Annotated in this window: 52 protein-coding genes and 2 pseudogenes; 12 read left to right on the top strand and 42 right to left on the bottom strand. The window is 40.5% G+C overall.

The window, feature by feature from the left end; translation table 11 throughout:
• Positions 1–168: pseudogene (locus tag AC1DVK_RS18895) on the top strand (serine hydrolase domain-containing protein); the annotation flags it as partial.
• Positions 169–372: 204 nt separating this feature from the next.
• Positions 373–629 (top strand): annotated as a pseudogene (locus AC1DVK_RS18890) (transposase); the annotation flags it as partial.
• A gap of 249 nt (positions 630–878) precedes the next feature.
• Here AC1DVK_RS18890 and AC1DVK_RS18885 read toward each other — a convergent pair.
• Entirely contained in the window at positions 879–965 is an 87-nt protein-coding gene (locus AC1DVK_RS18885; RefSeq protein WP_477627112.1) for a hypothetical protein, read from the bottom strand.
• Positions 966–1,297: 332 nt separating this feature from the next.
• Positions 1,298–1,591 carry a hypothetical protein gene (locus AC1DVK_RS18880; RefSeq protein WP_477627110.1) on the bottom strand — a complete coding sequence of 98 codons (294 nt, stop codon included), beginning with the start codon at positions 1,589–1,591 and terminating at the stop codon, positions 1,298–1,300.
• 470 nt (positions 1,592–2,061) lie between these two features.
• Between AC1DVK_RS18880 and AC1DVK_RS18875 the strand changes: the two genes are divergently transcribed.
• From AC1DVK_RS18875 to AC1DVK_RS18860, 4 genes are all read left to right on the top strand, one after another.
• Positions 2,062–3,078, top strand: coding sequence for a multicopper oxidase domain-containing protein (locus AC1DVK_RS18875; protein WP_477627109.1), 1,017 nt, complete (start codon positions 2,062–2,064; stop codon positions 3,076–3,078).
• Between the two features lie 19 nt (positions 3,079–3,097).
• A complete protein-coding gene (locus tag AC1DVK_RS18870; RefSeq protein ID WP_477627108.1) occupies positions 3,098–4,267 on the top strand; it encodes a ZIP family metal transporter in 1,170 nt (389 codons plus the stop codon).
• A gap of 15 nt (positions 4,268–4,282) precedes the next feature.
• Complete coding sequence (locus AC1DVK_RS18865; RefSeq protein ID WP_410861598.1) at positions 4,283–4,426, top strand: hypothetical protein; 144 nt, start codon at positions 4,283–4,285, stop codon at positions 4,424–4,426.
• 229 nt (positions 4,427–4,655) lie between these two features.
• Positions 4,656–4,883, top strand: a complete 228-nt coding sequence (locus tag AC1DVK_RS18860) for a twin-arginine translocase TatA/TatE family subunit (RefSeq protein WP_477627107.1) — start codon at positions 4,656–4,658, stop codon at positions 4,881–4,883.
• Positions 4,884–5,360: 477 nt separating this feature from the next.
• Here the strand turns inward: AC1DVK_RS18860 and AC1DVK_RS18855 are convergent, their stop codons facing one another.
• From AC1DVK_RS18855 to AC1DVK_RS18800, 12 genes are all read right to left on the bottom strand, one after another.
• Positions 5,361–6,320: a VOC family protein gene (locus tag AC1DVK_RS18855; protein ID WP_477627106.1), complete on the bottom strand. Its 960-nt coding sequence runs from the start codon at positions 6,318–6,320 to the stop codon at positions 5,361–5,363.
• A 39-nt stretch (positions 6,321–6,359) separates the two neighbouring features.
• A complete protein-coding gene (locus AC1DVK_RS18850; protein ID WP_477627105.1) occupies positions 6,360–7,148 on the bottom strand; it encodes an SDR family NAD(P)-dependent oxidoreductase in 789 nt (262 codons plus the stop codon).
• Between the two features lie 41 nt (positions 7,149–7,189).
• Positions 7,190–7,699 carry an aromatic-ring-hydroxylating dioxygenase subunit beta gene (locus tag AC1DVK_RS18845; RefSeq protein ID WP_089364500.1) on the bottom strand — a complete coding sequence of 170 codons (510 nt, stop codon included), beginning with the start codon at positions 7,697–7,699 and terminating at the stop codon, positions 7,190–7,192.
• Positions 7,700–7,720: 21 nt separating this feature from the next.
• On the bottom strand, positions 7,721–9,022 hold the full coding sequence (locus AC1DVK_RS18840) for an aromatic ring-hydroxylating oxygenase subunit alpha (protein ID WP_089364499.1): 1,302 nt from the start codon (positions 9,020–9,022) through the stop codon (positions 7,721–7,723).
• Between the two features lie 39 nt (positions 9,023–9,061).
• Positions 9,062–9,847: an aspartate dehydrogenase gene (gene nadX / locus AC1DVK_RS18835; RefSeq protein WP_410861600.1), complete on the bottom strand. Its 786-nt coding sequence runs from the start codon at positions 9,845–9,847 to the stop codon at positions 9,062–9,064.
• Positions 9,848–9,863: 16 nt separating this feature from the next.
• Positions 9,864–11,309, bottom strand: a complete 1,446-nt coding sequence (locus tag AC1DVK_RS18830) for an aldehyde dehydrogenase family protein (RefSeq protein WP_477627104.1) — start codon at positions 11,307–11,309, stop codon at positions 9,864–9,866.
• Positions 11,310–11,321: 12 nt separating this feature from the next.
• The gene (locus AC1DVK_RS18825) at positions 11,322–13,010 is read right to left on the bottom strand and encodes a thiamine pyrophosphate-binding protein (RefSeq protein WP_477627103.1); all 1,689 of its coding nucleotides are present in this window, start codon (positions 13,008–13,010) and stop codon (positions 11,322–11,324) included.
• 30 nt (positions 13,011–13,040) lie between these two features.
• Complete coding sequence (locus AC1DVK_RS18820; protein WP_089364495.1) at positions 13,041–13,832, bottom strand: SDR family oxidoreductase; 792 nt, start codon at positions 13,830–13,832, stop codon at positions 13,041–13,043.
• 118 nt (positions 13,833–13,950) lie between these two features.
• Positions 13,951–14,889 carry a VOC family protein gene (locus AC1DVK_RS18815; RefSeq protein ID WP_477627102.1) on the bottom strand — a complete coding sequence of 313 codons (939 nt, stop codon included), beginning with the start codon at positions 14,887–14,889 and terminating at the stop codon, positions 13,951–13,953.
• Between the two features lie 125 nt (positions 14,890–15,014).
• Positions 15,015–15,548: a cupin domain-containing protein gene (locus AC1DVK_RS18810; protein ID WP_284470894.1), complete on the bottom strand. Its 534-nt coding sequence runs from the start codon at positions 15,546–15,548 to the stop codon at positions 15,015–15,017.
• Positions 15,549–15,841: 293 nt separating this feature from the next.
• Positions 15,842–16,657, bottom strand: a complete 816-nt coding sequence (locus AC1DVK_RS18805) for an IclR family transcriptional regulator (protein WP_089364494.1) — start codon at positions 16,655–16,657, stop codon at positions 15,842–15,844.
• Positions 16,658–16,779: 122 nt separating this feature from the next.
• On the bottom strand, positions 16,780–17,616 hold the full coding sequence (locus AC1DVK_RS18800) for an alpha/beta fold hydrolase (protein ID WP_410861604.1): 837 nt from the start codon (positions 17,614–17,616) through the stop codon (positions 16,780–16,782).
• Positions 17,617–18,346: 730 nt separating this feature from the next.
• On the opposite strand from AC1DVK_RS18800, the gene AC1DVK_RS18795 reads away from it, so the two are divergent.
• Both AC1DVK_RS18795 and yppF read left to right on the top strand, forming a co-directional pair.
• Entirely contained in the window at positions 18,347–19,636 is a 1,290-nt protein-coding gene (locus AC1DVK_RS18795; protein WP_410861605.1) for an MFS transporter, read from the top strand.
• An 858-nt stretch (positions 19,637–20,494) separates the two neighbouring features.
• Positions 20,495–20,677 (top strand): YppF family protein, encoded by a 183-nt coding sequence (gene yppF / locus AC1DVK_RS18790; RefSeq protein ID WP_061463025.1) that lies wholly within the window; start codon positions 20,495–20,497, stop codon positions 20,675–20,677.
• 240 nt (positions 20,678–20,917) lie between these two features.
• Here yppF and AC1DVK_RS18785 read toward each other — a convergent pair whose 3' ends face one another.
• From AC1DVK_RS18785 to AC1DVK_RS18755, 7 genes are all read right to left on the bottom strand, one after another.
• Positions 20,918–22,243 (bottom strand): GntT/GntP/DsdX family permease, encoded by a 1,326-nt coding sequence (locus AC1DVK_RS18785; protein WP_477627101.1) that lies wholly within the window; start codon positions 22,241–22,243, stop codon positions 20,918–20,920.
• 57 nt (positions 22,244–22,300) lie between these two features.
• Positions 22,301–23,023 (bottom strand): GntR family transcriptional regulator, encoded by a 723-nt coding sequence (locus AC1DVK_RS18780; protein ID WP_089364489.1) that lies wholly within the window; start codon positions 23,021–23,023, stop codon positions 22,301–22,303.
• Positions 23,024–23,040: 17 nt separating this feature from the next.
• A complete protein-coding gene (locus AC1DVK_RS18775) occupies positions 23,041–24,054 on the bottom strand; it encodes a sugar kinase (protein WP_477627100.1) in 1,014 nt (337 codons plus the stop codon).
• A complete protein-coding gene (dagF, locus tag AC1DVK_RS18770; protein WP_061463022.1) occupies positions 24,047–24,802 on the bottom strand; it encodes a 2-dehydro-3-deoxy-phosphogluconate aldolase in 756 nt (251 codons plus the stop codon). Before dagF ends, AC1DVK_RS18775 begins: the two co-directional genes overlap by 8 nt.
• Entirely contained in the window at positions 24,799–25,908 is a 1,110-nt protein-coding gene (locus AC1DVK_RS18765) for a DgaE family pyridoxal phosphate-dependent ammonia lyase (RefSeq protein WP_410861608.1), read from the bottom strand. Before AC1DVK_RS18765 ends, dagF begins: the two co-directional genes overlap by 4 nt.
• Complete coding sequence (locus AC1DVK_RS18760; RefSeq protein WP_477627099.1) at positions 25,886–26,989, bottom strand: amidohydrolase/deacetylase family metallohydrolase; 1,104 nt, start codon at positions 26,987–26,989, stop codon at positions 25,886–25,888. The genes AC1DVK_RS18765 and AC1DVK_RS18760 overlap by 23 nt, the downstream gene beginning before the upstream one ends.
• Positions 26,990–27,483: 494 nt before the next feature.
• The gene (locus AC1DVK_RS18755; RefSeq protein ID WP_410861610.1) at positions 27,484–27,930 is read right to left on the bottom strand and encodes a MarR family winged helix-turn-helix transcriptional regulator; all 447 of its coding nucleotides are present in this window, start codon (positions 27,928–27,930) and stop codon (positions 27,484–27,486) included.
• Between the two features lie 122 nt (positions 27,931–28,052).
• On the opposite strand from AC1DVK_RS18755, the gene AC1DVK_RS18750 reads away from it, so the two are divergent.
• Positions 28,053–29,240, top strand: a complete 1,188-nt coding sequence (locus AC1DVK_RS18750; RefSeq protein ID WP_089364485.1) for an MFS transporter — start codon at positions 28,053–28,055, stop codon at positions 29,238–29,240.
• A gap of 90 nt (positions 29,241–29,330) precedes the next feature.
• Here the strand turns inward: AC1DVK_RS18750 and AC1DVK_RS18745 are convergent, their stop codons facing one another.
• The 14 genes from AC1DVK_RS18745 to AC1DVK_RS18680 form a co-directional block, all read right to left on the bottom strand.
• Positions 29,331–29,510 (bottom strand): hypothetical protein, encoded by a 180-nt coding sequence (locus tag AC1DVK_RS18745; RefSeq protein ID WP_410861611.1) that lies wholly within the window; start codon positions 29,508–29,510, stop codon positions 29,331–29,333.
• A 157-nt stretch (positions 29,511–29,667) separates the two neighbouring features.
• Positions 29,668–30,711, bottom strand: a complete 1,044-nt coding sequence (locus AC1DVK_RS18740; protein WP_477627098.1) for an oxidoreductase — start codon at positions 30,709–30,711, stop codon at positions 29,668–29,670.
• Between the two features lie 66 nt (positions 30,712–30,777).
• Positions 30,778–31,200, bottom strand: coding sequence for a DUF1801 domain-containing protein (locus AC1DVK_RS18735; protein WP_410861613.1), 423 nt, complete (start codon positions 31,198–31,200; stop codon positions 30,778–30,780).
• A gap of 458 nt (positions 31,201–31,658) precedes the next feature.
• Positions 31,659–33,134, bottom strand: a complete 1,476-nt coding sequence (gene nagE, locus AC1DVK_RS18730; protein WP_410861614.1) for an N-acetylglucosamine-specific PTS transporter subunit IIBC — start codon at positions 33,132–33,134, stop codon at positions 31,659–31,661.
• Positions 33,135–33,321: 187 nt separating this feature from the next.
• Complete coding sequence (locus AC1DVK_RS18725) at positions 33,322–34,560, bottom strand: exo-beta-N-acetylmuramidase NamZ family protein (protein WP_477627097.1); 1,239 nt, start codon at positions 34,558–34,560, stop codon at positions 33,322–33,324.
• A 13-nt stretch (positions 34,561–34,573) separates the two neighbouring features.
• Positions 34,574–36,514: a glycoside hydrolase family 3 protein gene (locus AC1DVK_RS18720; RefSeq protein WP_477627096.1), complete on the bottom strand. Its 1,941-nt coding sequence runs from the start codon at positions 36,512–36,514 to the stop codon at positions 34,574–34,576.
• Between the two features lie 184 nt (positions 36,515–36,698).
• Entirely contained in the window at positions 36,699–37,733 is a 1,035-nt protein-coding gene (locus AC1DVK_RS18715) for a MupG family TIM beta-alpha barrel fold protein (protein WP_477627095.1), read from the bottom strand.
• Complete coding sequence (locus tag AC1DVK_RS18710) at positions 37,730–39,097, bottom strand: PTS transporter subunit EIIC (RefSeq protein WP_477627094.1); 1,368 nt, start codon at positions 39,095–39,097, stop codon at positions 37,730–37,732. The genes AC1DVK_RS18715 and AC1DVK_RS18710 overlap by 4 nt, the downstream gene beginning before the upstream one ends.
• A 32-nt stretch (positions 39,098–39,129) precedes the next feature.
• Positions 39,130–39,987 carry a MurR/RpiR family transcriptional regulator gene (locus AC1DVK_RS18705; protein WP_061462994.1) on the bottom strand — a complete coding sequence of 286 codons (858 nt, stop codon included), beginning with the start codon at positions 39,985–39,987 and terminating at the stop codon, positions 39,130–39,132.
• A gap of 11 nt (positions 39,988–39,998) precedes the next feature.
• Positions 39,999–40,913: an N-acetylmuramic acid 6-phosphate etherase gene (gene murQ, locus AC1DVK_RS18700; protein ID WP_410861619.1), complete on the bottom strand. Its 915-nt coding sequence runs from the start codon at positions 40,911–40,913 to the stop codon at positions 39,999–40,001.
• A 406-nt stretch (positions 40,914–41,319) separates the two neighbouring features.
• The gene (locus tag AC1DVK_RS18695) at positions 41,320–41,454 is read right to left on the bottom strand and encodes a hypothetical protein (RefSeq protein WP_410861620.1); all 135 of its coding nucleotides are present in this window, start codon (positions 41,452–41,454) and stop codon (positions 41,320–41,322) included.
• A gap of 486 nt (positions 41,455–41,940) precedes the next feature.
• On the bottom strand, positions 41,941–44,385 hold the full coding sequence (gene parC / locus AC1DVK_RS18690) for a DNA topoisomerase IV subunit A (RefSeq protein WP_410861621.1): 2,445 nt from the start codon (positions 44,383–44,385) through the stop codon (positions 41,941–41,943).
• Positions 44,375–46,360, bottom strand: coding sequence for a DNA topoisomerase IV subunit B (parE, locus tag AC1DVK_RS18685; protein WP_477627093.1), 1,986 nt, complete (start codon positions 46,358–46,360; stop codon positions 44,375–44,377). Before parE ends, parC begins: the two co-directional genes overlap by 11 nt.
• Positions 46,361–46,763: 403 nt before the next feature.
• Positions 46,764–47,174 carry a CoA-binding protein gene (locus AC1DVK_RS18680; RefSeq protein WP_089363050.1) on the bottom strand — a complete coding sequence of 137 codons (411 nt, stop codon included), beginning with the start codon at positions 47,172–47,174 and terminating at the stop codon, positions 46,764–46,766.
• A 484-nt stretch (positions 47,175–47,658) separates the two neighbouring features.
• Here AC1DVK_RS18680 and plsY point away from each other — a divergent pair, with 484 nt between their 5' ends.
• Complete coding sequence (plsY, locus tag AC1DVK_RS18675; protein WP_061462989.1) at positions 47,659–48,246, top strand: glycerol-3-phosphate 1-O-acyltransferase PlsY; 588 nt, start codon at positions 47,659–47,661, stop codon at positions 48,244–48,246.
• Positions 48,247–48,309: 63 nt separating this feature from the next.
• On the opposite strand, the gene AC1DVK_RS18670 is transcribed toward plsY, so the two are convergent.
• Positions 48,310–48,444, bottom strand: a complete 135-nt coding sequence (locus AC1DVK_RS18670; RefSeq protein ID WP_284472079.1) for a methyl-accepting chemotaxis protein — start codon at positions 48,442–48,444, stop codon at positions 48,310–48,312.
• 493 nt (positions 48,445–48,937) lie between these two features.
• On the opposite strand from AC1DVK_RS18670, the gene AC1DVK_RS18665 reads away from it, so the two are divergent.
• Positions 48,938–49,081 (top strand): YycC family protein, encoded by a 144-nt coding sequence (locus AC1DVK_RS18665; RefSeq protein WP_081108790.1) that lies wholly within the window; start codon positions 48,938–48,940, stop codon positions 49,079–49,081.
• Positions 49,082–49,580: 499 nt separating this feature from the next.
• Here the strand turns inward: AC1DVK_RS18665 and AC1DVK_RS18660 are convergent, their stop codons facing one another.
• Complete coding sequence (locus tag AC1DVK_RS18660) at positions 49,581–49,799, bottom strand: hypothetical protein (protein WP_477627092.1); 219 nt, start codon at positions 49,797–49,799, stop codon at positions 49,581–49,583.
• A complete protein-coding gene (locus tag AC1DVK_RS18655; protein ID WP_477627111.1) occupies positions 49,760–49,879 on the bottom strand; it encodes a hypothetical protein in 120 nt (39 codons plus the stop codon). Before AC1DVK_RS18655 ends, AC1DVK_RS18660 begins: the two co-directional genes overlap by 40 nt.
• Before the next feature lie 158 nt (positions 49,880–50,037).
• Between AC1DVK_RS18655 and AC1DVK_RS18650 the strand changes: the two genes are divergently transcribed.
• Positions 50,038–50,334, top strand: coding sequence for a HesB/YadR/YfhF family protein (locus AC1DVK_RS18650; protein ID WP_318684963.1), 297 nt, complete (start codon positions 50,038–50,040; stop codon positions 50,332–50,334).
• A gap of 38 nt (positions 50,335–50,372) precedes the next feature.
• Here AC1DVK_RS18650 and AC1DVK_RS18645 read toward each other — a convergent pair whose 3' ends face one another.
• The 4 genes from AC1DVK_RS18645 to AC1DVK_RS18630 form a co-directional block, all read right to left on the bottom strand.
• Positions 50,373–50,666: a hypothetical protein gene (locus AC1DVK_RS18645; protein WP_410861624.1), complete on the bottom strand. Its 294-nt coding sequence runs from the start codon at positions 50,664–50,666 to the stop codon at positions 50,373–50,375.
• Between the two features lie 25 nt (positions 50,667–50,691).
• Positions 50,692–51,123, bottom strand: coding sequence for an acyl-CoA thioesterase (locus AC1DVK_RS18640; protein ID WP_410861625.1), 432 nt, complete (start codon positions 51,121–51,123; stop codon positions 50,692–50,694).
• A 146-nt stretch (positions 51,124–51,269) separates the two neighbouring features.
• Positions 51,270–51,515, bottom strand: coding sequence for a small acid-soluble spore protein Tlp (gene tlp, locus AC1DVK_RS18635; RefSeq protein WP_477627091.1), 246 nt, complete (start codon positions 51,513–51,515; stop codon positions 51,270–51,272).
• 56 nt (positions 51,516–51,571) lie between these two features.
• Positions 51,572–51,715 (bottom strand): acid-soluble spore protein N, encoded by a 144-nt coding sequence (locus tag AC1DVK_RS18630; RefSeq protein ID WP_048678620.1) that lies wholly within the window; start codon positions 51,713–51,715, stop codon positions 51,572–51,574.
• Positions 51,716–51,932: the final 217 nt, after the last annotated feature.

Below are 51,932 nucleotides of genomic sequence, written 5' to 3'. Positions count from 1 at the left end.
AACGGTGTCTCGATATGGGGACACACAGGTGGCATTCTAGGGTTTTCTACTATTGCTGGAGGTACACTTGGAGGCAAGCATACGTTGGTCGTCAGTTTGAACAGTTTGGGTAGAGATAACAGTCCTAATCCTTTTAAAAATATTTTACTTGCTGAATTTAGCAAGTAGGCAAAAAGGGAAAATTTTGTCGTAGTTTTTATAGCTAAAAATATACTTTTCTGGTTCAAAAGACCCGACTTACTTTTAAAAATAAATTTAGGGCTTTTTGGAATCCAGGTGGCAACCCCATGCTATTAAGCTAATAAAACAAAATCCTCCTTAAAATGAAAAAATACGCTATTCTTTCTGTAAAACCATAGGAAAGGATGGCGTTTTTACTCATTATGTTGGCAAATTGAACTTAACTTTAAAACATGGAAATCATTTTTTCGTATTAAGCAATGTAATTCGTAAAACTGGAAAGATTAGAGTGTCATCTATATGGACAATTAATTAGCATCCTTCTTTGTTCCCACAATATGCTTCAAATGCGCCAATTACTCCTCATCAAGAAGAAACGAAAATTGAKTGAATATAAGGCTGTTTATATCATTAAAGATTATTTTCCACTTTTTTATCAAGCATTAAATAACGAATATTAATAGACTGACAACCCCTAAATATCATAAACATAGATTTCACTTCCTTTTATTTATTATCTTCATATCAAGCATCACAATACTAATACCTTTACTTTTTTTTCTTCGTGTTGTTTTTTCGCCCGCGGCAAGGTACTTACACTGATCTCTGTCATTTATTCAACTTGTCTATAAGATTTCGTTTTTAATAAATCAAGAGAATGTGCAATCTGCTTTTTATATTTCTTTGGTCGCCCTTCTTTAAAATCCGGATTTAATTTCGGAATCACTTTTCCTTCTTGTGTGTTCTACAATCGTATCTCTTTCAAATTCGGCAAATGAACTCATGATATTAAACATCAATTTTTTTCTATTGGTGTATTTTCCACTACTATCATTTTAGTATATGAACCTTACCCCCTTTTTAGAGAAAACCATCTAATTGTTTGAATAGCATTTTTACCGAACGTGCAAAGCGATCAAATTTTGTCCCCGTAAACTTTTCGGAGTAAATTACCTCGCAACCTTTTTTCAACATTTGAATTTCAGATTCCGAATCTTGGTTTAAGGTACTCACTCTGGCATATCCATATTACGCACAGTAATCTTTCTGGCATTAATCAACCGCTGTTTGGCCTGATTGATCGCATTATGAATTTTTACGTCATTCGCAAAATAGATCACCTGATCGTAGGAGTAAAGCTGATGGTCCCGTCGTCCACTGGAAAGCATATCATCAAACATCTTAATCTATCATAGCGCTTACGATCTTTCTTATTCAATTCCAGTACAACCCAAGTGGTAGACGTTCCCATCAGTTCCTTTAAAAAGAAAACAGCATCTGGTATTCGGTCTCGATTATCATTGTAGGCCTTCAATTTACTTTGATTATCTCCTTCTCCTAACATAGAAAAGCAAATTTCCCTCTCTGTTCGATATAAAGGCAACGGCCTGCTTTTCCGATTGTAGTTCATGTATCAAGTCGGTAATAAGAAGATCATGCTGCATGGTGTAGATCGTTGCCTTATTTGGAACGGTCACATTGACATTCGTTAATTTCCTTGCCTTAATCGTTCCAAGATAAACCCCTACTTTAAGTGCAATGCGTTCATGCTTGACAAATTTTTGGCCGTCACCATACCATTCCTCAAAATGAACGATAAATACTCCAAATCTTCTCTTTCAACGAAGTGTACTTTAACATTACCAAAAATATCATCCTCTTCTAGAAAATATAGTCAAGCTGTACTCAAATTGAACAAAAAACTAATAATTAAAGTTGAATCATGAATTATTCATGCACCTCTCACAGATTTGTACTTGCGTGTCTTTGCATACGAAGCATTTTGCAAAAATATGTTGACATGAACCTTGTCTCCGCTTTAAATTATAGCTAATACAAAAAAAGTTTCCTTAAAGAAACTTTTTGAGAGGTGGTCAAGTGATGTCTGAAGAAAACAAGGTATCCCGCAGAGATATATTAAAGATGGGGACTGCAGGAGCGTTTGGGGTAGCTGGAACGTATTACTTTAATAAAATGGCACAATTTCCAACTGTAGCTAAGGCAGCAAATGATTCGTCTCACAAAACTAGCCACCATTCCAATCATGCAAACATGATTKATAAAACAAAMACGACAGGTTATAAAATGGCAGAACGGCTCCTTACTGAGTTTGATTATGGAAAAGTTACCAAGCTGCCAAACGGGCAAACACTCCGGGAATACGAGGTCGTGGCTATTGATAAAGAAATTGAAATTGCCAAAGGAATTAAATTTCCTGGCTGGACTTATAACGGGACTATTCCAGGACCAACTTTTCGTTGTACCGAAGGGGACCTTTTGCGGTTTCACTTTATTAATAAGGGCAGCCATCCCCACTCTATTCATTTTCACGGTATCCATCCTCCAGAGATGGACGGTTTAACTTCCATTTTTCCTGGACAAAAATTCACATACGAATTTGAAGCGAAACCATACGGATTACAAATTTACCATTGCCATGTACTCCCCCTAGCCCGCCATATCCATAAAGGTCTATACGGTAATTTTATTATTGATCCAAAGAAGCCAAGAGAGCCGGCATTCGAGTTAAACATGGTTATGAATGGATTTGATTTGGATTTAGATGGCGAAAACGAATTTTACACAGTGAATGGCTATGCCTTCGCATTTATGAATCACCCTATTAAAATTAAAAAAGACCAACTCGTTCGGATCTATCTAAGTAATTTAACAGAATTCGACTTATTAAATTCGTTTCACTTGCATGCGAATTATTTTACGTACTATCCAACCGGTAGAAACGATAACCCCTCCCAGTTTACAGATACCATCATGCAATGTCAGGGAGAGCGTGGAATAATTGAGGTTCGTTTTCCTTACGCGGGAACATATATGTTTCATGCCCATGTTAGTGAATTTGCTGAGTTAGGCTGGATGGGATTTTTTGAGGTCGAGTAAAGAAGGGGGAGATATTAATATGAAGGGGAAAGGAATAATTACTGGTTTAATACCGTTAATAATATTAATAGGTGTGCTGGGATTTGTGCTAAAGAATGGAGCAGGTGTAGAAAAAGATCCTGTAGCACCAATAGAAGTGTTGAACATTGAACGCATCAAGGTAACTAATACCGGTTTCGAATTATCTGTTAGTAATACGGGACCCACACCATTAACGATTTCCCAAGTTATGGTCAATGATTCGGTGTGGAATTACAGTGTCTCCCCTCAAGCTAAACTTGAACGATTTGAGGAAGGAAAGGTAAACATCGCTTACCCATGGGTGGAAGGTGATCCACATACCATTAAATTAATCACAGAAAATGGGATTATCACGAAAGGTGCACTTGCAGCCACCACGCTTACTCCAGAAACCAACCGAAGCAACTTTTTGAACTACGGCTTAATAGGCTTTTATGTTGGAATAGTGCCGATTACATTGGGTTTGTTGTGGTATCCATTTATGAAACGTTTCTCACGAAAGTGGATTAATTCGATTCTTGCCCTTACCGTTGGGCTGCTTTTATTTTTATTTGTTGGGACGCTAGCTGATGGATTTGAGATTGGTGCAGAAGCTCCTTCTGTCTTTCAGGGCAATATGATTGTCATTATTGGAGCTTCCTTAACCTTCTTATTTTTAATCGGCTTTGATCAGTATCAACAAAGAAAGCAAGAAAAGAAAGGGTATTCACCTTTTGGTATGGCTTTGTTGATGGCTACCGGAATAGGACTTCATAACTTTGGGGAAGGCTTGGCAATTGGTTCTTCTTTTTCTCTTGGTGAAGCCGCTTTAGGAACCTTTTTAATTATCGGATTTACCCTTCACAACATTACGGAAGGTATTGGAATCGCTGCTCCTTTATTAAAGACCACACCTAGATTGAAAGACTTTTTATTACTGGGAGGTATCGCAGGTGCACCCGCCATTTTAGGTACTTGGGTTGGGGCGTTCATCATCTCGCCAATTTGGGGAGCTTTCTTCCTGGGTATTGGTGCAGGGGCAATTCTTCAAGTAATTTATGTAATAACGAAAATGCTCATTGACGATCATAGAACACATAGAGAACCATCTGTCTCATGGTTAAACCTTTCTGGATTCACGATTGGACTGTTAATCATGTACTTTACTGCATTTTTCGTTAAATTTTAAGGGAGAACTAAATAAATGAACCTTGGAGTATTTGACCTAAAAAGCTTTCTAATGTCGGGAGTAGGTTGTTCTTTAAGTGAACAATCAATTAAAGGATTAGTAGATATCAAGGAAGAAGACATTGCAGGAGACTTCTATTCTCTTGTTCATGTTTTTTAGGTGATTTCTTGAAATAAGGTCACATGTACGACCATCATTTAAAGAGTGTTCTCTAAAGGTTCAAAAACATGGGGGCGTCATAATTTGCCTACACCACCATTTCCCCCCTAATGAAGAGGCGTAATTCATTGCAGTCCAGCACCCGAGTGGCGGATGGCACTTCACCCTGGCGAAACGATGCCTTTGTGTTACTCTGTAAAGAATTCCAATTTCAGGAGGCTGATTATTAATGTTTTCAAATATCGGAATTCCAGGTTTAATATTAGTATTTGTCATTGCCTTGATTGTTTTTGGACCAAAAAAGCTGCCGGAAATCGGCCGGGCTTTTGGACGTACTTTAACTGAATTCAAAAGTGCGACCAATGGATTAGTATCTGATGAAAAAGATAAAGAGGAAGAGAATAATCCTGAGTTAACGACTGGTGAAAAGAAACTGGATAAATCGTCAGTTTCATAAGGTACTAGGGTAGACGGGGCAACCCGTCTATTTATTTTATTTTTAAAAAACGAGACATCCGCCAAGGAATACAGCGATATACATCTTATCGGTTTCTGTTGCAAATATGATTTGTTAGAAACATATAACCTCAACATCTATTTCCACTATGAATTATGATGTTTTTACTCTCTCACTTTAGGCAGACTTCACCATTTGTTGAAGTGGCCCTTTTTTCAGCATATGCATCACCTACTCCACAGATTAATTGTTGGGCTGTTCGAAATATTTTTAGCCTAACTTAGAACGAACTCGCTAATTAATAAATCGATGATCTTGTTCGACGATATTATTCATCTGGATTTATAAAGTATATTAGAGCTATACTAAAGCCTGTTTTTTTCGGATATCCCCTACTCCCTCCGCCTACTATTGTTTTTTACCAGCTTGATTCCTTGAAAAGAATAAGCATTTTGATATTCTTGGATTGAAACATGGTTACCCATCAAAACGTTCTAGTAATTCAATAATCACTTTAAAGGTCGATATTGTATCCATATAGGCATATCGCCCTTTTCCGTTAAAAAAGTTACCTGTCTGTATGACCGGATAGCCCATTTCCTCCAACATCTTCATTTTACCTTCCATATCTTTAACGACAAAAGAGATATGGTGAACTCCCTCACCATTTGTTTCAAGATGATCTTTCCATATGCTAGGTGATTCGCCCGGCTCGATTAATTCAACCTGAATTAACGGGGTATCGATGAACATGTATCTAGATTCTCCTTCAGTGGGCTTCCCTTTGTAAATCACATTTGTAATTTCGGTTGACCCAGAATGAATGATGGGAGGTTTTTCAATACCCAACAACTTACAATATGCATCTGCAGCCGCATCCAGGTCTTTTACAACTAACGCAAGCTGTTCCACTTTGTTAGTCCCTAATAACGGCTGAACTCTTTCATCTTCTGGTCTTTCCCATGCCGTTTTTCTTGGCTCTTCACTTTCAAGCAGCTCAACTAACGTTTTGTGATCATCTAGTGTATCCACATATACATACCGGCCGTCACTTGAAGTGAATTCACCCGTTTGCAAAGCTGGGTATGCACTTTTCTCCATGATTGGCAGTCTCTTTTGGATAGAATCTACATCAAAAGCAATATGGTGGATCCCTTCACCTACTTCATCCAGGAACTCACGCATCGTTCCTGGATTATTATCTGGTTCTATTAGTTCAATTTGTACGGTTGGTGTATTCAGAAAAGCAAGTTTAGATTTTGATTCCGTTGGTACACCTCTAAAAGTCACTTTCGAAACAGAACTGTCACCAGTTAGAAATGGTTCTGCCTTCTTAATGCCTAGCAGTCTTGTGAAAGCTAGATTAGCAGCTTCAATATCTTTAACAACAAATGCAAGTTGATTAATGGTCCTATTGCCCAATAGTGATTCTGCCAACCTTATAAACCTTCTTCCACAATTTATTTTGTTATAAACTCAACCCAGTCCACGAACTGACAAACCACCGTCGCTGGAAATGACTTCACCGGTAATTGCACGCGCTTCGTCCGATGCTAACAGGACATAAGCAGCTACATGATCTTCGGGCATCTGGGCAAGCTGAAGTGGATTTCTTTTCTTTATGCTGCTGGCCTTCGTATCATTATCCACGATTTTAACGAATGGACTTAGAGGAGGAATGACCGATAATGCCGTCAGTGTGCCACCAGGCGCCACAGCGTTTACCCGAATATTCGGAGCGAGTTCAAAAGCAAGTTGGCGCATTAACCCTATTTGAGCATGCTTGCTTGCTGTGTACCAAACCCCGCCGCCATCAGGATAGAAACTAGCACCGGATACAGTAAAAATAATATTGCCATTCGATTTTTGCAGTTCATCAAGAGCGGCTTTTGCACCGAAGAAAGATCCTTTAACGTTAATATCGAGCAAAAAGTCATATGCTTTGGAAAGTGCATCGGGAGTTACGTCGGCAAATTTGGCAAACCCATCAAAGACTCCAGCATTAGCAACGAAAACATCCAGCTTTCCGAATTGCCTGACAGTGGCCTGTACAGCCCTCTCATTGTCTTCATATTTGCTTACATCGCCTTGATGAACCAGAATCCCTTCACCAAATTCCTCCTTCATTTTCTTCAGCGTTTCTATTGAGCGGCCGATAATGCTGACTTTTGCTCCTTCTTGTATGAAACGTCTAGTGACAGCTTCCCCTATACCAGAGTTCCCTCCGGTAATCAACACTACTTTATCCTTTAACGCCATTGCCATTACAACCAGCCTCCTTGTTATCCTTTTTATGCTAGTAATATTTATACGAAGATAGCAAGATTCCTGGTATTTATCGTTGTTTGGTCAACGATGAATATCCGTTTGGAAAGTTTCCATTTACCCTCTTCGAATATGAATTCATCATTTCGTTCGCCCGAAATCAAATCGTGTTGAATATCCGTGCTACGGCTTCGATAGATAAGAAGATAGCTCTTGACGACTGCCTTTTCACCTTCAACAAAGTCCTTAACGCGCACGTTAGAGACAAAACGGCGTGTTCTTGATGGCGGTATTTCCGCCCATGCATAATCTGTTTTCAAACGATCCACGCGCAGTCTCAGCAGCTCAATATCATCATTGAATGTAAACATTTCCGTTGAATAATCCGGGCGTTCCACCCCTTCTTTATTAATGCGAACAGGCATTTGGTAGCGCAAGCTTGAGTGCATTAGATCGAACCAATCATCAAATTCAATATCATCCAGTAATTGTGCTTCATCATACAGCCACTGTTCAAATTCACATTTAAGCAACATTTTCTCCACATTCATTTCCATTCCCCCTCCCGCTTATCATTTCGTCATCAACTCCAGCCAGTACTTGTAAAAATTCCGTTGGCTCGCTTCTGTGAATTTATCATCGTAAGCAATGCCCGGTCCTATGAAATCAACAGGGTCACGATGAAGACCCATGGTATAATTATAGGTTAAATTCTTTAGGAAAGGCATTGGGCCCTGGGCTGCTTCAGTAATATCCGTAAACACTTCCGTATCATCCTGTTCGAAAATACCGGATGGGCTAAAGGTCAAGATAAACGAATCTCTTGATCTATCTTTCCAATCTTGGGAGGCGTTCTTTTCGACGAGCATCCAAGCGATCACTTCCATTTTATTGTGACCAATTGGCCGCCACATTCTAATTGAAGTGTTGGAGATGAACTGGTCTTTGATTTTTGTATGGGATATTAAAAATGATAAGTTGGGGAAAACGTTCCCAATCATATTCTTTAAGTTTGATAAAACTTCATATTGTTCTTCAGACAAATTACTTTTAAATTCATCTTTCAATTCTTCCGGGAAAGCGAAGTCAGGGTTAGGTGTCCCTAAGTTCAGCCCATGGCCGTTATCCATATGGATTTGAAAACCACGCTTTGAATAGGTGGCATTGGGTACCATGCCAAGTTTTGCAATGGATCCGTGTGTGACCATCGTGTGATAGGAATCACCAACAAAGTTATCGGAACCCACTTTCCAGTTGGAATTAACAACGAATCTTTGCGGGACCCCGATAACTTCCATTTCTGCGCGTCCTACGAGTATATCCAAATACCATTTAATATCTCCAAGAAACTCTTCAAGCGGCTCAGCGTCTTCATTCCAAGTTCCAAATAAAAGTCCTTTATAAGAATCAAGCTTCACTTTGTGAAGGCCCATTTCTGAGCGGTCAAGTGTGCTCCCATATATGTCCTTTTGAAGTGGTACCCCCACTAGCTCACCAGTGTTTTTAAAGTTAAATCCATGATAGGGACACGTAAATAAAGACTTGTTTCCTTTATCAGCACGGCATAGTTTCATTCCGCGATGTGTGCACATATTATAAAACGCCCTGATTTCCCCTTCACCGTCACGGGTTATGATGAGCGAATAGCCAGCCAGTTCACGGGTCAAGAAATCTCCTTTGTTGGGTACTTCAGATTCATGGCCGACAAAAACCCATGTTTTCAAAAACACTTTTTCATGTTCTATATCATAAACCTTTTGATCTCCAAGGAGGTATGCAGGTATAACGCCTTCCTCTGGTTTAACCGTTTCGTTCAAATAGTTAACAACTTGCTGTTTCGACATTTCTTCCAGGGACTTATCAGTTTTAAGCATACTTTTCTCTCCCTTCCATAAATTTGACCTCATAATTCATTATCCGATTTGAACGCTCTTTTCCTTGTTTTGCAGAGTAGCCAAAACACTTAATGCGGCTAAGTAACTCGTTTTCGGATTATTTGGCATCGGATCATTTTCCACTTCGAGTTTGAGTTTCCCGAACGAACCTGACGCTTCTATTAGATGGATGTTTTTCAGTACACTTGGATCGGCAATGATTTTCACTTTTGTCTTTTCAGATCCCAGACCAGCCAAAGCCAGCACAATCGCAACATTAATGTTTCTCGGAAACTGCTTGATCGCTTCTGCAGCCGACCCATCAAATAAAACCGTTTCTTCTTCCATTGAAGAACCTGCAGGTAATGCGTTTGGCGGTTTTCTCGTGGTGATGCAAACAGATTCAAGACCATTCACCGCTTTTGCCGATTTAAGTACATCAAGACCTCCAATCGCACCAGACGGAAGGAAAATATTCACGTTATTATTTTTGCAAATCAGGTTTGATTGTTCTTCAAAGGCAGCATTGGCCATCACGCCTATGCTGCTTAGTAAGAGATTTTTCCCGCTTTTAAGCACTTTAAATGCGTACTCTTCAGCAGCTTCAATCGTTGCAGCCTCTATGACTAAATCTACATCGGATTTAAGTAGTTCATCAACATCATTAAATGGCCGTGTCCTGAATTCTTCAGCTAGTTGAGCTGCGATTTCTTCACGGCGGGCATAAATCGAAACGATTTTCCCACCTGGAAGAAGCCCATCGTTATTTATTGCCTGAAGCAGAAATTTCCCGATATTGCCGCATCCGATTAAGCCTAACCTCATGTAGATTCATCCTTCCTCAATTAGCAAACCCGTATGAGTCCGCAAAGAATTCCAGCCCACAATGTCTTGTTTCCCGGGAAACACCACTTTCTTTTAATCCAGGGAAGTCGAGAGCCAGGTCACTGAAAACGGTATGATTATTATGGAAAACCGCACCAGCTTCGAGTCGATCTGCCATATCAATAGCTATCTCTTCATTCTCGGTCCAAACAGATGCACGCAAGCCAAACTCACTATCATTCGCTAATTTCACAGCCTCCTCAATATCATTGAATGGTAGGATGGGAATGACAGGTCCGAATTGTTCCACCCGAACCACTTCGCTCTGCTGATTGACATCAGTAATAATAGAAGGAAGCATATAATAACCTTTATCCCAAGCTTCAGGATTATGTTGAATGCCAGTGGTGATTATGTTTGCTCCCGACTTAGCTGTACGTTCGATCAAGCCATTCACAAAGTCATACTGTGCTTTATTATTCAATGGACCCATCGTTACGTCAGGCTGAATGCCATCACCAACTACCATCCGGCTAAATTCTTTGGTCAGCTTTTCAACAACCTCATCAAAACGTGATTCTTGGACGTACACTCGTTTAACAGCAGAACACACCTGGCCTGCAGCTCGTAAAATCCCCATCCTCAAACGTTTGATTGCCGCTTCATCCATAGTGGCGTCTTCCAAAATAATGGCAGGGTCATTGCCGCCGAGTTCCATATATACTTTTTGTAGATTTCCAGCTGATTTCTGCATGATATTTTTTCCGGTTTCAGTACTACCGACAAACGCCACTGTCCGGACGCGGGAATCGGAACAAAGTGTATCGCCGATTGCTTTTCCTGATCCTGAGACTATATTGATGACTCCTGGTGGAAAATGTTCAGCAACTACTTTTAAATAGGTCATTATCGTTAACGGGCAATTCGTTGCAGGTTTCACTACAACGGCATTGCCTGCCAAGACAGCAGGTATGACCCTTTTGAACGTTAATATCATTGGAGAATTCCACGGAGTTATAATTGCCGTGACGCCTCTTGCCCTTCTTCGGATTTGGACTTTTTGATTTCCTTGAAGCACTTCAGGTTTCCACCAATCAAGTAACTCTGTAGCGCAGCCCTTCATGACTTCAACACATCGTAGTAAATCCTTTTTAGCTTCAACTAGTGTTTTGCCATTTTCACGTACGAACACTGTAACATTTTCCTCGATTACTTTTGAAAGTTCTGCTGCCGCCGAGTTCATCCGGTTAGCCCGATCCCTGACATCAGAACGAGACCAACTTTCAAAAGCATATTCTGCCGCTTCAATCGCTTCATTCACGATATCCCCAGAGCATATTGCCACCTGGCCAACTACTTCCGATCTGTTTGCCGGATTTATCACATCCACTTTTTCCGGCATTTCTTTCCATTCTCCATTAACAAGGTATTTTCCTGAAACAAATGGATATGTCGAAATCATCCTCAATCCCCCCTACAGTTTTTTGGGCTTAAATGCTTCCGCAGCTCCTGGCGGTCCCCCAAATGGCTTTGCCATTGGTCCCACAGCTTCCATATCAACAACGATCATGGAAGGCTTACGTCTTTCCTTTGCCTTTTTCAATTCGGATATGAATTCATCTCCAGAACCAATCCGTACAGCATCGAAATGCATGGACTCAGCCAGTTTCACAAAATCGGGACTCAATAAATCCACGGCAACCTGCCGGCCATATGCCGCTGTTTGAATATTGCGCAGAACCCCATAACCTGAGTCATCAAACAATACGATGATAACTGGTAAGTTTTCTTCGGCGGCCGTAACCATTTCCCCGACATTCACCATAAAGCCTCCGTCTCCAGCCATAAGAACGACCGTTTTATCTTGACACCCTATTTGGGCACCGATTGCCGTTGGAAGACCTTGACCAATTCCACCCCCAGATGCGTGAATGGAGGTTCTCGGTTCATAGATTTCAAATAAACGGCTACCCCATACGTTTGCCTGCACAGTTACATCTCGAACTAAAATGGTATCGTCAGGTAATATCTCCCTCATGCCATCTAAAAATTCCGCATAAGGTCCAAGCGTTTCCCGGAGTTGAGCGCGCACTTCATTTCTAAGCGAAAGAACTTCTTGTAAGTAAGAAGGTTCCGCATTCACTGAGTTTTCTTCGAGCTTTTGAATGATGCCAGCTAGCATATCTTTTGCATCGCCAACCAAACCTAGTGTGGCTTTGTAGTTGCGGTTAATTGCCTGCCAATCTACATCTATCGCTATATGTTCTTCTGGAACCGGTACTTTCCAGTTGGATGTTTCGTTTCCCCTAAATCTTACACCTACGCTAATCAATAAATCCGCATTTCTCAAAAACTCTTTTGTAGTTTCATAGGCCGCAAAATGTCCTATGCATTGTTCATGATTTTCTGGGATCGAACCTTTTCCTGACTGACTGGTTATCACTGCTGCACCAAGGATCTCCGCCAATTTTTGCAGTTCATGCGAAGCATTGGCACTTATGACCCCACCCCCGGCCCATATCACAGGACGGCGTGCTCCAACCATTTTTTTCACGGCTTGTTCGGGAATAAATGGCTTTGAATTTGTTTCAAACGCCGAAACTCGCAGCTCCTCGAGTGAAAGATCTTCTATGATTGCCGATTGAAAGTCAATGGGAATTTCCAATGTGACCGGTCCAGTTGGTGCAGTTAAGGCTTCTTGGATCACCTTCCTTACAACCGCTGCTGATTGGGCAGGGTTTCTAAGCCTCACTGCATTTTTACAAGCACCTCTCATCATTGAAAGCTGGTCTTTACACTCATGTATGTATCCTTTGCCTGTACCAAGATAAGAAGAAGCGACCTCACCGGTAAGATGAAGAAGGGGGACACCAGCTGCCCAAGCTTCCACTAGTGAACCAGCAGCATTTCCTGCCCCTGTTCCGGTACTGGTAATCACCACACCCAATTTCCCAGTGGCGCGGGCATAGCCATCAGCCATATTGACGGCACCGCTTTCTCCGCGTGAACAAATGAGTTTAATGCTACCTTCTCTAAGAATTGCATCATAGATGGGCATATTGTGAATACTGACAATCCCGAAAGCAACGCCCACTCCTGCTTGAACCAGCTCCTTTACGATGGAATCGGCGGTCGTAAACTCTATTTCTTCTTGTATTTTCATCGCGTTTGCCTACCTTTTTTAATGATATATTTAAAGTGCCTTTCCGATCGCTCCTGCCGTCTCAATCGTCGAACCCGCTACATAACTTGCTTTGTCTGAAGCAAGGAAAACAATGACACTGGCCACTTCTTCCGCTTCCCCTACGCGGCCGAGAGGGATATTCCGTTTTTTCGCAAGTTCCCCGTAATATTCTTCCGGATCCATATCCGGCGCATTTTTCAATCTTCTTCGCTCCCATTGATCGGTCCGGATCAATCCAAGACTCACTGAATTAACCAATATATTGTCAAAGGCCAATTCCTGGGACAAGGTTTTGCTTAAATTAAGGAGACCAGCCCTTGCTGCTGCAGTCGCTACCATATGACGTTCAGGTTCTTTAGCAAGCGTTGCGTTAATATTAATAATCCGCCCCCCTCCCCTTTTCACTAAATAAGGGTGCGAAGCACGAACGGCATATATGATGGCAAAGAACTTTAATTGAATCTGTTCATCCCACTGCTCATCCGTAATGTCAAAAAAGTGACCCATGACGCTTTGACCGGCTGCATTCACCAATATATCGATCCCGCCAAACCTCTCAGCCGTACCATTAATGAAAGAATCCACATCCGATTTTGAGGTGACATCACAGGTTGATGCAAAGATATCCGCCTTCTCACCAAATGAGAGTAGTTGACTTTGTGCACTTTCCATTCGCTCTGTGCTTCTGCCGCATATAGCCACTTTCGCTCCCTCAGCTAAAAACATTTCTGCTGTTTTTAATCCTACGCCCGACGTGCCTCCCATAATGACAGCCACTTTACCTTGCAATCCTAAATCCATCTCTTCACTCCTTTAAAACCATTTTCCTTAAGCGCAGTCCTTTAAAAAACAAGAGGTTAACTTTCACTGTAACCATAACATCCAGTGCAAGAAGAAATGGAGGAAATGGACGCCCATCTCATTTCTCGGCCGTTACTGAATCATCCATAACGGAATTCACCCAGCCAGGATCGGGATCTCCTCCCATTGCTTTGCGGGCTTCCGGTTTCGGCGGCCCTGCAATCCCCCATTGATCCATTAGATGTGGTACACGTTTCCATACACGTGCCCTCCACTCCGATTCATCTTCAATCGTTTCCAGATAACATGTATACTCCATAACAAAACCGCCTGGGTCTTGGAAATAACAAAAAATATTGTCTCCAGGTCCATGACGTCCAGGTCCCCAAAGTTCTGACAGTCCCGCTTTTCGCACATTGCTTATGCCGCGCATCAGTTCATCCACTGAATCGACTTCGTATGCGATATGATTGATTGACGCATGTTCATCTTGATTAAAGGCAATGGAGTGATGCTTCCTGTTGCATCGCAGAAATGACATTTGATGCTCACTCCAATCGGTAACTTTAAAACCAAGTACATCTGTATAAAACCCAACGATCATATCTAAGTTCTTCGTATTCATTACAACATGATTCAGTTTCACTGGATCAACATTTTTCTTGTTCCAAATTGACGTTTGAACTTCAACCCAAGCCGAAAGCTCAATCACGCGGTTTTCCGGATCAATAAACCGTAATCCATAACCAGCACCTGCTTCATCCAAATAGCCAGGTGGTTCAATGATTCTAACGCCCTTCGATTGTAATATCCCCGCTGCACGATCCACTGCATTTTTATCGACCATGCCGAAAGATATATGATGCAAACCACGTTTTTCTCCCCTATGAAGGCTTAAAATATGATGTTCCGGTCCTGCACCCCGAAAATAAACCGTATTCTCCTCTTCCGGAGCATCCACCCTATCCAGTCCCCAAACCTTTTCATAAAACTCTGCTTGATCGTCGAAATTCGGAGTAATCATGCTAATATGCCGTAAATGAGTAATCCCAAGCATCCTTTATATACCTCCCATAAATTAGATTGCTTTTTAGAAGATTTGCATTGACCACATCTAACAATCTAATCGAAAAGGGCGCCTCATTAATTTCCATAATGCAGGTGCCCTTTTCGGCTAAATGATCAGTCTTTAATGATGGCTTCTCTTTCTTTTGAGCGTTGTTTCCGCAGTTCTTCCAGTTCACTGCCTTCAGGATATGTTGGCAAGTTAGGCTTCACTGCCCCTAGCATTACGAGCATGCGCGCCTCAACATCCCCGTCATTCCTAATTCCCCGATAAACCCCTGGCGGACTGCTGATGCAGTCTCTCGCACTTAGTTTAATTTCATGCACTTCGCTGTAGCTATCCTCTTGAATTAACGCCGTGACTTCACCCTCAAGAATGAAAAACACTTCTTCAACATCATCGTGAAGATGCAAAGGCCCGATACATCCCGGCGGTAGAACCATTGTACTTAGAGTGAAATGTTCACCTGCAATTACATTTGTATCGTTATTTGCAGTGGCACCTCGTCCTATATATCTCATCTGTGCACGTCTATAAGCTGGATCGATTTCTTCTTGGAACTTCAAGACATCCCAATCAAGCGTACGGTCTTTCAATCGGGCAACATATTTTTTTTCAAAATCTTTCACTGAAAAAATTTCTTTTGTCATTTTAAAAATCCTCCCTTATTTGTTGTTTCTAAATTACATTGTGTTTCATTGGCAAAACAGTGTTTCATCTATGAATTAATTCTAAAATGAAACCTTTTCATTGTCAATTAATTTTTAGAATATTTGAAACTATTTTTATAATCCAAACAATTTATTCTTTTTTCGATAACTCGGATCGATTTAACCAAATATTTCTTTTTCTTAACGCAAAAAAGTGCGGACACCCTAGATTTGGGATATCCACACTTTCGAAAGAGATTATCTTTTTTATTAGATTGGCACTAAAAGCATGTTCACACATCATCATGTTGAAACGACATAACCCCACTATACCCCATATAAAGGGATAACTGCCGAGAAACCTCCAGCAGTTTCGGCAAGGCGATTTTATCGATGAAATCTTCCTGATAAGCCGACTCTGTTGCAACGACATTCAAGGCTGCCAATACTTTTCCAGTCCGGTCAAAAATCGGAGCGGCAACAGAACGGATTCCAGGGTGGAATTCCCCGCTTGTCATCGAATAACCATTTTGCCGAATCGATTCCAACTGTTTTTGAAACTCACCCGGCGCGGTAAGTGTTTTGTCTGTATAAGGAGTGAGGTTTGAGATTTTGAACATTTGCATGAGCATTTCTTTTGGTTGATATGCCAAAAGTAATTTTCCATTGGCCAAAGCATGTGCTGGCAGCCGCAACCCTATGTTCACATTGACAGCAGATACCCCTCTGATCGGGGCACTGCCAACATAAACAACTTCCAATCCATCCAAAATGGACAGGTGGCAGGAAGCTCCGATTTCATCACGCAGGGTCTCCATATAAGGTTGGACTATTTCCTGGAATTTCAAACTATTCAAATAGCTGAAGCCCAATTCAAGAACCTTTGGTGTTAAACTATAACGTTTGGTATGCTCATCCTGAGACAGATAACCAATATTTTGTAAGGTGAATAATAAACGATATGGCACCGTTCGGCTTACTCCCAGTTGTTTTGCAATTTCTGAAAGAGACAAACTCGGCTGTAATTCATTAAAGAGCTTAATGATTTCCAACCCTCTTACCAATGAATTAGCACTATATTTCTCTTTATCTTTTTCTTCGCTTTCCATTCGAGTATTCCCCCCGTTGTATATCTCAATTCTCTAAGAGTTATAAACCATTTTAATAAGCTTTCTCACCTCAACTCTTACCTAGAAGGAACTTGCAGCATATTTACAACTTTTACTGCAAATTAAGTTGATGTATATTTTTTATGCATACTACAACTTTGCCCTACCTGTTGTCTCTGTAAAAAATCCGTAACATATTCATTGAACACTTCTGGATCTTCCTGATAACATAAATGGCCGGTATTCGGTACGATGGCAAATTCGGAATTAGGAATCAATTCATGAAAAATTCTCGATTCACTAACCGGTGTGACCTGATCCAGTTCACCGCATATGACCAAGGTCGGAACGGATATAGAAGAAAGGATTTCCATTTGGTTTAAATTTGATAAAGAGAAGGAAACAGACCGGTATCCAGCCGGGCGCACTTGCGACATGATGCGTTCTGCTTCCTTAACCAACTCAACAGAAGCATTTGGCGACATTAGCGCTTTGACCCTTTTCTTTGCCAGTTCACCCGGATTTAACGTATTGATGGAGTGCAATCTATTCTGAAGTTTCCGTTTATTTTCTTCCTGGCTAACACCAGCTGCCCCGCGAGTCGCATCAGATATAATCAGCGCCTCGACCATCTCGGGGAAACGGCTAGTAAAATCGAGTGCGATAGCCGAGCCCATCGAATGCCCGAGCAGGTATACCGATTGCAAACCAAGACTCTCAAGGAATTCTTTCAATACATCTGCAAATTGAGAAAAATCTTGAAATTCCTCTTTTGGATCGGAACTTTCACCGTAACCTGGCGCATCCCAGGCAATTACCCTAAATTCTTCATTCATCTGACAGAGCTGTTTTCTCCATGACTGAGAATTATTTCCCAAACCATGCAGGATAACAAGCGCTTTTCCTTCTCCCGATTCCAGATAATGAATCGAGAATTCTTTTAATTGGCTAATTGGCATCCTTTTCAACCTCACAATCCTTTGAATAAATAATTTAAGTGTTTATTTGTCAATTAAAGCATAATTACACATTTAAAACTATTTGGGAGGCCTAACTTAATTGGCATATTATCGAAGACATATCGATCAACAAAATATATCCAAATATGCAGGAAAGAACAATTAAAGAATTTTAATCCATAGATATTTTCCATAATAAGTATTTCATATACAAAACAATATAAATGAATTATAGATTTTCCTGATTTTAAATTCAATATCAACAAGTCAGAATTTTTAATAATTTGATATTAATTACTTCTTTTGACACAAAAGATCAAATCCACTCCCCCTTTTAAGTCCTTAATAAAGGCCATTTAGCTCATTCCCTTGTATGATTCCCCTCACAACGCAAAAAGGAATCCCATTGTAGTTCGATTTTAAACATAAAAAAACACAATGGAAGAAGTTAAAAATGACAATATATTTATTTATTCTAAAAATATTAAATTATCAAAATATTAAATTGACAATCAATTCTATTTATTTTATCGTTAATAAAGTAAAACTTTGTTTTACTTACAAAACATTACCATTCCTTATCTATCTCTCAGTATTTTAAAGAAAGGCGGGATGCAGCTCGTAAATGGGGAAATCGAAACTAGTGCCTATCTAAAGAAAAACCTTAGTCCACCTATTCTCAATGGTAAGTGTTTTTTGCAATGCTAAAAAGCGACAAGGAGATGGTATTATGTTAAATGGGCAAAAAAGATGGTTGTATATTGCCGTTCCAATTTTTTTCTTTTGGTTTTTCGGACAAATTGATAAGGTTGGCATTTCCATCATTCAAACAGATCCAGAATTCTTGAATGCACTCGGAATGACAGGCGATGACAAAAATGCAAAGATCGGTCTTCTTTCCTTTGTATTCACCATAGCTTATGGAGTTTCAAATCTTTTTTGGGGCTTCATCATTGATAAATTAGGGGCCCGAAAAACAGCCATCGCCGGATTATTCGTATGGACACTTACCATGATTGTGTCAGGTTTAGCAAATTCATATGAAATGTTTTTAATAAGCAGGATCATTCTTGGTTTTGGCGAAGGGATGATGATTCCAGTTTCCGGAAAAATGATTTCTAACTGGTTTAATAAACGCGAATTGGGGAGGGCCCAGGCATCATGGCTTACCGGAAACTATTTAGGTCCGGCAACTGGAGCCATTGTTTTGGTGCTCGTGATATCTTTACTCCACTGGCAAGCAGCTTTCTTTATGCTTGCGGCCTTCAACTTATTTATTAATATCCCGATGTTCATCTTTATGACAAGGAATACACCAGAAGAGCACCCCCGTATAAGTAAGGATGAATTGGCCTTCATTCGCCAATCGGAAGATGAAGGGAAAGAAATTGCCCATTCAGAGAAAAAGAGTTTCGCTCAGGATTATCGTTTCTGGATTGTATGGTTCGGTATGCTCGTATGCTCCTTCCTTTTTTTCGGAATCAGCATTTGGCTCCCTACCTATCTAATTGAAGCAAAAGGATTCGAAAAGGAAGGGATGTCGAGCATCACTTCGCTTTCCTGGCTATTTGCTTTAGGATTTGTCTTGGCCTGCGGCTTTCTGGCGGACAAAACCAGGCGTCCAAGTTTGATGGCCTCGATTCTATTTTCATTGACTGCTGTCTTTTTAACTGTTGCGGTCTTCATCCCCAACCCTATTATGGCCGGGCTATGTATGGGACTGGCAATGGGATGTCAAGGCGGTGTTTTCCATTTAAGTAATATGCTCATGATAAAATACTCAACACCCGAAACGGCAGGACGGGCTGCTGGTCTAATTGGATTCACGAATATTATGGGCGGCTTTTCAAGCTATATCATGGGGTGGCTTCGTGACTTGTCTGGCGGGGACTTCAGTACATCGATCGCCATGCTGATTTTTACAGCCATCTTAGGTTTGGGAGCGTATATATTCTCCATTAAAAGAGAAGCGGCAGAACTGCATTTATCACCTTTGCCTGCACAAAAGATCCAAGTATGAAGCGTAAGTTCCTTGAAATCATGACCAACATTTTTATGGACTTTATCCAACCCTTGAATTATCAAGGGTTTTTTCTTGAGCGGACTATGAGTCATGTACTATTATCCCTTCAATTACTCCATGTAGCTACTAGATAGTTCTTTTACTCTTGTCCCTCGGCATTTTTCCTTGTTCCTAGATCCAACCCTATTCTTCTGCGAATTCATGGATCTAATTTTTTCAAATATCCCAGAATCTTATTATGGCTGCCATCCACCATCCATCTTAAAAATAGCTTCACTTATTCCAACTTCCATTAGTAGTGCTTCATTCCTGGATCAATTGCTTGGATAGCCGATCTTCGGGTTATTCCTGGTCTTCCACAACTGAAGCATAAAACCATTTTATTTCCAAGAAAGTCCTGCTCAATACCACCGGCTTTATCATTTAGTCATCACTTACTAGAACAGATCGCGACCAAAAGGAGCATGCAGCAAAGTCATGCCCCCGTTCTTAATTAGCATGGATCACTAGTTCAAACTTCTTAAAATGGCGGATAACTATTAAAGTGGACCCACCCTTTACTGGTTATTATTATGAAGTACACTTGAAAACAATTCTGAGTGAACGAGCATATCCTATAATAAGCATTAAAGATTATATAACTTCATTTAGGTGTTATACAGCAAGAGTTGGAAAACAGCATTTTTAAAAAAAGCTAAAACTAGATGAGGAGAGCATAATCTAAATTCACTCTGAATGTCTTGTCCTTTTTTTGTATAAAAATGTCGATAGTTAAAATATTCAAAAAATGACAATCACTCGGTAACCCATGTTATATTGTTAATGATAAAAATACTTGTCAAGTAAGGTGAGTGCGTGAATATTGAAGTTTTAATACTCCATTATATTCAGGAAAAACGTCAAAAGCCCAATCATGCCAATGAATTATTGGATTATATTCAGAAGGAATATGTAAACGGGAAGCTGTCAATCTTTCAATATAGGAGTCTCTGTCAGGAATTATATCTTCGAGGAGCAAAACAAACATCTTCTGGATGAAAGGAACACTTCTGATACATTTTCAAATCAAGATTTGAAATTTGTTTCTGCCCTGTTGCATCGACCTATCTTTAGGGGCTAAGTCAGCTATTTTCACCCCTTTTCTTTACTAAGAAAGGCTATATCCCCATCCCATCCCGAATGTTTTCCATAAATAAAAACCTCCGTAATATGTCACCCCAAGACATATTACGGAGGTAAAGACTACTTATTCTGCAATCGCAGAATTTCCTTTGTTGACTATATGAATATATCCAAAATTAAAACCAAACCGAATGCCACGAAAGAAAGTAAGGTTTCCATGACTGTCCATGTTTTGAACGTTTCTTTTACGGTCAATCCCATATATTCTTTTACTAACCAGAAGCCGGCGTCATTAACATGGGAGAACATAAGTGAGCCTGCTCCCGTGGCAATAACGAGCAATTCTAGATTAACACCCGACATATTTGCAACGACCGGTGAAACGATCCCTGCTGCCGTGGTCAAAGCGACGGTTGCAGAACCTGTGGCAATCCGAATCAATCCGGCCACAAGGAATGCAAGAACGATCGGTGATAAAGAAATTTCTTCAGACATGGAAGCGATTGCAGTCCCTACGCCACTATCAATTAAAATTTGCTTGAACCCTCCGCCAGCACCGATAATCAGAATTATGGATGCTAATGGCAATAAGCATTCTTCCGTCAACTTTTTAATTAGCGATTTATCCATTCCCTGTCTGTAGCCCAAGAAATAGTAAGCTGCAAAACAGGAGATTAATAGGGCGATCACCGGACTGCCGATAAACAATAAGAATTTTTCAATCGAACCCGGTAGCGGCAGATAAGGCGCCACTACAGTTAAAACCATCAACAATACTGGCAAAAGGATGATGAAGAACGAAACTCCAGTCCCTGGTAATCCACTTGACTTTGTTACCACCCGAATCAATTCCGGTTCACCAACGGGTATAACCCGCTTATGAATCCATTTTGCGAAAAGAGGTCCGGCAATTACAGCAGTCGGGAAAGCGATGATCAATGAGTACAGAAGTACGTGTCCCATGTTTGCATTATAAATCCCTATAGCTGTCATGGCTCCCGGATGCGGAGGTACCAGCCCATGTACAATCGATAAACCAGCAAGTACTGGAATACCTATTAACAAGATGTTCACTTTGGTTGATTTCCGAATGGAAATGACCAAAGGCAGCAATATTACTAAACCAACCTCGAAAAATACGGGAATGCCTATGATGAAACCTGATAAAAGCATGGCCCATGGCAGGTTCTTCACGCCGAATTTATTAATGAAAAAGTCAGCAACCTGCATACCGGCTCCAGAGTCGGACATCATCTTTCCTAAGATGGTCCCTAAAGCCAATATTCCAATAAGGTGACCAAGGACCGCTCCGACACCCGTTTCATATGCTCCTACAATCTTGTCCATCGGCAGTCCAGAAAAAACCGCTAAAAATAAACTGGCCACAGTCAAACTTATGAATGCATGCCATTTCCACCATGATACCCCCAAAATAACAATTACGATTGCTATCAGCGTGATTCCTAATAAATATAGATCCATATGTTCTCCCCACCCTTAATGAAATCGCTTACAATCAAACCCATACAATAAATAGGCTTATTGTACCGGCTCGTTATATGTCACAATGTAGTTCTGTTTAGCCGTGTTGTAATACCCTTCACTGTATTCCATTACATTTCCGTCCCCATCACTGGAAATCCGAATCCTTTTTAATACTGGGCTATTGTTTTCGATTTTCAGTGTTTCGCAAATGTGATCAGGTGCGATGGCAACGGCAAACTCATCTCTGAATGTTTCAAGTTTGACGTTTTGATTTTCCAAAAATCTGTACAAAGAATTGATTTGGACCTCTTTTATCTCTTCTTGGTTTAAATTAAGTGAAACATAATGTGTAAAGTAAATATAAGGTTCATTGTCCAATAAATATATTCGTTCGATTCTTGTGCAATGGTCACCAAATAAAGAATGCAACTTAGAGCCTGAAGAAAGGTCAACATGACTTATGTTTAACACCTTTTTTAAAATGAAGTGCCCTTCCTCCACCAAAAGCTCTGTGAAACGCTTTCCTTTGGAAAGTTTGACAATCGAACCATTCGCTATGACCCTAGTGCCTTTGCCGCTTTTCTTTTCAACATAACCCTCTTGCACAAGTTCTTTGATTGCATTACGGACAGTGACCTTACTTACGTTAAATTCTTCTTCCAAAAGAGGCTCAGAGGGAATGTTTGTGTCGATGGCATAAACCCCATGTAAAATACGATCCTTCATTATTTCTTTTATCTGTAAATACATCGGTCCATTTTTTCTGTTCACATTCATTCCTAATCTCCTGCCTTTTATCTCTTAATATCTTCCATTTCACCTTCCATTGCCGAGAGTATCTCCTTTTCGGTTGCCAAAGGAGTATCTCCAACGACAGTACATGCCAGCATTCCTGAAACAGCCGCAAACCGAACTGTCTTTTCTGGGGGAAATCCCAGCAATTCGCCATGTAAAATTCCACTGGTGTAAGCATCGCCTGAACCTATTCTATCATATACGGAAAATGATAGGATATCGGAAAAGTAAAATGTTTCTTCCTTGAACATATACCCCCTCAACGTATGGCTATTATCACTGTTGATTGAACGATGTGTCCCTGCTATCGACTGAATATTGAATTTCTTTGCCACCTCAGGGATCAACTCGATTAGCTGTTCTTCCCTTGTGGAGCCTTTAGACATCATTCCTAAAATATATAGGGCGTCTTTCTCATTCATCATGACGATATCAACCAAAGAAAGCATTTCTTCATAATGAGGCTTTGCATCAGCATAACCTCCCTCCCATAAAGAGGGGCGGTAGTTGCAATCGAAACAGACTGTACCGCCTTTTTCTTTGACTTTTCTTGCCAGCACCTTCATACTCTCCCGTACATTTTCCGCCATTGCAAGCGTGATTCCGCAAAAATGGATGATATCCGTACTTTCTGCAATCATATCCATGTCATAATCGGATAAGGAGGCTGTATTAAAACTGCTTTCCAGTCGATTGGAATATGTGACACGGCTCGCCCGCTGTCCAAAACCATTTTCCAAAAAGTACATCCCCAAGTATTTGCCACCTCTAGAGATGAAGTTCCTTCCAATTCCCAATCGCTGCAAAGATGAAATCGCGGAATCCCCAAGGGGGTTATCCGGTAACTTTGTCACAAGATACCCATCATGTCCTAGCTTTGTCATCGCAGAAGCAACGTTTACTCCCGTGCCTGAAAAGGAGTATTTCAGAGTGTTGGCCTGTGATAGCAATTCATGCCCTGGTACCTGCAAACGCATCATTACTTCCCCGAATGCCACAATCCTTTTAGGCATATTTTTCAACCAATTTTTTTGTTATGGCCAATAATTTCCGTACATCCTCCCCATTCGTTTTTCCAGTCTCTTCATCGATTATGGAAGAATATACATGTGGAATGACTTTAGGCACTTTTGCTTCTAATGCGATTTCTAATATGGTCTCGAAATTATTTAAATCGATTCCACCTGTTGGTTCCAAAGCAAATCCCTCTTCACCACAAGCTTTTGCCACAGCACGATATTCATCTTCATGCTTCAGGCCTTTCATCGGGAAGTATTTCAAAGCATTTCCTCCCATATCGCGTACAAGCGCAATGGCAGCTTTGATAGGCACAATGGCAGTTTCACTTGCACCTGCACTTACTGGACCAGTGGAAATATTCACATAACCCACTTTCCCAGTTGGAGATACAAGTGAATTTATCCAGCTATCCTTCTCACCTAAATTGGCCCTTGTAGCACCAACAGCAGGAAAAACCTGGTTAATATGACTGCCTGGATAGTATTTTGCTATTTCTGCGACAACCGCTGCCTGTCTATTATCGCCCGCGCCCAATCCTATTGAAACGGCCTCATCAATGGCTTCCCCGTATTCTTTCATTGCTGTAACACCAGCTTCCACAGTTGGATAATCCTTTGAGAGTACACCAACCAATACATGGCCTTCCGCTGCTTCAAAGACTTCCACTGCATTTTCTACACTATTTGCAAGTACATTTAAGGCTACACGATCATTCAATAACCGTTTGTTTATGTTTGTCATCCTTGTTTTCCTCCTAATATGGTTCTTAATTGTGCTTCAATGACATGTATATCATCACCTTGCAATGGACGCGGATCTATATCGAAAAAGCCTTGCCGTATCCCATAATCCCGTGTATAAATGGCGATTTCCCCATTTTTGAGCTGCTCGTTCACTTCCTTCGCCGTCGTTTCCGTTATCAAAGGATCTATGGAAATGCGTGCTCTATATATGGCACGTCCGGCTTCATCCTGAACGATCGTTACTTTTACGCCATCAATCGAGTCAAGTGATGTGAGAACTTGTAAACTAGCTTTTTCTTTTTCGCTATTATCCATCTTGACAAAATACTCATCCAATGCCTGAAGCAGACCAAAGGTCGTTTCCTTTCCAACCTTCATGCTCCTGCCGATACAGTGCAATTGAACCTTTACCCATTCGATATATTTTTTTCTGCCCGCAACGATACCGGATGTGGGTCCTTCAATGGCTTTTGAACCACTATAAATGGCCAGGTCGGAGAATTGTACATATTTTTCCAAATCCTCCTCCGCTGCTGCATCGACAATCAGAGGGATATTATTCATTTTTGCCACTTCCCATGCTTCTTCGACCGATATCATATTTTTCTGGACAGCATGATGCGATTTCACATATAAAATAGCGGAAGTATTTTCATTTATGGCCTCCGCAATATGTTCTGCTTTCCCTTCATTTGCATATCCAACTTCAACCAATTTTCCGCCGCCAAGATAAATCATGGTTTCAACGGGTGCACCATACTGAACGTTATGGCCCTTCAGCATGATGATTTCATTCTTTTGAATGAGATCTTGATGAAGCCTTTCGCTTTTCCTTCTATTTCCTTCAGTAACGATCGCCGCTACTGAAAGCGCAATTCCACTTGATGCTGAGTTTACGACGACAGCTGCTTCAGAATGAAGCAAATTCGCTATATGCTGGCCTGACTTATCGACTAAATCAGAAATCTCAACATAATTTTGCCCACCTTTTTTCATCGCATCCATCACTGTGTCAGTTGGGGCAGAAACCCCCAATATGCTCATTCTTCCGCTTGCATTGATGACTCTTTTCAAACCGTATTTAGCATTCAATGAATTCTCCATTTATAACCACTCCTTTTACAACAACTCTTTTTTCTGCCATCCTTTTTTCGCCTTCGGAATCCAATAAAAGGGTCGGTTCATTCTCGATCGAGAATAAAGTCAGGTTCGCAATATCCCCAGCTGAAATCCTTCCAAGCTCTGGTTTATTCAACCATGCTGCTGCATTGACCGTAACCGCATCTATTACTTCTTTTAATGGATAACCCAGATACAAAAATTTTGTAAGCACATTTGCCATATTAAAAACTGGCCCATTCTCTCTGTTTTTCCGATATATATCCGTACTGATCGTATTGAAGCGTATTCCCCGCTTTTTCGCCATTTCTGCAGTTTTAAAAGAAAAGCTTGCCGTTCCATGACCTACATCCAAATGGACACCACGTTCAATCGCCTTACTGAACTCAGGCAGCGGTTCTTCTCTTTCATCAAATAAATTATTCGCTTTACCATTTAAGAAATGTGTAATAATGTCCTTTTCCTCAAGTAATTCAAGGACTTCTTTAATATCAGGCGGCCCTGAACCGATATGGACCATTAATGGTAAACCCGTTTCAGCCGAGAACTTCCTAGCGATTTTTAATGGCTCGACACCATTTGGACCAACTACACTTTTACTTATTCTCGCTTTAAGTCCAACGACAAAATCCCCGTACTTGGAAATTGCCTTCCTTAATTCCCCTTCGTCCAGCCATGAAATATCCGATAACTCATCAATCCTTTTCAAGCCAATCCGCGAAATATTCAGAAAGGCGAAAACATTTGTTTTGGAATTTTCACAGCTATTAACGAGATCAGATATCCTATCTGCCCCCGTGCTTCCCGCATCAATGACCGTTGTTACACCAGTTTTATATCCAATCTCATCAACCTCATCACCATAAGGATCGAATTCCGGGAATGCATGTACATGCATATCAATCCATCCGCTGGAAACAAAAACTTTGTGATCATAATCTATTATTTCATCTCCAGATGCAGTTCCGGGCAAAGCGATTTCTTTAATCATCCCATTTTCCAGTATGATATCTGCTGCATTTCCGTCTAACATCTTTACATTTTTCAGAATTAAACTACCTGTCATTTCCCTCATCCTTTTCGGTACATCCTATCGATTGCAAGTAACTTTGTAAAAGGGTGCTCAATTGTGAGAATTCATTTAATTTTCTTACAGGAATAGATTATCACATTTCAATAAACTAATCAATATAACGTTATAATGTTTAATTTCACTTTTTTTAAAAAATCATTCATTATTTATCCATTGCAAATCTACTTATATAGAGTGATCAATTAAGGGGATGCCCAATAAGTCTTTAAAATTAAAACGAATTGTCACAAAGTAAATGAATGCCCGCTATTTTTTCCTGAAGAAGATCTTATTTTCAATGCTGTCATTTTATAAACTCAAAAGAAACTCTCAAAAATTAATTGATTATTCAGATAATTAACTGCCTAAAAGCAGTGAAGCTATACTGAATTTCACTGCTTTAATACGTATTTTTCAAAAAGACCAAAATGAAAATTAATATAGTGCCTTTCTTTCTATATATAATGGAACCTGTACATGCCAGGAAACTATATTTTATTCTCTATGCGAGAAGTCACGTGTTCGGTCAGTTTTCCCACAATTTGTTTAAGCCGTTCCGTTTCCTCTTCACTTAAGACGCTATAAAAGTCACGAAAGATTTTGGCGAAACACTTATTGATGGAATGATAGGTTTTCCTTCCACTTTCAGTTGATTGGATAAAAACGACCCGCCGATCATCCTCACTGTGTACCCTCTCAATCAATTTCTTCCGTTCGAGCCGGTCAATTAGCGCAGTTCCTGCTGCAGGTTTGATCTTCAAATGATTCGAAACATATTTAACGGCCATGGATTCATTGAAGACTATTAATTGCAATGCCCGATACTGTACTGAGGTTAAATCATATTTAACCAATAACGGTTCCACCAATTCCTGTGAGAGACTGCTTAGTTCTTTGATTTCTATATGTAAATTGTACAATTCACCTGAATGCATGTTTGACAATCCTTTCTTATTGACAACTATCCATCTAAAACTATAACATAATTAACGTATCAAAAAATTAACCATACGAATTAAAATGGTTATTGATCTATAAAGAGAGAGAGAGGCTGTACATGTCAGCAGAGCAACGTAAAAAGATCATTATCCTAATGATCAATATGTTTATAGCAATAGGAAGTTTCGGTATCATCATTCCCATTTTACCAGCATATCTTGCCTCCATTAATCAAGGCGGTACCGCCGCTGGCCTAATGATTGCCATTTTCGCAGGTGCACAACTTATCTTTTCACCAATTGCCGGAAAATGGACAGACCAATTTGGGCGCAGAAAAATGATTATTTATGGGTTGGTCGGTTTGACATTATCCATGTTTATTTTTTATGCAGTCAATTCCATTTGGTTATTATATGCTTCGCGTATCATCGGCGGGATCGGTGCCGCATTGCTTATACCGGCAATATTTGCTTATGTAGCTGATATCACCACATTTGATCAGCGCGCTAAGGGCAATAGTTTAGTATCTGCCGCCATGTCCCTAGGTATTGTAGTCGGTCCGGGAATTGGAGGATTTCTAGCTGACTTTGGCTTGAAGTTTCCCTTTTTGATTTCCGCGCTTGTATCCCTGTCGGCAGTGGTATTTTCCATTTTTGTTTTAAAAGAAAGCGAAACGGCACAAGTTACTCAACCCATGGATGCAAAATCTGAAACGATGGTTCGGAAGATTGCCCTATCCGTGAAAATGCCCTATTTCATCCCACTCATCATTACACTTGTAATGAGCTTTGGTTTAATGGCATATGAGTCTGTAATTGGGCTTTATCTTGATAATCAATTCAATTCAAGTCCTAAGGACATCGCCGTAATGGTTACAGCCACAGGTATCGTCAGTGTAATTGTACAATTGTTTGTCGTCGACCGGATTGTACGCCGTTTTGGGGAAGTGAATGTGCTGAATATCTTTATCAGTGTTGCAGCCATCGGTTTCCTCCTATCACTTTTTGCTTCAAGTTACCTGATTTTCTTTTTAATCTCACTTATCATCTTCCTTTCCACCTCCATCTTACGTCCAGTTCTTAACACACTGATTTCCAAGATGGCAGGAAATGAGCAGGGCTTTGCAATGGGTATGAATAATGCGTATATGAGCATCGGAAATGTGCTCGGACCCACACTTGCCGGAATGATGTATGATGTGCACATTACCTATCCGTTCATGTTGGGCCTTTTCCTCTTATTCATCACTTTGATGATCACTATGGCTTGGCAAAAGCGATCTCTTCATGCAAAGGCATTATCCTAGACCTGAAGAAGGTACTATCAATTTTATTCATTTAACAAAAACCCCGAATAGCTGCCGCTATTCGGGGTTTTCGTTATGATTTTTATATCCTTAATAGATATTCACGAGTATTTGCTTCGAATTCACGAGTAAATGCACGAATCTCACGAGTATTTGCTCCAATTTCACGAGTAAATGCACGAATCTCACGAGTAACGCTTCAATCTCTTGAGTATTTGCTCCAATTTCGTGCGTAAACAGCTCAAAATCTTCTGGAAAGCTCGAATTCACGAGTATATGCGATATATATAGGTTTGATTTCCCTAATAAACCAGGAAATCAGGCATTTGACCATAATAAAAAGCGGCCTTTTTCCGCTTGGAAGGGAATTAGGCCGCTTTTTATCCCGTTCTTCTCATTTCATATTGTTATAAGGGGCAAATGGATTTCATTTAATAAAAACCGCTTTCTTCCCCTTACTGCTTTCGAAAGCCGCATCAATGATTTTAATGACCGATAGCCCCTCCTGAGCAGTGACTGGAGCTTTTTTCCCGTTCAATATACTATCGGCAACTGCCTGGTAATACGTTAAATAAGAACCATGCAGAGTTTCAATGGTTTCATGTGTCTCATTTTCACCTTCAACGGTAACCAGCTTGCCATAAAACTCAGGATCATCTGAACCCCAAGAGCCATCCACCGGTTTTTTCCCCTCACTCAACGCCGCCTCTTGGCAATCAAGACCGTACTTGATAAATGATCCTTTACTTCCATGCACTTGAAACCGCGGTCCATTAACCGGTACGATCGAGCCTGAATGCAATATCACTCTCAGCTTTTCATATCCTAATATCACATGGAAATAATCATCCGTTTGGGCATTCTCTTTTTGCGAAAATACATCTGCCCAAACGAATTGCGGCAATCCAAACAAATATAAGGCTTGATCGATCAGATGTGATCCTAAATCAAATAGCATACCTGTTCCTGGCCCTGGTTTTTCCCTCCATCTATCCCTGACCACCGGCCTGAATCGATCATAATGGACCTGGTATGTATTGATTTCCCCAAGCACTCCATCATCAATAAGTTTTTTAACCGTCAAAAAGTCATTATCCCATCTCCGGTTATGATAGACGCTTAATAGCAGATTCTTTTCCTCGGCAATCTTAATGAGCTCCTCTGCCTCCCAAGCTTCCACTACCATCGKCTTTTCCAGGATGACATGCTTCCCGGCTAACAAGCTTTGCTTGGCCATTTCATAATGTAAACCACTCGGTGTTGTAATAACAGCCAAATCGATGGACGCATCTTCAAGAATATCCTCTAAGCTGCTTACCACCTCTACATCCTTCAAATCTTTTTGGACTTTTTCCTTTTTGGAGCTGACTACTTTCGTTATTTGAAATTCCCCTAAAACACTTAGTAATGGCGCATGAAATGTAGCCCCTGACAATCCATACCCAACTATACCGACTTTAATTTTCCTCATTCGTTCCCTCTCGCTTTCTTGTTCCTCTGATACAATCATAAAACTGATTTTATGCTTTATTTTTCATCATTTGTCCGGATATGTTTCTCTCAAAAACTTTACAGACTGATTAATCAATTCTTTCAAAACATTAATTTCGATATCTGCCACTTTATTGATGTATACACATCCTTTTCCGGTGGTGTGTTTTCCAAATGTCTGTAACAATTCTACCCTTCTTTTGTCGCCCGGAGTAAAATATAGACTGAATTTTGCTTTACGAGGTGAAAAGCCAACTAGAGGGGCATCACCTTCGTGACCAGATTCATATTTATAATGATAGGTACCGAAACCAATTATGCTCGGTCCCCACATCTTTGCCTCAAAACCTGTCGTTTCGGTAAAAATATCTAATAATTTATATGCGTCTTCACGTTTTTTTAGATTATCGACTTTCTCAATGAACTCAGTGACACTGCTGTCAGTTTCTTTGGTTTTTGGTTTATACATGACCGGAACCTCTCCTATACTAGTAAAAATTCAAAAGATTTCCTTTGCCAAAAACTTAATACCCTAGACGATCGTGTTTTTAGCGGTGACGTGTATGTATGCAGCTAAAACATTAATTTCCGATGAAATCCTAACCATTCAATTGCATGACGGACGAGCTTCATTACTAATTCTCCAAGCCTCATGGCAAATCCTTTAATACAATACCCTTAATATATTATAGAACATCGATTCGTTTTATTCTAATTTAAGGGCAAAGTGTATAAAGGTATATTTACTATATTAGGAATCGATTAAATGAAAATCGATTTATTGGTACGTTTAATACGGTACTTTTTCATAAAAATCTCTACGATCAGAAAAGATGAGAAGGAACAATACTGACCGTAGATTAGAGTAAATCAATAGTTGCATGAAAGAAGGGAATTGGAGAGCAAAATAACAGTTTAACCGGTTCCCTATTGCCGTCGGATCTTTTCAATTTCATCGGCTATGAATTGCACCTGTGTCCCTACGATGACTTGAATGCTTTGGGGACCAACGATATTAATTCCTGCAACCCCTGTTGATTTGATTTTATTCTGATCGACAGCTCCCATATTCTCCACTTCAACTCTTAAACGGGTAACGCAGTTATCTACAGTTGTTACGTTAGCGTCTCCGCCCAGCCCCTCATAAATTGCAGAGGCCATCCCAAAGAATTTACTCTGATTAGACCCGTCTAGACTGCTATCTGCTTGTGCATTCGCTCCTCCACCATCAAGCTCATCTTCTGTATCATCTTCTCTTCCGGGAGTCATTAAATTAAACCTTATTATCAAGAAGCGGAATAAGAAATAGTAGATAACGGCGAAAACCAGTCCTTGAAGAAGGAGCATATAAGGTTCATTTGCCAATGGCAATCTTGAACTTAAAACAAAGTCAATGAATCCTGCACTAAAACCAAACCCTGCTGTCCATTGGAAGGTCGCAGCTATAGCTAACGAAATTCCGGTTAATAAAGCATGCACCACAAAAAGGGCAGGTGCGACAAACATGAAAGCAAATTCCAATGGTTCAGTAACACCTGTAAAAAACGAAGCGAAACCTGCAGCGAGCATTAATGATGCCACTTGTTTTTTCTTATGGGATTTTGCCGTATGGTACATGGCAAGAGCCGCAGCTGGCAACCCGAACATCATGACGGGAAAGAATCCTGCTTGGTACATGCCTGTGGTTCCTTTTATTCCTGTTCCAGCCCAGAAATTGCCGATATCATTAAGTCCTATTACATCGAACCAGAAAACGGAGTTTAACGCATGATGTAAACCTGTTGGTATCAGCAGCCTATTGAAGAATCCATAGAGTCCTGCTCCAGCAGGACCCATTTCACTTATTCCTTCTCCAAATATAACTAACCAGGAGTAGATGAGTGGCCATACGAAGAATAATATAAGGGAAACCAGTAACATGGCAACAGCAGTAAGGATGGGGACAAGTCGTTTACCGCTAAAGAAAGCGAGTGCATCCGGCAGCTCGACCTTACTGAACCGATTATACATAACTGCAGCTACAAGCCCTGAGAGAATTCCGACAAATGCATTTTCTATTTTCTCAAATGCTGGATTTACATCTTTTGCATCAATTCCCTGCAGCATCGCTACCGAGTCCGTGGAAAGCAATGTCGTTATGACCAGATAGGCTACCAGCCCGCTCAAAGCAGCGGCCCCATCTTTTCCTTTCGACATCCCCAACGCTACCCCTACAGCAAACAAGATAGCCATATTGTCAATGATCGAAGAACCTGCTTTTATTAAGAAAGCTGCTAACGGACTTCCGGCTCCCCATCCTGCTGGATCTATCCAATAACCGATCCCCATTAAAATGGCGGCTGCCGGCAATACGGCTACTGGCAGCATCAAGGAACGTCCAATTTTTTGAAGATATTTTTTCATGCGCTTTCCTCCTGACAATTACTGATTTAGGGCAAACCCTATATTCTATTAGACAACGGTTCCTTCCATTTTAGAACTTGATTTCATTTATAAATTTGACTATATTCAGGAATAAAGTCTTAGCGATTTACTCCTCCATCGAAAGTTTATAAAAAAAGAAAAGTCCAACCGGACTTTTCTTTCACTTTTATTTATAGAGCAAGTAATTTTTGCGAACCTTTTTAAAAGCATCCTGCTCTACTTGATATTCTTTCATGATTTCATCTACTGATGAACCTTCTTCAATCCTTGACTTTACCCAGCCATTGCCAATCAATAGGTTGAAATTGTTCGCTGCAAGGAATTCGAAATCATCTGGGTATAGATCATGGATGGTCTTGATGATATGAAGTCCAGTAGGAACAGCCTTGAATTCCGCTCTATCCGTTACATAAATTTCGACTCCATGGCTGAGTTTACCCGCATGCTTTGAAAACGTAGGGGTAAAAGAGGCGGCCCTGAATTTTACGCCAGGTAACCGTAATGCATTTAACTTCCCAGCAAGTTCATCGCTGTTTATATAGGGAGCACCAATCAGTTCGAATGGTTTAGTTGTCCCTCTGCCTTCCGAGACATTCGTTCCTTCGATCAATCCTGTAGCGGGGTATACGAATGATGTGGATACGGTCGGCATGTTCGGTGACGGCAAGACAAAAGGAAGCCCAGTATCGTCATAATCCATATCTCGTTTCCAGCCTCTCATCTTGATGACCTTTAGATCGGCTCCAATTTTAAACTCCTTATTGAACAAAGTCGCGAGTTCACCAACTGTCATCCCATGTTTAAGAGGAATTGGGTACATACCAACAAACGATGAGAATTCTGGTTCAAGTACAGGTCCATCTACCGATTCCCCTCCTTGTGGGTTCGGCCGATCCAGCACGATAATGGGAATATCATTTTCTCTTACTGCTTCCATTGCATAAGCCATCGTGTAGATATAAGTGTAATAGCGTGTTCCGACATCCTGGATATCAAAGACAAGGACCTCAACATCTTTTAACATTTCAGGTGTCGGTTTTTTCGTTTTACCATATAAGCTATAGACGGGCAAACCTGTTTTTTCATCAATATAATATTCAACACTAGCACCAGCTTGCGCATCTCCGCGCACTCCATGTTCGGGACCAAATAACGCAGTCAAATTAATATCCGGATCGTCATGTAGTAGATCGACAATGCTGGTTAATTTAGAATCGATGCCAGTTGGATTCGTAATTAGCCCCACTTTCTTTCCTCTTAACACGTTCTTTTCTTCTTTTAAAAGGACTTCAATTCCGGGACTGACCTTTTGATTTTTCTTCTCCTTAACAGCCGTTACACTTTTTGAGGAAACGATGCCGAAAGCAAACAGGCAAATGGTAAATAATATAATCATTCGTTTCAAATTATTTCCCCCTCTATTTTTTAATGGGTTTTTTTGATTTAATATCTAATCCATATCCAAGTTTATAAAGGCTTTCAGAGGGTTTAGTCACTGATGGTATATCGACCGGCAAAGTTCCTTTAGGTTTTGATCCTCCAAAAATCGTCGAGATGCCTGCCGGAATATTTGGCTGTCTATAACGCCCATTCGAATACCCTTTAAATCCGTAAACAGCAAGCACCGCTTTCGCTTCTTCAAAATTTGCAACATCATAAGGGTTTCTTAAACTCATTAAAACAAATTCTTTATCTTGCTTCTTAGCATGATTCATGACCGCTCTTAGGAAGGCTGTTGCCCACTTCGAAGAATCTTGAACGCTATCATCGATCACTCCATCATTGACAGCCGGATCGTTTTTGACAATATAGGAACCAGTAATGACAAAGTCTGATTCATCAATAAGTCTAGCCACTTCATCTGTAAATGACTTTTCCGAAAAACTTATACCCGTTATTTGGACTTTCTTTATTTTCTTTTTATCAGCTAATTCGCGGATGCTCCTTGACATTGATTCAACTTGATCATCAAAAGGAGCAAGCACCAAAACTTTTTCATTTTTCTTAGGTTTGAAAGGCAAAGTTCTGCCTTCATTTTTTAATAGTGTGATGGCATCTTCCGCAATTTCCGTTTCTTTTTTCAGATGATCTTCATTCCCGACCACTTGAAGTGCGGTTTTGATCTTTTTATCGATTGGAGTTTTATCAGGGTTTAAAATCCCTCTTTTCACTTTTAGTTCAAGTATCCTCGTTACAGATTGATTGACTTGAGCTATAGGAATTTCGCCGCTTTCCACTGCTGCCTTCACTGCATTGAATACAGTGGTTATATTCTTTTCCATTTGGAGCGAATTTACTTGTGCAGGCATCAATGCAATATCAACACCTGATTTCAGGGCAAGGACCACAGCTTCTTCCTGTCCGAAGTTGTCCGCGATGGCTTTCATATTCAAAGCATCTGTAACCACAACACCGTCAAAACCCATTTCTCCACGTAAAAGTTCTGTAATGACCTTATGTGACAACGTTGCAGGAACCATAATATCTTGACCGTCTTTTTTACTGATATACGTAGTATTGTCGAATGCAGGGAATTGAACATGTGCAGTCATCATCATATCCACTCCAGCATCGATGGCCTTTTGGAAAGGAACCAACTCGATGGAACGCAAGCGCTCTTTATCATGAGAGACAAGAGGGAGACCATAATGACTATCGACTGCTGTATCTCCGTGGCCAGGGAAATGCTTGGCCGTTGCTATCATGTTCTGATTTTGCAATCCATTTATCGTTTGAATGCCCAACTTTGATACAAGTTCCGGATCAGAACTGAAGGAGCGAACGCCAATAACTGGATTTCCGGGATTATTATTGACATCGACAGACGGCCCAAAATTGACATTTATGCCAAGTGACGACAGTTCCCTCCCGATGATTTCTCCAGTTTGGTAAGCGTAATTCTCATTTCTGGTTGCACCAAGCGCCATATTACCTGGAAGGTTCGTTCCGGTTTGAAGGCGGGTTACGATTCCACCTTCCTGATCAATCGTTATGAACAGCGGAAGGTCTTGGCTTGCCATCTGCAAACCATCCGTGAGCCGAACCGTTTGTTCGGTGTCGACTACATTCTCAGCGAACAAAATCACACCGCCTAGATGATATTTTTTAATGATGCTTGCAATTTCTGAGTTCATTTCAATAAACCCTGTGGCCTTCACTTCTTCTTGTTTTTTCCAATTACGAAAATCCGGCATGAGCATTTGGCCGACTTTTTCATCAACTGTCATGTTTTCAACGATTTTCTGAACATCCGGTGCTGAATTTTCGTTCTCTAATCCCGTTGCAGCCGCATTCCCTCCCAGAATGGATATAACCAAGAATAATGCGATTCCAGCTGGGACACATATCCTTATTATCATTTAGGCTTCCTCCCTTGTTTACCTTTAAGTTCTTGTAGTAACACTTCCATATCCAGTACCATGAAAGGGGTAAATGAATGGAAATGATCTAAATAGATCCTATAAAGAAATCAAGGCAGCATCCGGAATCCCATCAGCCGCCTCTTTAACAAGTCTTCATGTAATAAATCCGTTTATCCCAGTATCATAGATCGTTCGATCTCACTTTCCCTTCACTCAACAGTTCTATGGATTGACCAGGTTTTAGAAGGGAAAGCAAGGGAATATCTTCAACTATTACTCGCCCTATCACATTGACTCTATGATCAGCCTCCAGGTCTCTCCTGCAAATTTGAATCTCTCCCCGATACCTTCCGTAAGCATCATTGTCCATCGTTATGGATCCAAGGCTGCGTGTAACTGTATTACTCGGCACGATATTTGCTGAGACGCGGGTATTTTGCAGCCGGAAAACATCTTGAGAAACATCTGGCCTTAATTTATACTGACCGCCTTGCAAAAGTTGGGATTCCATTCTAATAGAAAGAATATTGAGATTTTTATAGACAGTTAGATTCTCAAGCAAATTATTCTCGGTTCCTTGATCTCCTACGTAAACTCCGTCCACATGCTGAAATAGCTCAACACCGGCAGAGTAAGGATTCATTAACCTGTGTTTTTCAAGCGTCGGAAGGCCATCATGAAGAGGACCGCGTTTACTTCCAGCACCCGGGATGAAAGCAAAGATCGGTATACCGTATTTCTTGAATATTCGATTTTGTTCATGAAAGAATTCTTCCTCAAGGCCCGTTTCACGCCTTGGATAAAAGTTATGCCAAGCTATCAAACTTTCCGGTTCTACGCCGCTCCCGAGTATGGCTAGAAGTTCATCTTCATTTAACGTACTTGCATTCAGTGAGAGGGAAAACACCTTGGATAAAGATGTAACAGTTTCTCGATCAAACCCATCATCAAGTCGAATACCTTTAATACCCAATTGCCTTAAATCCGTAAATCTGCCAATCCCTAAATGATCAAGAGTGTTTAATGACACATCCGCATGGATTTCCATTCCATAGGACTCTGAAAGCTTTAAAAGCCTGATCATCCTCTTTACGAGGTCACCCTTTTCTTCAGGAATATGAAGCGAGGTAAAGGCCCTTTTCACTCCTAGGTTAGCAGCATGGTTGATTTGTGCTTCTGCAAGTGGGTCCTGTAGATAAAAAGAGATTCCGATCATTTGAATTCAACAGCCATTTCATCATTAAATCCAAACAAATACGTAAAAATAAATCCTGCTATATAGGAAATGAACAACCCAGCCAAGAATAGACCGATTTGATTTGGATGCACTAAAAAGGTAAGCGGCAGTCCAGAAACACCAATGGACGACGTCGCAATTCCGAATTGTGCTTGGAATGCCCCGCCTACTCCAGCACCTAAACAGGCAGTTAAGAAAGGCCGGCCCAGTGGCAGAGTCACTCCAAATATAAGGGGTTCGCCGATACCAAGCATCCCTGAAGGAAGGCCTCCGCCGATTGCCCTCTTTAAACTCGCTTTCTTCGTTTTCATATAGATGGCAAATGCCGCCCCAACTTGGCCTGCACCACCCATTGCCAAAATGGGAAGCAGCGGATCATCCCCGATAGAATTGATCAATTCTAGATGGACAGGCGTTAAACCTTGATGTAAACCAGTAATGACTAGGGGCAGGAAGGCCGCACCAAGCACGAATCCAGCCACAACACCGCCGAAGTCCAACACATTCAATAACCCTGTCGTAATGGCATCCGATAAAAACCCTCCTACCGGCATAAAAACAATGTAAGTGACAATCCCAGTAATGAGTAAAGCGATGGTTGGCGTCAAAATGATATCAAGTGATTGAGGAATGAATTTCCTGACCTGTTTTTCCACCAAGGCTATGAAAATAGCGGCAAAGAGAACTCCTATCAACCCACCGCGGCCAGGGAGCAAATTTTCACCGAACAGGGAAATGTCGCCGACAGCCGGATTGATGACCAAGATACCCGCCAACGCACCAAGTGCAGGGGATCCGCCGTATTCCTTGGCGGCATTGGTCCCAACCAAAATCCCCAGGTAGGCAAACAAACCAGATCCAATAACGGTTAATATGATGGCTAATTGCGATTCTGCTGCAAGCCACCCCGCTTGAACGGTCGCTTTTGTTATACCGGTAATCAAACCGGATGCCACTAAGGCGGGAATTAAAGGGATGAAAATACTTGCAATCCTGCGTAAAAAAAGTTTAAAAGGTTTTGCATTTTTTCTATCATTCTCTGATTTGTTCTTCGATGCCACCTCTTTTAAGTTCAAACCGCCGTAAGATTCCAAAAGCTTTTCAAATTCTGTATGAACCTTGTTAACCACGCCTGGCCCAAGGACGATTTGTATCGTTTCCTCTTCAATGACGCCCAGAACACCTTCCGTATTTTTTATTTCTTCCAGGTTTACTTTTAAACGATCGATTGGCAATACCCTTAGTCTGGTCATACAATGTGCAGCATCGGCAACATTTGATGCCCCGCCTAATTTCCCCAATAACTCTTCTGCCAAACTGGCGTACTTATCCCCCTTACCCATTTAAAAGCCCCCTTTGTCAAATCTCGTAATATTCATTTATAACGATCCGTCATCGACTTGATTGCAGACTTGGTATTATCAATATATTGGACAGTCTCTTCATATTGCTCTGAAGCCATCCCCAAAAACAAAATATCAATCATATATAACTGCGCCAATCTTGATGATGTCGCTGCACTCCTAAATGGTGCTTCATTCGAAAAGGATGTATACAGTGTGGCGTCACACAGGGAAGATACCGTTGTTTGGCCAAAATGAGTCAGCCCGATCGTTTTGACACCACGTTCTTTAGCAAGCTTCAGTATATTGACAACTTCAGGTGTTTCCCCGGAGAATGAAATGGCAAAAACGATGTCATTTTCATCAGCATTTGCAATCAGAGTTGCAACTAAATGCATATCCGTAAAAGCCGTTGCCCCTTTATTGATGCGAAGTAATTTTTGCTGAGCGTCTGCAGCAACTATATTCGAGGCACCCACTCCGCAAAAGTGGACAGTTTTAGCGTTCAGCATCAACGTTATCGCCTGTTTCAGAGTGTCGTGATCGATTATTTCAGATGTGTCTCGAATGGACTGAATTGAATTACTCGTTGTTTTTTCAACAATCCGATACAGTGATTCTGAGGGCTCGATATCCCTGTAGCCCTGTTCAACAGTCTTCATCAAATCTCCGGCAATCCTTATTTTCAAATCTTGAAACCCTTTTATTCCGAGCGATTTACACAACCTAATAACAGCAGCCCCGCTTGTTTGAGCAGAAGTACTCAATTCCTGTACAGTGCTGTTCACAACTTCATGAGGATTCTGAAGAATATATTCTGCTAGTTTTTGTTCTGATTGCGGGAGCTTGCTCAACATCGTCTGTATGATGGATAATCCTCCTGTAGCCATTGCTTCCCTCCTTAATCTTCATGGATCGAAATGGCTTTTCTGACATCTCCACCCGCTTTTTCTAGTAACTCCATTGCTTTATCATAATCTGTTGACGTTTTTATCATGACTATCGCTGGTTTAACTTGATTATTTGCTTTTTCAAGCATATTCAAAGCATGATCATAGTCAGCATTTGTTAAAGTTTCTATGATGCTAATTGCACGATCCTTCAGTTTTTGATTACTGACATTTACATCAACCATCAGATTTTCATAGACTTTTCCCAACCGGATCATGGTAGCCGTTGAGATCATATTGAGGACCATTTTCTGTGCGGTTGCCGCTTTCATTCTTGTGGAACCTGTTAAGACTTCCGGTCCGACCACCACTTCAATCCCTATATCAGCTGCTTCTGTGATGCTCGCGTTTTTATTGCATGATAATGCCACCGCTTTAGCCCCAACCTTTCTTGCATAACGTAAAGCGCCTTTCACATATGGGGTACGGCCGCTTGCCGCAATGCCAATAACCGTATCATTTGCTGTTAGATCCACGTCGATTAAATCACATTCCCCAAACTCTTCTTTATCCTCCGCTCCTTCGATGGCTCGAACGAACGCCTTTTCCCCTCCTGCGATTATGCCAAGCACCCTATCAGGTGGTGTGCTGAATGTCGGTGGACATTCCACGGCATCCAGCACACCGAGTCTTCCACTCGTTCCTGCACCGATGTATACGAGTCTCCCACCTTTTTTTAATGATTCTAAAGCCCATTCAACTACCGTTTTTATTTCTGGCAAAACCTCCTGGACCGCTGCTGCCACTTTTAAATCTTCCTTATTGATTGCTGAAATGATTTCCATCGTATTTACACTATCGATATTCATCGTATCTTCGTTCCGTAATTCAGTCGTTAATGAACGCAGATGTTCTTCCATAGACAATTGAATCCTCCTATTATCAATTACTTAAATAAAATTTCATTATTCAATAGATAATAATGAAATTATATTTCATATTATATTCAATGATAGCGTTTTCATTACTTAGATACAAGATATTTTTGTGATGTTTTTTAGTAAGCATTCATTTATTTCCTAAAAAACCATTGCCATTGCACATTATCCGGAATCCATGAAAATTTCATTACTCTGGATATAATCGTGGATATATAGCCTATTAATGTGCCGTAATTCCCTCATAGGATCCTTCTTTTTTGTCCTGACTTTTTCTACAATTAAAAACGTGTACTGTTCCCCAAATTTGGGAACGGTACACTCAAAGTAATATAACAAAATGCTAAACTAGGATATTTCGCCGGACCCGGGACACCTCCATCCCTTGACCCAGTTAACGGATGGGGGCAACTTTCCCGAATTCTACTGCGCCTACGACAATTGTTGGTGCAAATCCTCCATTTTCATCAATCGACGAATTATAATCGACACAGCCTTGCTTTTCCCAATATGGAAGAACGGCTTTCATCCAGCCTTTACCATATTGAGAATAAGTTGGTAACGCGGCATTTTTCTTGCCGAAAATATTCCAAGCCTATGTTGTAAAAGGTTCGATATACCCTTTATAATTCCGGTAATCCGAACGGTTACTGTATTTTCCGCTCTCGGTCACTGCCGGTTCACTATAATACTCTTTTGGAATGCCCGTGATCCATTTAATTGCTGAATTGGAATCGTTATACTACCTAGATTCAATCGAAATTAAAATTCAAAATTGAATTATTTATGGCTCGAGTAAGATTTTTAAGGTCGTAATACAAGGATTTAAAAATGACTCAATAAGTCATTTTTGACTTAAGAAGGTAACCACAGAATGAAGTCAATATACATGGTGATGACCGGGGTATTTTCTTGACCGATATAACTGTTGCATATCAACTACTTACTGTCCATTTGTTGTTACAATATAAAACGGGATGCCGATTATAATCAGCATCCCGTTTTAAAAAATGATTCACTGCTCAATGGCAGAGTCATCTTCCAATGATATTTTCCACATTTCTTTCGCTTTTCCACTAACCGTTTCATCAAAAACAAAAGATCCATTCGTGTAACGATCATGATTTTTTAATGAAGCGGCATGGATGGTTTCAATGCTTCCCTTTTCAGAAAGAATGAATAGACTGTCGGTTTTGTTAATGGTATCAAATCCAATGACCCTATGAGGATTTGATTTCAATTCCCTCAAGACCACGACACCCCGTTTTGCCCGGCTCGTTTTTTCAAACTCGGTTAATTTCATTTTCTTGATGGCTCCGCGCTGGGTAACTATAAAGATCGATTCTTTACTATCCTTGGCTAAAACCTTTCCGCCAATGACATAGTCATCTTCCTTCAAATTAATCCCTTTGACTCCTGCTGCCCGGACACCGACAATACTTACTTCTTCTTCATCAAACCATAAACCATAGCCGTTATGAGTGACTAGGAAAAGGTCTGCCTGTCCATCGGTATGATGGACATCGACCAGTTCATCTTCACCTTTTAAATTGACACCAACCAACGGTTTTGAATGTCTCTGTGCTTTATAAGAAGCTATTTCAGTCTTTTTAACCATACCATTTTTCGTGATGAACACTAAGAATTGCGGCAGGGTAAAATCTTTGATCGGAATCGCTTTTATGATTTGTTCTTCTCTGTCAATCGGAATGATGTTCGCGATATGCTGACCTGTTTCCTTCCATCGAATGTCAGGAAGCTGATGAACCGGACAATAGAGGTAGTTCCCTTTGGATGTGAAAAGCAACAGGACATCTGTTGTATTCATCTCCAGCCTCTGGAGCAGGCGATCGGAATCCTTCATACCAAAATCAAGACCGCCTGAAGCTGCAAATGACCGTAATGACGTCCGTTTAACATACCCTTCTTTCGTCACTGTCACCATCACGTCTTCACTCGCAATCAAGACTTCAAGATTAATTTTGATTTCTTCAATTTCTTTTTCTATTTTGGAACGCCGTCCGTCATCAAAGCCCTTTTTAATGAATCGAAGTTCTTTTTTTATTACTTGAAGAAGGACTTTTTCACTGCCGAGAATCTTGGTCAATTCCTCAATTTTGTTCTTCAATTCCGCTGCCTCTGCTTCAAGTGCCGTAATATCAGTATTTGTCAGCCTATATAACTGTAAGGAAACAATGGCTTCAGCTTGCGCTTCTGTAAAAGCGAATTTAGCAATGAGGTTATCTTTGGCATTCCGTTTATCTTTTGACGCACGGATGACAGAGATGACTTCATCTAATATGGACAAAGCCTTCACTAAACCATCTACGATATGTGCCCTGTCATGTGCTTTTTGCAACTCATAACGGGAGCGATTCACAATTACCTCTTTACGGTGATCGATATACGCATCAAGCATTTTTGGCAGGCTCATCAATGTCGGCCGTTTTTTATAAATCGCGACCATATTAAAATTGTAAGCAATTTGAAGATCGGAATTTTTATATAAATAATGCAGGACTCCATTTGCATCCGCTTCTTTTTTCAATTCAATGACGATACGCAGTCCTGTACGGTCCGTTTCATCCCTTACTTCAGCGATGCCTTCAACTTTCCGGTCAAGACGGAACTCATCCATTTTCTTAACAAGGTTCGCTTTATTGACTTCATATGGGATTTCAGTGATGACGATTTGCTGTTTGCCGCCGCGAATCGTTTCCACTTCCGCCAAGCCGCGAATGATGATTTTCCCTTTACCTGTTTCATAGGCTTTACGAATGCCTTCAATTCCTTGAATGATACCGCCTGTAGGGAAATCCGGCCCCTTAATGACCGTCATTAAATCAGCGACTGTCGCTTCAGGCTTATCGATTCGCATAATGGCTGCATCAATGACTTCACCTATTTGATGTGGTGGTATTTCCGTTGCGTAGCCGGCAGATATTCCTGTGGATCCGTTTACAAGCAAGTTAGGGAACATTGCTGGCAATACAATGGGTTCTTCCGAAGTATCATCGAAGTTCGGTACAAAATCTACAGTCCTTTTTTCAATATCACGTAACATCTCTGAGGCGATCGATGAAAGCCTGGCTTCAGTATACCGCATCGCAGCAGGCGGATCGCCATCAATACTACCATTGTTTCCGTGCATTTGAACCATGACTTTCCGAAGCTTCCAGTCTTGGCTCATCCGGACCATCGCCTCATAAACAGATGAATCTCCATGGGGGTGATAGTTACCAATTACATTACCGACTGTTTTTGCTGATTTCCTAAATCCTTTTTCCTGTGTATTTCCTTCTACATGCATCGCATACAATATCCTGCGCTGTACCGGTTTTAATCCGTCCCTTGCATCTGGCAGTGCCCGATCTTGGATAATATATTTACTGTATCGCCCGAAGCGGTCTCCGATTACCTCTTCAAGCGGCAAATCTCTAAACGTTTCTTCAAATGCCATCGTTAATGACCTCCTCTTCAATCGACATATTTTCATTATCTAAAATATTCGATTCTTCTTCGAGACCAAAAGCGACATTGGCTTCAATCCATTTACGGCGCGGTTCAACCTTGTCCCCCATTAACGTTGTCACACGTCTTTCTGCACGGGCACCATCGTCGATCTTCACGCGTATCAATGTCCTGGTTTCCGGGTTCATGGTAGTATCCCATAATTGATCGGCATTCATTTCACCCAGCCCTTTATAGCGCTGAATCATATAGCCTTTCCCTACCTTGTCTATCGCTCCCTGAAGTTCCTCATCACTCCAAGCATATTCAATGATTTCTTTCTTTCCGGTCCCTTTACTCACTTTATATAAAGGAGGCAAGGCAATGTAAACCTTTCCTGACTCTATCAATGGCTTCATATAGCGGTAAAAGAATGTTAACAGAAGCACTTGGATATGGGCCCCATCCGTATCGGCATCAGTCATGATGATCACTTTATCATAGTTGGTGTCCGGCGTATTGAACTCTGCCCCGACCCCTGCCCCGATAGCGTGGATGATCGTATTTATTTCCTCGTTTTTAAAAATGTCCGCTAGTTTGGCCTTTTCCGTATTGATAACTTTACCACGTAATGGCAGTACCGCTTGGAAACGGCGATCACGACCTTGCTTTGCGGAACCTCCTGCAGAGTCCCCTTCTACAAGATACAATTCATTCCGTTCAGGATTTTTAGATTGAGCTGGCGTTAATTTTCCAGAAAGGATGGCATCGGATTTTTTCCGTTTCTTCCCGCTTCTTGCATCTTCACGCGCTTTGCGTGCTGCTTCCCGGRCCTGGAAAGCTTTAATCGATTTTTTGACCAACAGGGTACTCGTGGTCGGATCTTCTTCAAAAAAGTAGGCTAAGTGCTCTGACACGATGGAATCGACTGCAGAACGGGCTTCACTGGTTCCAAGCTTGCTCTTGGTCTGTCCTTCGAATTGAAGAAGTTCTTCTGGGATACGTACAGAAATTATTGAAGACAATCCTTCGCGTATATCGGTACCTTCGAGGTTTTTATCTTTTTCCTTCAATAGCCCCATTTTTCTGGCATAATCATTAAATGCCCTCGTCATGGCCGTCTTTGCGCCAATCTCATGGGTGCCGCCGTCTTTTGTTCGAACATTATTTACAAAGCTTAAAATATTTTCTGAATAACCATCGTTGAATTGAAAGGCCAGATCGACTTCAATCCCATTCTGTTCCCCTTCCAGACTGACAACACTATGAAGGGTTTCTTTTTCTTCATTCAAGTAATCCACAAAAGCTTCTATTCCATTTTCATAGTGAAAAGTTTCTTGCTGGTCGTTACGTTCATCCGTCAATTCAATTTTCATGCCTTTTAGAAGAAATGCCGATTCACGGAGACGTTCACAAAGGATATCATAATTAAAAGTTGTCACCGAAAATATTTTCGGATCGGGCTTGAAGTGGATTTTGGTACCAGCTTGATTGGTTTTACCGATTTTCTCAAGAGTCGTTTCTGGCTTTCCGCCATTGAAAAACCGTTGTTCGTAAATGAACCCGTCCCTTTTGATTGTCACGACAAGCCATTCAGACAACGCATTGACGACCGAGGCACCTACTCCATGAAGGCCTCCGCTCGTTTTATATCCGCCCTGTCCAAATTTACCGCCAGCATGAAGAATAGTCAAAATGACTTCAGGCGTAGGTTTACCCAATTTATGCATACCGGTAGGCATTCCACGCCCCTTATCTGACACACTTACACTGTTATCTTTATGTATTTTCACACTAATTTGGTCTCCATATCCAGCCAAAGCCTCATCTACGGAGTTATCTACAATCTCGTACACTAAATGATGAAGTCCACGTGCATCAGTACTGCCGATATACATACCGGGACGTTTTCTGACCGCTTCGAGTCCTTCCAGTACCTGAATTGCATCATCATTGTACTCGATTGTTTTTACTTTCTTTGCCACAGAAATTCCCCTTTCCTTACTAAACACAATTTCCGGGCCAAATCATACTGCAATGAAATGACTCACTAGCTTTAACAAATTAATTCATACGTTAATATCATATTAAAAGTATAATACTTTTACGAACAAAGAACAAGTGTTCTATTTTTTCGTCCCTTTTATTAGCGTTAGCACCCTTGGTTGGATCTTTTCACTTTGTTGAAACGTGTCATAGCTACCGTTCTAATTGTAGCGGTAATTTTTCATTTGGCAAATATACTTTTACTTTTTTAATCAAATTATTCTTAAATTGCATGGATATGCCGCCCGTTCTCAACCTCCGCCATGGCTGGCATTATTGATTTTTACACTGCTAAACATTGCGATTCCTTTAAAAAAGAGCGGAAGTTCCGCTCTTTTCACTCTACTTAGTAAGGGCGTGTTCTACTTTTATGCATCGATCCATGATGACAGTATAACCTTTTTCTTTCAAAAAATTATAGGCTTCCCCGTTTTCTACCCCTAGCTGCGCCCAAAAGATATCAGCATCGATTTCTGCAAATTCTTTGGCAATCCCGGGAAGGAATTCTGAACGGCGAAAAATATTTACGATATCGACATGCCCTTCAATATCTTTAAGTGACTTTACTGCCTTGACACCCAGCACTTCAGATACAGCTGGGTTTACAGGGATGATTTCATACCCGCTATCCTGCATGGCCTTCGATACCATATAAGAAGTACGCTCGGGGTTATTTGATAAACCAACAACAGCGATGCGCTTCGATTTTTTTAACATCTGACCCATTTCTTCTCTGCTTGGATTTTGTATCATTCTTATCAATCCCCTTTATCATAAAATGTAATAATTGCTTAAAAAGTATTCCTTAACAAAGATATTTCACAGAGTAAAGCTGAGTATTACCATTATTAAGAAAAACCATTATACAAGAAAGAATAGGTTTCGAAAAGGTGTGCACCACTTATGTTCATACAGGCTACCGCGTATTGTATCATTATACACAATTAGGTACTCTTCATTATATTTACGAAAAAAAGAAAACATAAACCTTTTGCCCTTCATGAACTTAAACGTATATCAAAAGACGGATGTTCATCAAGGAAAATTCATTTTTCAATGGATTTTTTTTGGACATCCGTACCATTTTGTCACGAAAATGTTACAATAAGAGAAGCATATCAGGTATTTTTAGGTTGTTTTTTAGCTATTCCTTCAGTTTATTTCCGAAAAAGGGAAAAAACAGCCTCTTAATCGTGATAAAAATAAGAAGATTTTTCTATAAAGAAAGGGTCATACAATGCTTACATTCATCACTATACTGTCTGCCTACTTGATTGGTTCGATTCCTTCCGGTTTAATTATCGGTAAAACCTTTTACAAAATCGACATTAGGGAGCATGGCAGTAAAAATCTGGGTGGGACAAATACCTTCCGGACACTAGGTGTCAAGGCAGGGCTTACCGTTACTACCATGGATATACTAAAGGGAACTCTAGCAACTTTTCTCCCGTTATTGCTAGGCGTGGAAATGAATTTATTGCTAGCTGGCTTATTTGCCGTCATTGGGCATATGTTTCCCATTTTCGCAAACTTTCGGGGCGGGAAAGCTGTGGCAACTTCTGCCGGTGTCATTCTTGCTTATGAACCATTACTTTTTGTCATTGCCGTCATCATATTCTTCATTACCTTATACATATCCAAATATGTCTCGCTTTCTTCGATGATTGCTTGTCTTCTTGCTCTTATATACAGTTTAGTGTTTCATACAAATGATTTGGCCCTTATTATTGTAATCGGTATATTAACGATTTTCATTTTTTACCGGCATCGGGCGAACATTAAACGAATTATCGATAAAACTGAACCCAAAGTCAAATGGCTGTAAGAGAAATTCTTGAGGATATTTTAATGGAAAAAAGCCCGTCCGGCGCACGGGCTTTTTTCCATTCTATAATTCATTTGATGTTTGCACGATTGCATCCATTTCAGCTATCGACTTTTTAGTCTGTTCAGCAAGTTTCCTGAGCTCATTCGAAACAGCCGCAAATCCATTACCATGTTCGCCTGCATGCGCTGCCTCGATGGCTTTAGTTCAATGATAGTAAATTTGTCTTGGTTTAATATAACGGTTTTCATCAACATTTTTCATGAAAATAACAAGGTTACCTGAAGTTTCACCTGTTCACTGCTTACATCCAATATACCCTCTGTCTCTTTTGCTTTTTGAAACCAGATTGCTTTTTTCGGCTTCAATTTATGAAAATCCCCATTTTCCCACTCCCCCTGATCTTGTAAATCACGATAAGACGAATCTAAGATATTCCATCAAATCATACGGGCTTTATATCCATTCAATTGAAAATATACAGTTCATTCGAACCATAAAAAACCCTATTCTGCCTTCGATCCAATTCTATTGTCAAGGTATAAGGTACTGGAATTTTTCTTCATTAACTTCCCATCAAAAGAATAGTATGGATTTTGTTTGATGGAGAAATGGTCAAGTAAGGATTGAATAATTGGAGAACAGAGGCTAAACTGGAATTAGCTAATAAAAATTGATTGGAGAAAGCGCCATGAAGCCATTGCAAATATCACCGGAAACCGCATTAAAGTTATCCAAGTCCCTTAACTTGCCTTTAGAGCAAATCATGCATATGCCTACACCCGTCTTGCTGAGAAAGCTTGCCGAGGCTGAAGCACAAGAAAATACAAAATAGCTGCAGGAATCTGCAGCTATTTTTGTGTGCGTTCATATAGGTGTGAAACGACCTTACGGATTACCCTTGAAAGGCGTTCAATTCTTCCCATTGATCTTGAAACTGAGCAATACCCAACTTCGTCGCATAATAATTTTTCCTTTTCGTTCCTTATGTCCTGCCAGTAACTATTTACATACTCTTTCTCCTCCAGTCTTTTTAAAGCTGGATATAAAACATGCTTTCTTTATAATGTAAATAACCATCACTTAACTGTTTGAGCTGTTCGATCATCTCATACCCTTACATTTTCTTTTGAGCCAATAATGAAAGCAACACCATTTCTGTACTCCATTTTAACAGCTCTGTTTTCCGCAATCAGCTGCCCCCTCTATATAAGGAAATTAATTAGATGGCATTTCACTTTTATCATCCAAATATATACTTTCCAGAATATTTGTCACCCATTAAATATACAAAAAAACCGCTTATTGGCGGTTTTTCAATTGGTGAAAGTCATTTAAATTAAATCAGGCAACGGCTTAGGAACAGGCAAATTCCTGTGGCTGTCATCCTGTAATTTATCTTTTAGATAATACTCTATGTTGGAAACAACTTCATTTGCCTCCATAACCCTTTGATATGGCTTCCAGGCAAGTTCCCCTTCATCACAGGCAAGAAAGCCCGCCTCCTGCCTCTTCAGCTCTGTAAACATACATTCCCACCCGTTTGATTCCATGTCACAACCCCTCGAAAGGCCATAACCTTTACCTTCACTCCAGTTTCTTCTAGAATTTCGCGTTCCATCGATTCATCGATGGTTTCACCTTGTTTTATTTTCCCGCCTATACCATTGAATTTATGCCTATTCGGATTCTTTTGGCGATAGTCGTTTCCTTTCTTAAATCCACATTATTCGCATCTACTTCATAATTACTTTATACTTAAATAACGAACCTCTAGGAAGGAGAATTAGTATGAAACTGACCATTTCCGATCAAGCAGCTAAGTGGTATATTGATGAGCTGGGGCTTCAAGAAGGCTCTCATTTGCGCTTTTATGTAAGATATGGCGGGCATAGTTCCGTCCAAAGCGGCTTTTCATTAGGTATCATGAAAGAAGAACCTGAAACTGCAGCAGCCATAACAACTATGAATGAGATTAATTTTTATGTAGAAGAAAAAGATTTATGGTACTTTGATGGTCACGATTTACTTATTACTTTTAATGAAAAACTGACTGAACCTGAATTTCACTATGAAAAGAGTGCTTGACAATAAAGCAGCGGTGTAAACTGCTGTTTTTTCTTGTTTCAATCGAGCAGATGCTCTTTAATATTCTCCGCCCTAAGAATTTCCTTTTGCTTGTCCCCTAAAAGATCGAAATGCGAGTAGCCATCCTTCCTGTGATGAATCCACTCTTTTTTAAGCCCGTATTTCTTACCCCACTCCGATAAACGCCGTAAATCTTTGCATCCCACTTTTGTAACCGTCTTGCAACCAGGAAATCGGTCGTCCAGCCAATAATGAGTTAAAAAAGCTATTTGACCTTGATCGATTTTCTGCTTCCAGGTTACTACGTCTGTCCGTTTAATCCCAAAAGCCATTTTTTAATCACCTCAATGATTGTCATTAAACCAATTCATCCTGCTTTTTATTTTTCTCATAGGCCTCATGCCAATCAGGAAACATCCGTTTAATGGATATCGGGCGGAAGGTCTCCTTTTTAACGCAAACGTGAGAAGAATGACCTGTAGCCGCCACTTCATTTCTCTCATTTACGATCTCATATCCATAAATGACCCGTAAGCCGTCATATTTTTCAATCCAGGTTTTAACCTTTACCTTATCACCATATCTAACAGGGGTTTTATACGAAGCCTGAATATCCATAACAGGTGAGAGGATGCCATCCGCTTCCATATCAGCATAATAAAACCCTAAATCATTTATCAATTTTGTCCTGCCTAGTTCCATCCATATAAAATAATTCGCATGGTAAACAACACCCATTTGATCCGTCTCTGCATACCGCACTTCAATTTCGTTTTCAGCTATGAACATTTTGTTTCCCCACTTTCATTTCTATTGCAATAAACATTTTAACATAACAACTGTTCAAATTTCATTTAAGCTGTCTCAACTGTCTGCTTCACTTTATAAAGAAGGGGAGAAAGATTACGCACCTCTTCCTCCCCATTACCTATTTGTTAAATATTATCGTTATTATAACCGCTTTCCCGTGCTTCTTGTTCATCTTGCATTTCTTCCTTCATTCCCTCGATGCTCTTTCTTCTTCGGTCATTTTTGGCCTTAATTGACATTTTTTCCACCTCTGAAGAAAATGATAACGTTTCATTTGCAGCGTTTATGTTTTCTTCTGTATTTTGAATTGCATCCTGAATTTTTTCAACATTATCTAAACGGTTATCCGGGTTGTGTTTATATGAGCCCATTAATTTCACCTCACGTTATTTGTTTACATAATATTATTACGATTATTATCCCCTGGTTACTCGCCTTTAGTTTGAATGACCTGAGCATGTTTGCCGGATTTGTCCTGCATTTTCTTACCGTTATTCCCACCCGCTGCTATCGGTTGTGTCCCTTGATGGCTCGGTCTAAAGTGTTTGGAATCTTTTTTTGGATTACCCATTCTATCGCCTCCTCCTCTTATCATGGATAAAAAAGCGGAAATTCATGAATGCCAGTTTTTGAAAAAGCCATGAAAAAAGAGCCAGCACTTTGAAGGGTGGTATTATCCCCTACAGGTAGACAGAGTAAAAAGAGAGCATGATAAAATGTTCTTAACAGTCTATCTGAGAGGGGATTTTTCTATGGCAAAAAAGGGGCAAACGTTTCAAACATATACA

It is taken from the genome of Peribacillus sp. P4_B1 (assembly GCF_056402395.1).
This window is presented reverse-complemented; position numbering and strand designations above follow the sequence as displayed.

Excerpts from the sequence above, each read along its gene's own strand:
- AC1DVK_RS18885 (WP_477627112.1), bottom strand. The coding sequence starts at position 965 with ATGAGTTCATTTGCCGAATTTGAAAGAGATACGATTGTAGAACACACA.
- AC1DVK_RS18880 (WP_477627110.1), bottom strand. The coding sequence starts at position 1,591 with ATGAACTACAATCGGAAAAGCAGGCCGTTGCCTTTATATCGAACAGAG.
- AC1DVK_RS18870 (WP_477627108.1), top strand. The coding sequence starts at position 3,098 with ATGAAGGGGAAAGGAATAATTACTGGTTTAATACCGTTAATAATATTA.
- AC1DVK_RS18865 (WP_410861598.1), top strand. The coding sequence starts at position 4,283 with ATGAACCTTGGAGTATTTGACCTAAAAAGCTTTCTAATGTCGGGAGTA.
- AC1DVK_RS18860 (WP_477627107.1), top strand. The coding sequence starts at position 4,656 with ATGTTTTCAAATATCGGAATTCCAGGTTTAATATTAGTATTTGTCATT.
- AC1DVK_RS18850 (WP_477627105.1), bottom strand. The coding sequence starts at position 7,148 with ATGGCAATGGCGTTAAAGGATAAAGTAGTGTTGATTACCGGAGGGAAC.
- AC1DVK_RS18845 (WP_089364500.1), bottom strand. The coding sequence starts at position 7,699 with ATGAATGTGGAGAAAATGTTGCTTAAATGTGAATTTGAACAGTGGCTG.
- AC1DVK_RS18840 (WP_089364499.1), bottom strand. The coding sequence starts at position 9,022 with ATGCTTAAAACTGATAAGTCCCTGGAAGAAATGTCGAAACAGCAAGTT.
- nadX (WP_410861600.1), bottom strand. The coding sequence starts at position 9,847 with ATGAGGTTAGGCTTAATCGGATGCGGCAATATCGGGAAATTTCTGCTT.
- AC1DVK_RS18830 (WP_477627104.1), bottom strand. The coding sequence starts at position 11,309 with ATGATTTCGACATATCCATTTGTTTCAGGAAAATACCTTGTTAATGGA.
- AC1DVK_RS18825 (WP_477627103.1), bottom strand. The coding sequence starts at position 13,010 with ATGAAAATACAAGAAGAAATAGAGTTTACGACCGCCGATTCCATCGTA.
- AC1DVK_RS18820 (WP_089364495.1), bottom strand. The coding sequence starts at position 13,832 with ATGGATTTAGGATTGCAAGGTAAAGTGGCTGTCATTATGGGAGGCACG.
- AC1DVK_RS18815 (WP_477627102.1), bottom strand. The coding sequence starts at position 14,889 with ATGCTTGGGATTACTCATTTACGGCATATTAGCATGATTACTCCGAAT.
- AC1DVK_RS18810 (WP_284470894.1), bottom strand. The coding sequence starts at position 15,548 with ATGACAAAAGAAATTTTTTCAGTGAAAGATTTTGAAAAAAAATATGTT.
- AC1DVK_RS18805 (WP_089364494.1), bottom strand. The coding sequence starts at position 16,657 with ATGGAAAGCGAAGAAAAAGATAAAGAGAAATATAGTGCTAATTCATTG.
- AC1DVK_RS18800 (WP_410861604.1), bottom strand. The coding sequence starts at position 17,616 with ATGCCAATTAGCCAATTAAAAGAATTCTCGATTCATTATCTGGAATCG.
- AC1DVK_RS18795 (WP_410861605.1), top strand. The coding sequence starts at position 18,347 with ATGTTAAATGGGCAAAAAAGATGGTTGTATATTGCCGTTCCAATTTTT.
- AC1DVK_RS18785 (WP_477627101.1), bottom strand. The coding sequence starts at position 22,243 with ATGGATCTATATTTATTAGGAATCACGCTGATAGCAATCGTAATTGTT.
- AC1DVK_RS18780 (WP_089364489.1), bottom strand. The coding sequence starts at position 23,023 with ATGAATGTGAACAGAAAAAATGGACCGATGTATTTACAGATAAAAGAA.
- AC1DVK_RS18775 (WP_477627100.1), bottom strand. The coding sequence starts at position 24,054 with ATGCCTAAAAGGATTGTGGCATTCGGGGAAGTAATGATGCGTTTGCAG.
- dagF (WP_061463022.1), bottom strand. The coding sequence starts at position 24,802 with ATGACAAACATAAACAAACGGTTATTGAATGATCGTGTAGCCTTAAAT.
- AC1DVK_RS18765 (WP_410861608.1), bottom strand. The coding sequence starts at position 25,908 with ATGGAGAATTCATTGAATGCTAAATACGGTTTGAAAAGAGTCATCAAT.
- AC1DVK_RS18760 (WP_477627099.1), bottom strand. The coding sequence starts at position 26,989 with ATGACAGGTAGTTTAATTCTGAAAAATGTAAAGATGTTAGACGGAAAT.
- AC1DVK_RS18755 (WP_410861610.1), bottom strand. The coding sequence starts at position 27,930 with ATGCATTCAGGTGAATTGTACAATTTACATATAGAAATCAAAGAACTA.
- AC1DVK_RS18750 (WP_089364485.1), top strand. The coding sequence starts at position 28,053 with ATGTCAGCAGAGCAACGTAAAAAGATCATTATCCTAATGATCAATATG.
- AC1DVK_RS18735 (WP_410861613.1), bottom strand. The coding sequence starts at position 31,200 with ATGTATAAACCAAAAACCAAAGAAACTGACAGCAGTGTCACTGAGTTC.
- nagE (WP_410861614.1), bottom strand. The coding sequence starts at position 33,134 with ATGAAAAAATATCTTCAAAAAATTGGACGTTCCTTGATGCTGCCAGTA.
- AC1DVK_RS18720 (WP_477627096.1), bottom strand. The coding sequence starts at position 36,514 with ATGATAATAAGGATATGTGTCCCAGCTGGAATCGCATTATTCTTGGTT.
- AC1DVK_RS18715 (WP_477627095.1), bottom strand. The coding sequence starts at position 37,733 with ATGATCGGAATCTCTTTTTATCTACAGGACCCACTTGCAGAAGCACAA.
- AC1DVK_RS18710 (WP_477627094.1), bottom strand. The coding sequence starts at position 39,097 with ATGGGTAAGGGGGATAAGTACGCCAGTTTGGCAGAAGAGTTATTGGGG.
- AC1DVK_RS18705 (WP_061462994.1), bottom strand. The coding sequence starts at position 39,987 with ATGGCTACAGGAGGATTATCCATCATACAGACGATGTTGAGCAAGCTC.
- AC1DVK_RS18695 (WP_410861620.1), bottom strand. The coding sequence starts at position 41,454 with ATGAAAGCCGTTCTTCCATATTGGGAAAAGCAAGGCTGTGTCGATTAT.
- parC (WP_410861621.1), bottom strand. The coding sequence starts at position 44,385 with ATGGCATTTGAAGAAACGTTTAGAGATTTGCCGCTTGAAGAGGTAATC.
- AC1DVK_RS18680 (WP_089363050.1), bottom strand. The coding sequence starts at position 47,174 with ATGATACAAAATCCAAGCAGAGAAGAAATGGGTCAGATGTTAAAAAAA.
- plsY (WP_061462989.1), top strand. The coding sequence starts at position 47,659 with ATGCTTACATTCATCACTATACTGTCTGCCTACTTGATTGGTTCGATT.
- AC1DVK_RS18665 (WP_081108790.1), top strand. The coding sequence starts at position 48,938 with ATGAAGCCATTGCAAATATCACCGGAAACCGCATTAAAGTTATCCAAG.
- AC1DVK_RS18660 (WP_477627092.1), bottom strand. The coding sequence starts at position 49,799 with ATGGAATCAAACGGGTGGGAATGTATGTTTACAGAGCTGAAGAGGCAG.
- AC1DVK_RS18650 (WP_318684963.1), top strand. The coding sequence starts at position 50,038 with ATGAAACTGACCATTTCCGATCAAGCAGCTAAGTGGTATATTGATGAG.
- AC1DVK_RS18645 (WP_410861624.1), bottom strand. The coding sequence starts at position 50,666 with ATGGCTTTTGGGATTAAACGGACAGACGTAGTAACCTGGAAGCAGAAA.
- AC1DVK_RS18640 (WP_410861625.1), bottom strand. The coding sequence starts at position 51,123 with ATGTTCATAGCTGAAAACGAAATTGAAGTGCGGTATGCAGAGACGGAT.
- tlp (WP_477627091.1), bottom strand. The coding sequence starts at position 51,515 with ATGGGCTCATATAAACACAACCCGGATAACCGTTTAGATAATGTTGAA.
- AC1DVK_RS18630 (WP_048678620.1), bottom strand. The coding sequence starts at position 51,715 with ATGGGTAATCCAAAAAAAGATTCCAAACACTTTAGACCGAGCCATCAA.